We start from the raw sequence: 51,486 nt of genomic DNA on the forward strand, positions 1-51,486 counted from the left end.
CTAAAGTGCGAAGCTTTCTACATAAAAGATGAAGTAATAACTTCATCTTCTATTGTAATTCAAATTGTAGAAAATTACATCAAATATTATAATGAAAATAGAATCCAACAAAAATTGGACTACCTGTCTCCGGTTGAATACCGGAGACGGTAGCCCTAGGGTGTTTTTATTAAATTCTCACTTTTTGGGGTCAGTCCCCTAGTTTGCGCTAGGTTCTTTTTTTACCTATCCTTAGGAAGAAATTTCAGGGGCAATTTCTGAAGAACTCTTTGAGAAATAGCGCGAATAGGACTATAATTTAAATGTATAAACAAAGTAAATGGAGGTAGTTTTTATGAGATTTGACCAAGAACATGATTCATGTACAACGATTCTTGTCGGAAAGAAGGCCAGCTACGATGGTTCAACGCTAGTAGCGCGTACAGAGGACTCATGTAATGGAGAGTTCACTCCAAAGAAATTCATTGTGGTACGTCCAGAAGACCAACCACGTCACTATAAAGCAGTGATTTCAGGATTTGAAACAGATTTACCAGACAATCCTGTTCGCTATACGGCCATGCCAAATGCTATCAATAACGAAGGCATCTGGGGAGCTGCAGGGATTAATGCTTATAATGTTGCGGTGAGTGCGACAGAAACGATTTCGACAAATCCGCGTGTATTAGGGGCCGACCCACTCGTGGAAACGGGGATTGGGGAAGAAGACATCTTCACATTGGTGTTGCCTTATATTAAAACAGCACGCGAAGGGGTCGAACGTCTTGGACACTTCCTTGAAACAGCAGGAACCTATGAATCAAACGGAATTGCGATTTCTGATGTGAATGAAATCTGGTGGCTTGAATCGATTGGGGGACATCACTGGATGGCTCGCCGTGTACCGGATGATGCGTATGTGGTAAATCCAAACCAACTCGGCAGCGACTTCTTTGATTTTGAAGACAAAGAAAACTTTATGTGCGATCCTGATTTGAAAGACTTTATGATTCGTCATCACTTGAACTTGAATTTTGACGGAGAATCATTCAATCCACGTTACGCATTTGGTTCCCAACGTGACAAAGACCGCTTGTATAACACACCTCGTGCTTGGGATATTCAACGCATGTTTAACCCTGAAGTGGAACAATCTCCAACGAGCTTTGAAATTCCATGGGCACGTGTTCCATACCGTAAGATTACCGTCGAAGATGTGAAAGAATCGATGAGTACGCATTATCAATTTACGCCATATGATCCTTATGGAAACTTAGGCGATGGTAAGAGTAATCGTCGTTTCCGTACGGTAGGAATTAATCGTACGAGTCAAACGGCCATTCTCCAAATTCGTCCAAATCGTCCGCATGATACAACAGGAATTCAATGGGTCTCTTATGGTTCAATGCCATTTACAACCGCTGTTCCATTCTTTACACAAGTGGACACAACGCCAGCGTATTTCGCCAATACGACTGCGAAGGTTTCAACGGATTCCTTCTACTGGTCAAGTCGCTTAATTGCTGGACTTGCGGATGCGCATTACTTAGAACATCAAGCAGATATTGAAAGTTATCAAAAGAATACATTGTGTCGTGGGGAAGCTATGATTGCCCAAGTTGACGCTCGTCTTGAAAAAGGAGAAGTGGTAGACTTTGAGGCGGAAAATCAACAAATCAGTGATTATATTGAAGAAAAAACAGCAGCATTACTGGACAAAGTATTGCTTCGTGCAAGTAATTTGATGGTCAACCGTTATTCAGTGAGTGACTAATCAGCAATTCGTTTTAGGAGGTTAAAAGATGGAAGAAAAAAATGAAAAACAAATGAGTTGGCTGATGATATCCCTCATTGCATTTAACTTTGTGTGGGGACTTGGGAATGTGGTGAACAATTTCGCCCAACAAGGGATTGTGGTGATTACATCGTGGCTCATTATTTTAGTGATTTACTTTATTCCATATTCATTAATGGTTGGACAACTCGGTTCGACGTTCCAAGATAGTGAAGGGGGAGTCAGTGATTGGATTAAACAGACGTCTACAAAGAAACTAGCGTATTTTACCGCATGGACGTTTTGGGTGATTCAGATTCCTTATTTAGCGCAAAAACCACAGACGATGTTGATTGCGCTCGGATGGGTATTCCAAGGGCACTCGGGAATTGTGGATGAACTGCCGATTCCGCTACTAGTAACAGTCTGTTTAGCCCTATTCTTACTCATTCTCTATATTTCAACAAAGGGAATTCGTGCGTTGAAATTCTTAGGAATGATTGCGGGAACAGCTATGTTTGTTATGTCGATTTTGTTCATTCTATTAGCCGTTGGGGTTCCATTGATTAAACCCGACCTGCAACTAGCAACAGCGAATATGGATAAGATTGAAACGTATATTCCAAAGTTTGATTTTTCATACTTTACAACGATTGCGCTTCTTGTCTTCTCGGTTGGAGGGGCAGAGTCTATGTCACCGTATGTGCATAAAATCAAGAATCCAGCCAAAGAATTTCCAAAAGGGATGATTGCGATGGCTGTGATGGTTGGAATCTGTGCGGTCTTTGGATCTCTTGCAATGGGGATGATTTTTGATAGCAACAATATTCCACAAGACTTGATGCGAAATGGGGCCTATCAAGCATTTGCCGTATTAGGAAACCATTGGAATATAGGAAACATTCTTGTAACGATTTATGCATTGACGCAATTTATTGGGCAAACCGCTACATTAGCCTTATCGATTGATGCACCACTTCAAATCTTCCTTGCTAGTGCAGATGAAGAATATGTTCCGCGTTGGCTTCGTGCACGTACAAAGAATGGTACGTTAAGAAACGGATACATTCTTACAGGGGTCTTGACAGGAGCATTGATTGTCATGCCGGCTCTAGGGCTTAAGGAAATCGATACAGTTGTTGTTTGGATGACAAACTTGAATGCCATCGTGTCGCCAATGTGCTTCTTGTGGGTATTCGTCGCCTTCATGTTCTTGTATCGCCATTGGGATCGATATAAAAATGCTGAATATAAATACATTAACAATAAGACACTTGGGTTCTTAATGGGACTATGGGGATTTGCCTTCACGGCCTTTGCATGTATTCTCGGAATGGTGCCACAAATAGATTATGCGCAAAATCCGTCTGAATGGTGGTTTGTCTTAATTTCAAATATCATTATGCCATTTGCACTTCTTGGACTCGGACTTGTCCTTCCATGGATTGCACGTAGAGAACAAAAACAACAAGCATAAAAAAGCAACAGTATTGTCGAAGCCTTCTTCCGATGGGAGAGGGCTTTTTCATAAGAGGATTAAGGGAATCAAACTGACAAAATAACCGAAAAAATGGTATAGTAAATAAGAACAGTTTACTAGAAACGAGAGGTAACCCCCCATGAAATTATTAACCATTGCAGTCCCATGCTACAACTCTCAAGAATATATGCATTATTGTCTTCAAACGCTCCTTGCTGGTGGCGAAGAGGTTGAAATTTTAATTATTAATGATGGTTCTAAAGACAACACTGCTCGCATTGCCGACCAATATGCTGCAGCTTATCCAACGATTATCCGCGCCATCCATCAAGAAAATAAAGGGCATGGTGGAGCCGTGAATACGGGGATGGCGAACGCAACAGGCAAGTACTTCAAAGTCGTCGATAGTGATGACTGGGTGGATGTGCGTGCATACTTAAAAATCCTAGAACAATTACAACGCTTTGAAGAAACAGGCGAAGAAGTCGATGTGTTTATTACGAACTTCGTCTATGAAAAAGAAGGCGCGAAAACGAAGAAAATCATGCGTTACACTTCCGCATTCCCTGAAAATCAAGTGTTTACTTGGGATGATGCTAAGTCATTAAAACGCGGGAAATACATGATGATGCATTCGCTCATTTACAATATGAAGTTGCTTCGTAAATCAGGCTTACAACTGCCAGAGCATACGTTCTACGTGGATAATTTATTTGTCTTCGTACCGCTTCAATATAGCAAGACCTTATTCTATATGAACGTGGACTTCTACCGCTACTTTATCGGACGTGAAGATCAATCCGTGAACGAAAAAGTGATGATTAGCCGTATCGACCAACAAATCCGCGTGAATGAATTATTGATGGCGAATTACCATAGCGATAGGCAATTTCCAACCGTCTTGAAGAACTACTTAATAAACCACTTAGAGATTACAACGGTGATTTCTTGTGCGTTACTCAATAAGGGTGGCCAAGTAGAGCATCAAGAGAAGAAGGAAGCCTTACTTGCTGATTTAAAAGAAGCGAATCCAGAAGTTTTCCAACTCATTAGCAAAAATGTGGTCAGTAAAATTGCGATGTCCAAAAATAAACCGGGACAAGTTCTGTCAAACGGAATTTACACCGTCACACAACGATTCTTTGGATTTAACTAAATAGAGTTTCGAACTGCCAGGCATGAAGTGCACCCTAAAAGTTAGATTTTCTGTCTAACTTACATAAGCCGGTGGATATTTATTGCAAATCAGACTGAAAGTTCCAAATTCTCTATTTATTTTATTGATATTTTCTATAAAAATAGGTAAAATACTTTTATTATCAAAATATACTATACTATATAGGGGGTATTGAAATGAAATTTTCTAATCGTTTACTGCTATTCCTTGCAGGAGTTGTTTTTGTCTTTTTAGGACTTTTGCTATTTACAAACCCAGTAGCTAATCTTGTTGCTTACAGCTGGTGGATTTCATTTGGTTTACTGGTTTCTTCTATAGCAGCTATTTTAGGCTATTTCTCTGCACCAAAAGAGCTTCGCTCACCTGTTTATCTTTTCCAAGGGTTTGTTAGTCTTCTCTTAGCTCTTTACCTCGTGGCTTATGGCTTTGTGACCCTGCCGGTCGTCATTCCGACCATTGTAGGAATTTGGTTAATTGTAGAAGCCATTATTGCTTTCTTTAAAGGCAATCGTCTAGGATTGATTTTCCCTATTATTGGTAGCAATATCACGTGGGTAGCCTTGCTTGTATTTTTACTAGGTCTAGTGATTCTGTTCAATCCAGTGGCTACAGGTGTCTTTGTCGTTTATGTCATTGCCTTTTCATTTTTAGTTACTGGCTTCACCTACATTATTGAGGCCTTTCGTAAATAGTCTAGTTGCTATTTCTATCGCATTCAAAAAAGCTGGGAAATCATATTCTCAGCTTTTTCGTCTCTTTAATTATCACTTTTTCGCATTCCATTCTGCGTAGAATTGCTCCAAGTATTCTTCCAAAAAGTGATGGCATAGTGCTCTAGCATTCGATAAGTTGCAATAATAACCGGTCGAGAACGGGGCATCGACTCAATCATACCGAAAATAAAAGAGCGAATGTTATCTGCAAAAAGAAAGCTTAGATTCTTTGCGATTTCAACAAAAAAAGCACTGTTTGTTCTGACCACAAAAGTTAAACAAATAATTTAAGTGAAGGATTTAGTTCTGTATTGCACAGGACTAAGTCCTTTTAGTTTTACCTTAATTCGTTTGTTGTTGTAGTAATCAATGTAGTCAACAATAGCTTGTTCCAATTGGTTAAGTGCCTTAAATGTTTTCTCATCTATGTCAGTCATCATGATGACCAAATTCACGCGCGCTATCCTTTCTTGCTCTACATCATTGCTCTTGCGACATTCATCAATATCATTACAGCGATATCTAATATCATTCGTATCCGGAAATTTCATTCTCCAGAGCTCAAATCTAGTAAAAATATCAGTTTTGCTTCCTCTCTCTTTTCTATCTTTTTCTTGCAAACCATGATGATGAAAGAGTATGGAAGTGCCGATATTCCTCAAAAAATTGCTTTTATGAATATCACTTTGGGAAGTGTCGTTTTCTGCGTACTCGTCATTATTGGCGCCTATATGATTGTAAAATCAAGAAAAGCAAAGCGAAATTTATAAAGTGTGAAAAGGAGTGAAAACTTTCTTTTTTCTAATTAAAATAGCGGAACAATTAGAATTGGAAGATCCGTTTACAGGAAAATATAAATAGGTGCTCGTCGCAGGCCACACGAGCGCCTTGAGGCGTCGCTCTGAGATCAGAGCTATGCCCGAAATTGAAAAGCCACCCGCTAAGCCACTGGATATTTATTATGGGAGAAATTATCATATATGATAATTTCGCAAAGTGTGCCTCATCGATTTGGTTCGCCTTAAGGGTCCATGGTATAATAAACAAGACAAAATAAGAAATGGGGAAACCACATGAAACCATTTGATTACATCGTTGTGGGTGCTGGCCTTTTCGGTGCAACCTTTGCGCATGAAGCAGCGACACGCGGCTATAAAGTAAAAGTGATTGAGAAAAGAAATCATATTGCAGGGAATATTTATACAAAAGAAGTGGAAGGCATTCAAGTGCACGAATATGGTGCGCATATTTTCCATACGAGCGACAAAAAGATTTGGGATTACGTGCATCAGTTTGCAACGTTTAATCGCTATACGAATACTCCAGTTGCCAACTTCAACGGAGAAATCTACAACTTGCCCTTTAACATGAATACTTTTAATAAATTATGGGGTGTGGTGACGCCACAAGAAGCCGAAGCGAAGATCGCTGAGCAACGTGCGGTTCTTGGCGGTAAAGAGCCTGAAAACTTAGAAGAGCAGGCGATTTCTCTTGTGGGAGAAGATATTTACTACAAGCTCATCAAGGGCTATACGGAGAAGCAATGGGGACGTTCGGCTACAGAATTACCAGCGTTTATCATCCGCCGCTTGCCGGTTCGTTATACTTACGACAATAACTACTTTAACGATACGTACCAAGGGATTCCGATTGGCGGCTATACGAAGATGATTGAAGCCATGCTGGACCATGAGAATATCGAAGTTGAGTTGAATGTCGATTTCTTCGCGAAAAAAGACGAGTACTTAAGTAGTGGTGCCAAAATCGTCTTCACGGGAATGATTGATGAGTTCTTCGATTATGAATTAGGTACATTAGAATACCGTTCGCTCCGTTTTGAAACAGAAGTCGTGGACGTGGAGAACTATCAAGGAAATGCGGTGGTAAACTATACAGACCGCGAAACGCCATACACTCGTATCATCGAGCATAAGCATTTCGAGTTTGGCACTCAGCCGAAAACGGTAATTACGCGTGAGTATCCTGCCGATTGGAAAGTGGGAGATGAGCCTTATTACCCAGTGAATAATAAAGTGAACAACGACTTGTACGCACAGTATAAGAAATTAGCGCAGACGGTTCCGCAAGTGATTTTCGGAGGACGCCTTGGACAGTATCGTTATTACGATATGCATCAAGTTATCGCCGCTGCCCTAGAAACGGTTAAACATGAATTTGAATAAATGCAAAAACACCCTATTTGGTCATGGCCAAATAGGGTCTTATTTATGATGGATTCCTTCGAATCCTAGCGGATTTTATCATAACTACAATAATGGGGTACCGGTTCGAGCCTGTAGTCTCTCACCTTTAAAGCTTCAAAAAGGGCGTAAGGAATAAATCCCTACGCCCTTTAATTCATCTTTAATACGATTCCCCATTATTGTGGCTATGAAATCCGCAAGATTCTTCGGAATCCATACACAATCAAACCAAAAATGTGTTTCGATTTTAATCAAATTAAGCATTCACTGTATCTAGTTCTTCGCCGATAGCTTCAAGACGAGCTACAACTTCTTCAAGAGACAAGTTGTGTTCTTTCACGTAGCGGTTGCGTGGATGAACACGACATTCATGGCTGCAACCACGTAAGTATTTGTCTTCGTTCTCTTCTGAAGCTAAGATGCGACGGTTACATTCTGGGTTTCCACAGTTTACGTAACGTTCGCAAGGTGTACCATCGAACCAGTCTTTCCCGATAACAACTGGGTCTACGTGGTTGATGTCAACAGCGATACGCTCGTCGAATACGTACATTTTTCCATCCCAAAGTTCGCCTTGAACTTCTGGGTCTTTACCGTAAGTTGCGATACCACCGTGTAATTGACCGACATCTTTGTAACCTTCACGAACCATCCAGCCAGAGAATTTCTCACAGCGAACGCCACCTGTACAGTAAACAACGACACGTTTGTCCATGAATTTCTCTTTGTTATCGCGAACCCATTGTGGTAATTCACGGAAGTTGCGAATGTCAGGACGGATAGCACCGCGGAAGTGACCTAGATCGTACTCATAGTCGTTACGAGTGTCTAGGACAACAGTGTTTTCGTCAAGGAGTGCTTCCTTGAATTCTTTTGGTGAAAGGTAAGCACCTGTTGTTTCAAGCGGGTTAATATCGTTATCGAAGTTGTTATCCTCTAAGCCAAGGTGTACGATTTCTTTTTTGTAACGAACGAACATCTTCTTGAAGGCTTGTTCGCTTTCTTCATCGATTTTAAACCATAAGTCTTCCATGCCAGGAAGAGAGTGAACATAGTCCATATATTTTTGAGTTGTTTCGTAATCACCAGATACAGTTCCGTTGATTCCTTCGTCAGCGACAAGGATACGTCCTTTTAATCCGATTGATTTGCAGAATGCTAAATGATCTGCCGCAAATTGTTCCGCATTTTCGATTGGAACATATTTATAGTAAAGTAAAACACGAATGTCTTTTGCCATATTGTAAATCTTTCATCCTTTTCTAATTTGTAATGATTCTATTGTAACCGTATTGAGAACCATTATCAATGAATTCGATTGTGAAAAACTTCGAAAGGTATTGACATGACGGCATTTTAGAGTATAATTCGAAGTATAACGTTAAATTTATCAGATTGGAGGAGAAATCAATGAACAACTTAAACGTAAAACAAGTACATGATTTGAGAAACCTTCCAATTTTGGTGAATGAAGTATAGCGCATTTTTATAGATAAATTTAAGTGAGCCGTTACTTTTTCCATGCGTGGGGAAGGTGACGGCTTTTTTGATGGAGGGAAACGATGAACGATTTATTAAAAATAGTGATAGGCTTCATAAAAAAACATCCGATGCGCTACCTTGTTAGTTTTATTTTGATGATCGGAAGTAGTATTGCGGCGGTATACCCAGCGCGTATTATCGGACAAGTCGTCGATAAAATCGTGGCGAGTGAACTGAATGCCGAGTGGCTTGGGACACAGCTCGTGATTTTAGTCGGGATTATTCTTGTGGCCTATATTACGGAGAGTATTTGGACATATTTTATTTTTATTGGGTATTATGAAATTCAAAAAGAATTACGTGTGAAGTTACTACGTAATAATTTACGGAAGAAAATTCCGTTTTATGCGCATTTTAGAACGGGCGATATTATTACGCGTAGCAGTGAAGACGTTACAACGATTGGCGATATGATGGGGTTTGGGATGTTTGCATTGATGAACTCTACATTGCTGATGAGCGTATCGATTTATATGATGGTCACAACGATTTCGTTGCCACTGACCATCGCAGCGATTTTGCCACTGCCATTCCTTTCGTATCTTGTATATAAATGGGGATTCGATTTAGAAGAAGAGTACAACAAGGCGCAAAATGCAGTTTCACAATTAAATAATGAAGTGCTTGAGATGGTTGACGGGACGTATGTGATTCGTGCTTACGGGCAAGAAGATGCGATGATGGATGAGTTCAGGGCGAAAACGAAAAAGGCCATGAAACAAAATATTATCGTGTCTGAAATTGAATCGCGCTTTATTCCACTGGCGCAATTATTTATGATGATTAGCTTTACCATTGCCCTTCTATATGGTGGATATTTGGTATCGACGGGGGCCATTCTAGTCGGGGATGTCATTGCCTTCCAAGTTTATATGGGGGCGATTATGTGGCCGATGTTTATGATTGGCGATATTATTACGAACTATAAACGCGGAAAAGTGGCAACGGAGCGTATTAATGAAGTGTTGAAACATGATGATGAAATTGAACGTGGCGGTACAAAAGCGCTCGAGACAATCGAATCCATTGAGTTTAAGGACTTCAATTTTACGTATCCAGGCGAAGAGGTGCCATTATTAAAAGAGATTAACCTTACATTAAATAAAGGCGAGACGCTTGGGATTGTAGGAAAAACAGGTTCTGGGAAGACAACGCTCTTGATGCAATTATTACATCAATTTCCATACCGAGGCGAGAAACTGCTCATTAATGGAGAGCCATTGATTGATTACGATTCTCAAATGGTGGCGGGACATTTAGCCTACGTTCCACAAGAACACACGCTTTTCTCACGCACGATTCGTGAGAATATGTTATTCGGGAAAGAAGATGCGACCGATGAGGAAATTTGGGAAGCGTTGACGTTGGCGTCCTTTGATGGAGACGTGAAACGCATGCCACAGCAGCTCGATACGATGGTCGGAGAAAAAGGAGTATCACTTAGTGGTGGCCAAAAACAACGGCTATCGATTGCGCGTGCCTTCTTACGCAACCGTGAATGTTTGATTTTAGATGATGCGTTATCCGCAGTTGATGCGAAAACGGAACGCGAAATTATCTCGCACTTGCAAGAAGAGCGCGGGGGCTGTATGAATATTATTTCTGCACACCGACTCTCTGCGATTCGTCATGCCGATGAGATTATTGTGATGAATGAAGGACGCATTAGCGAGCGCGGCACCCACGAGGAGTTACTCGCACAACGTGGTTGGTACTATGAACAGTACCTCATTCAAGAGATAGAGGAGGAGATCGAATGAAAACGATGAAGCGATTATTAAGCTACCTCCGCTATGAGAAAAAAGGAGTTCTGATTGGACTCGTCTGCTTGTTGATTTCAACTATCGCAACTTTAACAGGACCTCTTGTGGCAAAATATATGATTGATAATGTGATTACACCGATGGGACAATCGCATGTCTTCGATGCTGGAAGTGTACTCCTATGGGTGGGTATTTACGTGGCAGTGAACTTAATTGGAGCGGCTGGTGGATATTTAAACCGTTTATATATGAAGACTCTCTCGAACCGCGTGGCCAAACGCATTCGTGACGAAGTATTCGAACATGTACAAACCTTGCCAGTATCGTATTTCGACCATTTACCTGCCGGAAAAGTGGTTTCTAGAATTACGAGTGATACGGAATCGGTGCGTGCAAACTTTTATGTCAATGGGATTTCGACGCTCCTTAGTACCGTCGTGATGCTCATTGGGGTATACACAACGATTTTCTTATTAAATGCGACGCTTGGATTCGTGTTATTATTCCTAGTTCCGGTGATGATGCTATGGCAGCGAACCGTTGCCGTGATGCAGAAAAAATGCTATACAGAGAGTCGTGAACTGTACAGCCAGTTGAGCGGACAGTTAAATGAAAGCATTCAAGGGGCTGGTATCGTTCAAGCCTTCCAACAAGAAGAAAAAATTGTCGCGGAATATGATGAGACGGCTACGTCTTGGGTAGAGGTTGGTCGCAAGGAATTAATTCTCGATTCTTACTTCTCGTGGAGTTTAGTGAGCTTACTTCGTAACTTTACGCTATTTGGAATTGTGTATTACTTCGGAATGCAATTTATCGGAGGAACACTTGGAATTTCAGCGGGGCTCCTCTATGCGTTTATTGATTATATCAACCGCGTTTATGAGCCGATTCAAACCTTTATGAATGTCGTGTCTGGTTTCCAACAATCGATGGCTGCGGGTGACCGCGTGTTTGAATTGATGGATACGCCAAGCGAGGAAAGTGGCGAAGAGCTCTTCACATTCGACGAAGGACGTATCGAATTTAAGGATGTGAGCTTCGAGTATACGCCAGGAGTACCGGTGTTGAAACACTTGAATTTCACGGTAGAGCCTGGGCAGACGGTGGCCTTTGTCGGTCATACCGGTTCAGGAAAATCTTCTATTATGAACTTGCTCTTTCGATTCTATGACCCAACGAGTGGAGCGATCTTGATTGATGGCAAAAACACGCGTGACTTTAATAGACGTAGTGTTCGAAGCGAGATGGGGATTGTGCTGCAAGATCCATACCTCTTTACAGGAACGATTGCTTCTAATGTAGGGCTTAACAATGAATCGATTGAGACTGAGACGATAAGAGATGCGCTTATTAAAGTAGGCGGAGGTCATCTACTCACGAAGAGTGACAAGGGCTTGGACTACGAGGTAAAAGAAAAAGGGATGGACTTCTCTTCAGGGGAACGCCAACTCATTTCATTTGCTCGTGCGATTGTCTTTGATCCGAAAATCTTGATTTTAGATGAAGCAACTTCGCATATTGATACCGAGACGGAAGAGATTATTCAAAACGCGATTAATGTCGTAAAAGAAGGGCGTACAACCTTTATGATTGCGCACCGACTTTCAACGATTGCTCATGCCGACCAAATCTTTGTGTTGGATAAAGGCGAAATTGTGGAACGCGGAACGCATGATGAATTACTTCAACTGCAAGGGCAATATGCCGAAATGGTGGCTCTTCAAAAAGGCTAATCCTATAGACTCTGTTTCCTTTCGAAACGGAGTCTTTTTTGATGCGTGCGGTAAACAGAATTTTTATTGTTTTTCAAGGGAGTTCATGGTGCATAAAGCCGCCTAGTTTGTTACAATGTGTAGGAAACAGATTGGGGAGAGAGTTATGATTACAAAAGAAGTTATTGAACGCGCTACGGCATATCGCCATCATTTACATATGTATCCAGAAGTATCTGGAACGGAAGTCGAAACGACTCGTTATATCCGCGAAGCCCTAGAAGCAATGGGGCTTACATGCTGGAATTTAAAGTCTAAAACTGGAGTCGTGGCAGAAATCGGAAACGACAATGGACCAACATTAGCCTTACGTGCCGACATCGATGCCTTACCGATTGTGGAACAAACAGGATTAGACTACGCTTCAAAAAATGAAGGAGCGATGCATGCGTGTGGACATGATTTCCATACAGCAAGCCTACTTGGAGCCGTTCAAGTGTTGAAGGAGCAAGAAGCTCACTTACAAGGAAAAGTTCGTTTTATTTTCCAACCGGCCGAAGAAAGTAACCAAGGAGCACGCGCATTGATTGCAGAAGGCGTGCTTGACGGAGTGGACGCGATTATTGGATTCCATAATAAACCAGAAATTCCAGTTGGAACGATTGGTGTGAAGGAAGGACCTCTGATGGCAGCAGTCGGCCAGTTCAAAGCCGAAATTACAGGAGTAGGAACGCATGCGGCAGCACCACACAATGGGAATGACCCAATCGTGACGGCCTGCCAAGTGATTGCTAATGCTCAAGCCATCGTTGCTCGTCATACTTCTCCGCTCGAACCAGTGGTATTAAGCGTATCGCATATCGAAGCAGGGAATACATGGAATGTAATTCCAGAGAAAGTATTTTTTGAAGGAACGATTCGTACGTTTAATAAAGACGTGGAACGTAAAATGACCGAGCAATTCGAGAAGATGATTGTCCAAACCGCAGATGTTTACGGACAAAAAGGAAGTATCGAATGGATTTTAACGCCACCTGTCGTGCATAATGATGCTGCAGTCACAAAAGTGGTTAAAAGTGTGACGGAGAAATTTGCGACAGTGGTGACACCTGAAGTAACTTTAGGAGCAGAAGATTTCGCCAATTATATGGAACACGTTCCAGGATGTTTCGTCTTTATTGGAACTGGTTGCCCACATGAATGGCATCACCCAGCATTCTTAGTGGATGATGCAGCATTACCATTTGCGATTCAGTATTTTGTCGATAACACGAACGCTCTTCTAGAAGTACTTTTACAGAAAGGAAACGCGTAATATGAAAACAATGGTGGTGATTAGCCATCCAACAATTCAAACGTCATCGAGCCAACAGTTTTTCCTTGCGACCTTAAAAGGGGAAGAGGCTGTAACGGTTCGTCATTTAGATGAAGTATGGAGTGAAGCGAAACCGCATTTTACAAAATCGAATGAAGAAAAAGCCTTGGCAGATTCTAGTGCCGAACGTCTGATTCTTCAATTCCCGATGTATTGGTACCAAGCGCCTTCTGTTTTGAAGGAATGGATCGATACGGTGATGAGTAAGAGTGCGCCTTTTGCCAAACAGATTAAGGAACTCGGAATTGTTGTGACACTTGGCGTGAAAGAAGAAGCCTTTCGTGCAGGTGGGAAAGAACAATTTACGATTTCGGAACTCATGCGCCCGTTCCAAGCGTTAGCCAATGCGATGGGATGGACCTATTTACCGATTTTTGAGGTACATCAGTTTGATTATAAGACGGAAGAGGCGAAACAAGCGTTACTTGTGGAATACTTACAATACGTGACAAAAGAACAACACGGGACGTTGAAAGATACCGAAGAGTGGTTTATCCAGCGTGCAGAAGCAATGCCTGGTGCACACTGGGCAGAGATTGCCGAATGGATCAAGGAAAACCAGGACGAAAGACTGGAACTCGAGATGCATTTAAGTAATTGGGAGGAGAGTCAGTATGGAGATTATTGAGAAAATCCAGTTGCTCGATGCATGGATTGGCGAAGCAAAAGACTATAAAGAACGCGCATTGCTTTTGTCTGCAAAAACTCTTCTATTAGAACAAGCAAAACGAATTGAACAAGCACATGGTGAGCTGGATGGACGGATGTGGAGTCCTGAGAACTGGGCCAAATAAGGAGAATGAGATTGAAAACAGATTATTTAAAACTTCGATTAATGTTACTGGTCATCGCCTGTTTCTTAATTGGACTCGGCGCTAAGATGGCGGGCTCCAGTACATTAGGAGCGGACGTTGTCGTTCTTGTGTGGGAAGGATTAAATCGCACATTTGGTGTAGATATGGGAACAAGTAATATTATCGTTTCACTTGTATTTCTTGCGATTACGCTGAGCATCAACTGGCGCTATATTGGCTTTGGGACAGTTGTAGGGATGTTCTTGCAAAGTTTCTTTATTAACCTGTTCGATTTTAGCGCTCTCGCCGAAATGGATATAGCCGTAAAAGTAGTGGCCATGGTTGTAGGGATTGCTTTAATCGCTATGGGATGTGCAGTCTATGCCTTAGCAGAACTTGGAGTTGGGCCGTATATTGCCGCAACGCTTGCTTTGCATGAGAAATTCAAAACGTCGATTCCTCGAAACAAATTCTTTATCGATGCGAGCTGTGTCATCACAGCGGCAATTTTGGGGCAATGGCCAACGATTGGACCTGTAGTGTCATTATTAATTAGCGGAATTATCATGGACCAAACAATGGTGATTTTGAAGAAATTTTTACCAATTAAATAAAATAGACAAAATGAAACCTATCTACACGAGAAATCCTTTAGTAGATAGGTTTTTTAGCGCTTTATCGAAATTATGAAACATGACACCGTTTCCAAAGAGAGCAAAATAGTACAAGTCAAAAGCAAAATAGTTATTGTGAAAGCGGTTTTTTCGTTGTAAACTAAAAGTGTCTTAAAAAGTAATAGAACTAGGGGGAGACAACATGAAAAAGAAAGTATTACTATCAAGCGCAGCATTATTAGCAGCTGTATCTTTAGCAGCTTGCGGAAATAATAGCAACAGCACTAGTAAAACAGATTCAACAACACAAGGAGCTTCTAAAGAAAAAGTTACTCTTAAATTAGCAGCTCTAGAAAGTGGTTACGGCGCAGAAATGTGGCCAGCAATCATCAAAGCTTACGAAGAGGCAAATCCAAACGTTAAAGTGGAATTGACTCAAGATAAGGAAATCGAAGAAAAACTTACGCCTCAAATGAAAGCTGGCGATTACCCAGATATCGTAATGTTAGCTTTAGGACGTAAAAAAGCTTTACCAGAAACATTAATCAAAGAAAAAGCTTTAGCTGATATCTCTGACTTATTCAATATGAAAGTATACGGAGAAGACAAAAAAGTTTCTGAAAAATTATTAAACAACGTATTAGGATCAACAGTAACTGACCCTTACGGAGACGGAAAACACTACTTAGCTCCAATGTTCTACGCTCCAACAGGATTATTCTACAACGAAGCGTTATTCAAATCTAAAGGTTGGGAAGTTCCAAAAGATATGCCTGGTATGAAAGAATTAGCTGAAAAAGCTAAAAAAGATGGCATTTCATTATTCACTTATCCAGTATCTGGATACTTAGATAGCTTCTTCCCAGCATTATTAGCAAACGCTGGTGGCGTTGATTTATTCAACAAAGCAATGAAATACGACACAGGCGCATTCACTTCTGACGGCGCAACTAAAGCTTTCGAAGCATTAGGAACATTCTTACAAAACGTTGAACCTTCAACAGTAGCAAACGCAAACCCACAAAGCTTCACTAAGAACCAACAATTAATCTTAGACAACAAAGCTTTATTCATGCCAAACGGTACTTGGGTAGTTGGGGAAATGGCTAAAGCACCTCGTGCAGAAGGATTCAAATGGTCTATGACTGCTGCTCCAGCAATCGAAAAAGGCGGCAAACGTTATGTTTACTCATTCTTCGAACACATCTGGGTTCCAAAAGAATCTAAGAACCAAGAAGCAGCTAAAGAATTCTTATCATTCTTATACTCTGACAAAGCAGCAGAAATCTTCGCTAAATACAATGCAGCTCAACCAATTCAAGGTGTAACAGCTAAATTACCTGATGAATTGAAATCATTGTACAAAGTTGTTGATGAAGTTGATGGCGTAATCAATGGTAACTTCGTAGCTACTAAACCTGTTGAAGGCGTAAGCATGAAAGACACATTATATGGTCAAATCGACTCTGTAGCATCTGGTCAAAAAACAGTTGCTGAATGGCAAAAATCTGTAGAAGAAGTTAGCCAAAAACTAAAAGCAGCAGTTGAATAATTCAAATAGAATGAATTAAATAGGAGTGGGATGCGAAGCAATTTTCAAGGATGAAAATTCCTTCCGCCCACTCTCATTTTATCTAAAAATGGTTGAAAGAGGGCAGAACGATGAAAAATCGTAGAAAAAGAGAGAGAAATTTATTTATTCTCGTGTGTCTATTACCTGCACTAATTTTATTCTTTACGTTTTTAATTTACCCAACGATTCAAGTATTCCGCATGTCCATGTTCAAATGGGGCGGATTCTCAAACAATCAACAATTTGTTGGACTTGATAACTTTAAAATCTTATGGGCAGACGAAAACTTCTTTAGAACAGTTCAGAACACAATCTTACTAATCGTAGTGGTAACACTCTTTACGGTAGTATTGGCGGTTCTTTTCGCGGCAATCCTTTCAACAGAAAAGATTCGCGGAAACAACTTCTTCAGAATTATTTTCTATATCCCTAACATTTTATCAATCGTAGTTATTGCAGGGATTTTCGCAGCAATTTATGATCCAAAAGCTGGACTTTTAAATGCGGTATTACCAGAAGCGTGGAATAAGTTATGGCTTGGTGATCAAAGTATTGTTATTTACTCACTTGCATTCGCATTAATTTGGCAAGCGATTGGGTACTACATGGTAATGTACATGGCAGGGATGGCGAATATTCCAGCCAGCTTATACGAAGCAGCAGACCTTGACGGGGCTGGTAAAATCGGTAAGTTCTTCAACGTTACATTACCGTTAATTTGGAACAGTATTCGTACAACATTAACATTCTTCATTATCAGTACGATTAACTTAAGTTTCTTACTTGTACAAATCTTGACAGACGGTGGTCCAGACGGATCTACTGAAGTGTTCTTAAGCTACATGTTCAAACAAGCTTATACAAACTCTTCATACGGATACGGTATGGCGATCGGTGTAGTTATCTTTATATTCTCATTCGGATTATCAGGTATCGTAAGTCATATTACGAAACGCGATATTCTTGAATACTAGGAGGGGAGATCATGAAAGGAAAAACTCGTTCATTCGAAAAGCTATATAAAGCTTTTATATACGTAGCGCTAATTACATTAGCGATTAGTATTATTGTACCAGTGGGCTGGGTCTTCTTAGCTTCTATTAAAGAGAATAGAGAGTTCTACGGATCTCCATGGACAATGCCAGAAGGATTCTACATCCAAAACTTTGTGGATGCTTGGAATAAAGCAAAAATGGGTGACTACATGTTGAACTCAGTGATTGTTACAGCACTTGCTTTAACAATCTTAGTTGTAGTAGCCATTCCTTCTTCATATGTTTTAGCACGTTATAAATTCCCAGGAAGTCGTTTCATTAACTCTTTACTAAAAGGTGGATTATTCATCAACGTAAACTATATCGTTGTACCAATCTTCTTAATGTTACTCGACTGGGATAAAGGACTTAAAGGATTCGGTATTAACGGATTCTTCCTGAACAACATTTTCGTCTTAGCGGTTGTGTATGCAGCGACATCATTACCATTTACGATTTATCTATTATCAAACTTCTTCAAGACATTACCAACAACGTTCGAAGAAGCCGCATCTATCGACGGTGCAGGATATTTCACAACAATGATTCGTGTCATGACACCAATGGCAAGACCAAGTATTATCACAGTAATCTTATTCAACTTCCTTTCATTCTGGAATGAATATATTATCGCTCTTACATTAATGCCAGGTAAAAACCAAACTTTACCAGTAGGGTTGAAAAACTTAATGCAAGCGCAACGTGGGGCAGCTGAATACGGACAATTATACGCAGGGATGGTATTAGTAATGTTACCAACATTAATCCTATACATTCTTGTTCAAAATAAACTAACACAAGGGATGACACTAGGCGGCTCTAAAGAGTAATCGTCATCGCAGGAGGAAAGAAAATGGGTAAAACAAAAGGGCGTTTAACCCTACCAAGTGAATCGAATTTTCTTGAACAGACTAAAGAATTGCTCGACCGTTGGGGAGCCGATGCAATTCGTGATAGCGATGGAACGAAACTCGATGAAGCAACCAAACAATTAGATGCAAAAATCTATACAACATACTTTGTAGCACGTAACCATAATGATTTCATCAAGGATCATATGGAAGAGTGCCAACAAATCTTCGTCATGTCAAAATTCTGGTTAGCAACAGAAGATACTCTAACAATTCCATTTATGGAAGGGTACTTCGAAGACCAAGTTCAACCAGACTATGTACATGATCCAAAAAGATATTGGGAAGTCATCGACCGTACTACTGGAGAAGTAGTTCCGGTTGAGAAATGGACTGTCCATGAAGAAAACAACACGATTACGATTGAAGGCACTCGTCCTTTCCATGAGTATACAGTGTCGTTTCTAGTGTATGCGATTTGGGATCCAACTCAAATGTACAACCACATTACGAATAACTGGGGCGATGTTCCTCACGATATTCCATTTGATGTACGTGGACCTCATTCAAATCAATTCATGCACTCTTATTTAAAACAATGGTTAAAAGACAATCCGGATACTGATGTGGTTCGTTTTACAACGTTCTTCTATCATTTCACATTAATTTTCAACAACTTAGGAAAAGAAAAATTTGTGGACTGGTTCGGATATGGTGCTAGCGTTTCAGTCGCAGCACTTGAAGCTTTTGCCGAGGAAAAAGGCTATCGCTTAAGAGCAGAAGATATTGTGGATGAAGGGTATTATAACTCAACATTCCGTACACCAAGTAAAGCGTACTTAGACTATATCGACTTCATTCAAGCATTCGTTGCAAGAGAAGCTAAAAAATTAGTCGATGAAGTACATGATGCTGGTAAAGAAGCCATGATGTTCTTAGGAGATAACTGGATTGGTACAGAACCATACGGACCATACTTCGAACAAATCGGATTAGATGCAGTCGTGGGTTCTGTCGGCGGCGGAGCAACACTTCGTATGATTTCAGATATTCCACACGTAAAATATACAGAAGGAAGATTCTTACCTTACTTCTTCCCAGATGTATTCCGTGAAGGAAATGATCCTACGATTGAAGCCAATAAAAACTGGTTATCTGCAAGACGTGCCATCATGCGTAACCCTGTAGACCGTATCGGATACGGCGGTTATTTAAGTCTTGCATATAAATTCCCTAAATTTGTCGACTACATTGAACATGTAACAGATGAATTTAGAGAAATCTACGATATCGTTAAACATACAAAACCATATACTGGTTTGAAAGTAGCAATCTTAAATGCATGGGGACGTTTAAGAACTTGGCAAGCACACATGGTTGCCCATGAACTTCCATACAAACAAATCTATTCTTACCTTGGAATTATGGAAGCCTTAAGTGGTGCGAGTGTGGACGTAAGCTTTATCAGCTTTGACGATATCATTAACGATGGAGTTCCAGAAGGTGTGGATGTCATCATCAATGCGGGAGATGCCGGTACTTCATTTAGCGGTGGAGAGGTTTGGAAGAATGAAACATTAATTACACGTATTCGTGAATTCGTGTATAATGGCGGCGGTTTTGTCGGAGTTGGCGAACCAACAGCCGTTCATCATCAAGGCAGATTCTTCCAACTTGGAGATATTTTGGGTGTTGAAAGAGAAATGGGATATAGCCTTTCAACAGATAAATACTTTACTAAAGAATTGAAAGAGCACTTCATCATCGAAGATATTGAAGATGTTCATAAAATCGACTTTGGGGAAAATATTAAAAACGTGTATGGCTTAACGAGTGCGACAGAAGTACTTGAATTTAGCAATCCGAAAGTGAGCGCAGGTGGCGTTGAAGAAGGAATCGTTCTTCCAGCCAATGCCGAAGGAAAAGAATTTGGGGAAATTCACCTTGCAGCGAACCCTTACGGAAAAGGTCGTGGGGTTTATATCTCAGGACTTCCATACACACCAGAAAATACAAGATTATTAATGCGTGCGTTATTCTACGCAGCGAATAAAGAAAGTGAATTAACGAAATGGTATGCAAGCAATCCACTAGTGGAAGTACATGCTTATCCTGAAAAAGGAGTGTATGCGATCGTGAACAATACTAACGAAGCGCAAACAACTCTTGTATACGATGGTGAAGGTGTATCAAGAACTGTGGAACTTGTGCCAAGCGAAATTAGATGGGAGAAGATATCATGAATCCTAAAGTGAAAATTTTAATCCGCGTCGTATTGATGTTGGTATTCTTATATGTAGTTATTTTAGGGCATCAGATGATTGGAAAAGAAGGCGTTGCAACAATGCTTGTTGGCTTAGCTGGACTACTTCTCTTGCTATGGGATTACAATCGTCCGTACTCTAAATCGATGAAGCGTTAATAAAACTTAACTAGGAACAGGGGCTTGTTTATCAACAAGCCCCTGTTCCTGTTTGCGTGGGCACAATATTTAAAATATAAATAATGCAAACCAAAGGTTTGTGATTACTGCGAAGATTTGTGAGTTCGTTTTATAGTAGCTGTAATGAGGGATCGGCTCGAGCCAAGGTCTCTCGCCTTCAAAGTTCAAAACAGGAGTAAGGAATAAATTCCTAACTCCTGTTAATTCACCTTTGATCCTTTTCCCATTACTGCTACTATAAGAACCCGACAAATCTTCTTCGTAATCACAGTGCTTTTAAATATTGTGTTATGCAAAGAAAAGGGAGAGGAGAAATTGGTGAAATTTCTTATAGGAATTTGGTTTATTAAAAGATGAAAATATCGTATAATAGAAAAGAAATTGAAAGGAATGGGGGATAATATGAAAGGATTGTTTATCACGATGGAAGGTCCTGATGGCGCTGGGAAAACAACTGTCATCAACCAACTGATTCCTTTGTTACAAAAACACGCGCTCGTGGATATTGTTTCAACAAGAGAACCTGGTGGAAGCCGCATCGCTGAAGATATTCGTAAAGTCATTCTGGATGTGAACAATACAGAAATGGATGAGAGAACAGAAGCGATTTTATATGCAGCGGGTCGTCGCCAGCATTTAAAAGATCGTATCTTACCAAACTTAGAAAAAGGGAATATTGTTTTTTGTGATCGTTTTGTCGATAGCTCGTTGGTGTATCAAGGAGTGGCTCGTGGGATTGGGGTAGAAGAAGTTGCACAGTTAAACCATTTTGCAACGGATGGCCTAGAACCAAGCACGACGCTTTACTTAGATGTGCCGGCTGAAGTTGGATTGGAACGTATTCATAAGGCAAGAGGGAACCGTCAGTTTGACCGTTTAGACCAAGAAGGCTTAAGTTTCCATACGATGGTTCGCAATGGATATTTAGAATTAGTAGAAAAATATCCAGAGAGAATTGTATCGATTGATGCGACAAAATCCATTGAAGAAGTCGTGGAAGAATGCTTCCGCGTTTTAGTGGAACGTTACCCAAAATATTTTACAAAATAGGAGAATGAAATCATGAAATTATTAATTGCGATTGTACAAGATAAAGATGCACATTTATTAGGAGATGAGTTTGCACAAGCAAATATCCGCGCAACTCGTTTATCAACAACAGGTGGATTTTTACGCGCAGGAAACACTACTTTCATCATCGGGATTGAAGAAGAACGTGTAGAAGAAGCGTTAGATATCATTAAAGAAAATTGCCAATCACGCGAACAAATGACTGTGCCACCAGTGCATATCGACAGCATGCTTGATAGCGCGCTAACAACTCCAGTTCCAGTTCGTGTAGGTGGAGCTACAGTATTCGTATTACCTGTAGACTCATTCTTCCGTTTCTAAGATGGAAAAGATGCAAGAAGCATTTATTCGTGCCGTCGATAACGGCCAGCTGAGCCATGCCTATTTGTTTGAAGGAGCAAAGGGAATTGGAAAAGCGGAGATGGCCAAGGAAATCGCAAAGATGCTGAACTGCACGAAGCGAACAAAAGGCGAGCCTGCATGCGGCGAGTGTGAACACTGCACAAGAATTGACCATGGGAACTTCCCTGATTTTATCGTGGTAGAACCTGAAGGCACAACGGTAAAGGTGGACCAAATTCGTACACTGAAATCGCAGTTAACGAAAACAGCGATGGAGTCGAGTGCGATTGTGTGTGTGATTCATGCAGTCGATACGTTGACACAAGGCGCTGCGAATAGCTTATTGAAGTTTCTAGAAGAACCGACAGGAAATATCCATTTCATTCTTCTAACAGAGCAACTTAGCAAGGTTCTGATTACGATTCAATCGCGTTGTCAGATTATTCGATTCCAATCAGATGCAGTAGAAAATATTGTTTCCATGCTGAAAGAACGAGGGGTTCCAAACGCAACGGCGCAATTATTATCTCAACTGACGAGTAATATTGATCAAGCAATAGAGATGCTCGAGAGTGAAAGCTTTGGACAGCTTCGTCAAGAAAGCTGGAATTGGTTTGTCCGTGTATTTACGAATCGCGCGATGGCCTTTGTAACGATTCAGTCCCAAGTGATGCCACTCTTAGCTACAAAAGTGGATAGTGAGCTGTTTTTAACACTATTACAAATTTATATCCGTGATGCTTTGCTGGTTTCTCGAGGAGTCGAAGGAGCCGTTATTCAAAGCGATAAACTTGCTACGATGAAGAGTTTTGCAAATCATCTTACCGTGAGTGAATGGATTAAAGAACATGAAAAAATGACCAACGCCATTGCCAAAGTAAGTGCCAACGTTGGAGTTCAAGCAGTATTAGAACAATGGGTGTTAAAAATCCCAAAATAAGATAGGAGGTGCGTGAATGCCAAACAGACAATTGTATGATCGAATCGAACGGTTAACAAAACAAACTTTGTTGCAACTACATGAGCTCGAACAGATTTCTGAAGAGTTGCAAAAAGTCATCGAAGAGAATCATAATTTAACGATGGAAAATCGTCACTTGAAAGATCGTTTAGACGAGTTAGAGCGAAACACGCACACGAAGAAAGTGGCTAAAAAGAAAAAAAGAAGCCAATCGATTATCAACTTAGAAAATATCTACGACCAAGGATTCCATATTTGTAATTTATATTATGGAAAACGTAGAGAAAACGATGAAAGTTGTATGTTTTGTACAGAAATCTTGTATAGCGAAGATTAACGCGTAAAAAAAGCAAGATTGTCATATAAAAAGCCAATAAAGTACTAAAAAGAGCCTGTCCATGGACGGGCTCTTTTGTTATAATAAAAGATGAAATCGTTTTATCTTTTTTGGGGGAAACAGTATGAATCAAAAACAATCTAAACCAAACGTCATCCTAATCGTAGTGGACCAAATGCGTGCAGATGCATTGTCGATTAACCGCAGTGATGACTTAGTGGTGACACCAACGCTGGATATGATGGCCAGCATGGGATATAACTTTGAAAATGCCTACTCACCAGTCCCGAGCTGTGTACCAGCAAGAGCCGCGCTTTTAACAGGGATGGACCAAGAGAAGTCAGGAAGAGTGGGATACGAAGATGAAGTGCCTTGGAACTACACGAATACACTGCCTCAAACCTTCAAGGATTTAGGCTATCAAACAGAATGTATCGGGAAAATGCATGTGTATCCAAGCCGTAAGCGCATGGGATTTGACCATGTTCTCTTGCACGATGGCTACTTGCATGTCGACCGCAAATACAATAAAGCATACGGAGAAACGTTTGAACATTCGAGCGATTACTTGGATTGGATTAAACAAGAACTCGGAAGTGATGCAGATATTATCGATGATGGGGCAAACTGTAATTCATGGGATGTCCGTCCATTTGAACTGCCTGAAAAATACCACCCAACCAACTGGATTGTGAGCGAAAGTATTCGTTTCTTGAAGAGACGTGATCCAAGTGTTCCGTTCTTCTTGAAGATGTCGTTTGAAAAACCGCATGCACCGCTCAATCCACCGAAGTATTTCTATGACTTATACATGGATAAATTAGGGGACGTATCGGATTTGCATATTGGAAACTGGGAAGAACTCGAAGAGAAGATTCCAAGTCTTTATGCCAAACGTGGCAAGATTCCAGCGGACGCGCAAAAGAGAATGTTGGCAGCGTACTACGGTTTAATCACGCATATCGATAATCAATTAAGTCGCTTCTTAACGGCCGTTGAGGAGTTTGATTTGCTCGAAAATACGATTTTCTGGTTCGTGAGTGACCACGGGGATCAACTCGGGGAACATTATTTATTCCGCAAAGGCTATCCTTACCAAGGTAGCATTAAGATTCCAGCGTTTATCTTCGACCCAGGTAACTTGATTGCGGGTACGAAGAAGAGCGTCACACAACTCGTGAAGATTCAAGACGTTTTCCCTTCGCTTGTAGAGCTTGCGACCGGTGAAAAAGTTGAAACAGACGGTAAGAGCGTTCGTCAATTATTATTCGGCGAATTTGCAGGTTGGCGAAACGAATTCCACGGCGAACATAGCCTAGGTGAGGATTCGAGCCAATATATTTTAACAGATGAATGGAAATTTATTTGGTTCCCTGTCAAAGACGAGTATCAACTCTTCCATATGACAGAGGATCCAGAGGAAAAATGCAATTTAATTGCTGAGACGAAGTATACTTCTCTTGTGAACGAGTTCAAAGCGAAACTTGCTCGCATTTTACAAGACAGAGAAGAGGGCTTTGTGAGAGACGGGCAACTTTGCCAAGTACCATTAGAACGCATCGTTGCCACTCTAAAGAGAGGTCGATAGTATGAATTTTGTGCCTTTAAAATCTGGCATCTTTCAAATGGGAGATGCACATGGCCAAGGCTTTATCGAAGACCATGAGGCACCACCAGTGATGAAAAAGGTGCTCGCGTTTGAAATCGCGGATACGACCGTGACGAATCGTGAGTTTAAAGCATTTGTAGATGCGACAGGTTATACAACAACAGCAGAAACGATAGGAGATTCGTATGTGTTTCACCTATTGGTTGAGCCAGAAAAAAGAGCAGAGTATGCCTATGTATCAGGGTCGCCATGGTGGCTTCTAGTGCCAGGTGCTTGCTGGAATCACCCAACAGGACCCCAGTCTTCGATTGAAGAGGTGATGGACCATCCAGTGGTGCATGTTTCCTTGCAAGATGCATTAGCTTACTGCGATTGGGCAAAGGTGAAATTGCCGACAGAAACGCAATGGGAATACGCAGCGCGTGGCGGGACAACCACGCAGTTTCCATGGGGAGATGACCTCGAAGAAGACGGAGAGTTTCATGCCAATACGTGGCAAGGAGATTTCCCTAATACAAATACAAAAGCGGACGGTTTTTTAGGAACGGCACCCGTGAAGAGCTTCGAGCCAAACGGATTTGGTCTCTATCAAATGATTGGGAATGTCTGGGAATGGTGTTGTAATCATCGCGGAATTCCGTTTGAAGAAATCGAAGAAGACGCTTCTCGCCCGATTAATTTTGAATACGAATATGCGATTCGTGGAGGCTCCTTCTTATGCCATTGCTCATACTGCAACAGGTATCGCGTTGCCGCTCGTAATGGCGCATTGTGGGACTCAACCTCGAGCCATTTAGGATTTAGATGTGTCCGTAATGTTGGAGGCCGCTAATGCATATTATTATTTATAGTATCATCGTCCTTGGCGCGACGATGATTGGTGCGATTACTGGTTTAGGTGGGGGCATTATTATCAAGCCAGCCTTTGATTTTGTGGGCATCGATACCACGAGCATGATTAGTGTGTACTCGACTGTGGCCGTGTTTACGATGTGTCTTGTTTCGATTTATAAAAGAAGTAAGCAGGGCTTTCATGTCCAAAAACAAATCGCTTTAGGTCTGGCGTTCGGGTCGATTATCGGTGGTAAAATCGGAGATGTGATTTTCCTTCAGGCCGTAGATAGTTGGGGCAGTCAGGCAGTCAGTGCGACACAATCCGTTATTCTGTTTTTATTACTCGCTGGCATTATTCTATTCACGCTCAATAAGGAAAGTATTCGAACGCTAGAAGTAACGAATCTGGTGGCGATTGTGACGATTGGATTAACAGTCGGTATGATTTCTGTCTATCTCGGCATTGGCGGAGGACCGCTGAATATTGCACTTTTGGTTTACTTCTTCTCGATGAAAGCCAAAGACGCAGCAGCGTATTCGATTTTAATGATTTTCTTTGCACAGATTATTAAGATGGGTACTGTCATTCGTGACTTTGAAAAATACAACAATGTCAGTCTCGTGATTTTAGCGATTGCGATTTTTGCGGTACTCGGTGGTTGGATTGGAACAAAAATCCAATCGAAACTCACGCACGAAGCCGTTGAAAAACTCTATCTAGGATTGATGGCTATTTTAGTATTTATGACTGCCTTCAATGTATTTAAATTTATCGGAGTATAAACAAACACCCAAGCAGCTTGCTTGGGTGTTTCTGTTTGTGTTTTATCGTAGAGGAAACCATCATAAAATTCAAAGCTCGTTGATTATGGAAAATCTTACGGATTCTATAATAGCGGTAATGGGGAATGATATCAAAACGAATTAACGGGAGTTAGGAATGTATTCCTTACTCCTGTTTTTGAGGCTTTGAAGGTGAGAGACTTCGGCTCGAACCGGTATCCCGTTACAGCTATTATGAAGAAATCCGTAAGGATTTGAAATAATCAACAGATAAATTATTATGCATGGATTTCTTTGTAGACTTCTTGCTTCTTCAAACCAAGATGTTTTGCGACGGCTTTTATCGCATCTTTTTGCGTAAGGTTTTGATGCTCCATAAACCATTCGACTTGTTCCGCAATCGAAAGTGAAGCGTCTGGCGTATTTTCTTCTAACGCACCGGCTAGATCAGTTGTCACTTCGTCTGGATTTTTAGTTCCAATCAAGATGCAGCATTCGCCTTTTAATTCTTCCTCGTTTACAAGGGCAACGAGTTCTGCTGCTGTTCCGCGAATAAACTCTTCGTAAGTTTTCGTCAATTCACGGCACAACACAACAGATTGTTGTTCGCCATATACAGTTTGAATCGCCGAGAAAGTATCTTTCAATCGGAATGGTGATTCGTATAAAATCACAGTCTCGCTATGTGTGCGTAATTGCTCGAGGGCTTCTATTTTTTCTTTTTTCTTTCGTGGTAAGAAACCGTAGAAATAGAACGGTTGAGGGACAAGGCCGCTTGCGATAAGAGCCGTAATTCCCGCATTCGCTCCTGGAAGAGGAACCACTGGGATACCGACTTCAACGCAGGCTTGCACGAGTTCAAAACCTGGGTCACTAATGGAAGGTGTACCAGCGTCGCTCACTTGTGCGATGGTTTTTCCTTCTTGCAACCACTCGATGACTTGAGGGATTCTCTCCTGAGTATTATGTTCATGGAAACTCTTTTGCGGAGTCTCGATTTCAAAATGGTTGAGTAACTTTTGCGTATGACGCGTATCTTCGGCTAGGATTAAATCCACTTCGCGTAGAGTATTAACCGCGCGGAAAGTCATATCTTCTAAGTTACCAATCGGTGTAGGAACAAGGAATAGTTTTCCTGTACCTTCAGTCCGATAACTCTGTTGTCTCATGAGGTTGTTCTCCTTCTAAATAAATAATGACAGGACGGTCGACACTTGCGCCAATCGTCTGTAAAAATGTTTCTTTTTTCGGGCGAGAGAATTTCTTGAACGCCGCTTCCGCCTTCATCGCTTCTTGCTTGGTGGCAAATTCTTTAGCGTAAAGGAGAGTGACGGGAGTTCTCACCCTTGTATATTTAGCACCTTTTCCGGCATTATGCGTGGCGATTCGTTTTTCCAAATCGACCGTATAACCGGTGTAAAAGGTTTGATCCTTGCAGAGAAGGACGTACATAAAAAACTGGCTCATGATTCGTCCCCCCAGAGGATGCTTCTAATCTTCTTCGTATATTCTTGATGCTCGTCTAAAACCGTAATCGGTGGCAATACCTTAAGGCCTCCTGGAAGTCCGTCCTTCATTAATTCGATGAGGACGATGTTGCTTTCTTTGCCTTCTTTTGGATAGACAAATTGAACTCGTTTCGCTTCGAGTCGATGCTTTCTTGCCTCGGTTAAAATATCCGTGAGGCGGTCGGGTCTATGTACGAGATAGGCTTTTCCTTTCATCTTCAAAAGGCCAGAAATCGTCTCGAGTAAATCTTCGAGTGGCAAATGCACTTCATGACGGGCAATTGTGTAGGCTTCTTTCAAATTAGTTTGATTGGTTTCCTTTACCTTGAAGTAAGGTGGATTGCACGTGATAAAGTCGACCGAATCTTTCGGGATGATGCCTTTTAACTGACGGATATCCTGATTAATAAACGTGATGCGGTCTTCTAAGTTATTGAGTTGGGTCGTGCGCATCGCCATGTCCCAGAGCTGTTCTTGGATTTCAACTGCGGTAATGTGATTTTTGGTTTTATGGCTGAGTAAAAATGCCACCGCACCGTTACCAGAGCAAAGGTCCACGATTGTAGCTTTTCTACGCTCGGCGATATTGGCAAAGTCGGCTAAAAGGACGGCATCCAGCGAAAAGGAGAAGACCTCACGACTTTGAATGATATCGATATTTTCTTTTTCGAGTCGATCGAGTCGCTCATGCGATTTCAATGGGACTTCCTTTTTTGTCATTACTTTCCAACTCCTACTATTACTGTACTCAAAGTGTAACAACAAATGGAAAGTCACGCAAGATATAGAGTGGAAAAGGGGAGAAACTGCAAAATACAACTTTAGGTTTAGAGAAGTTTGGGATAAAAATCAACCTTAGGACCTATGTTTTCGTTTTGGAAGTTCGGTACACTAAGAATGTAATCAAGAACGAACCGATTTAAGGGGGAAACGAAAATGAATCAAAAAGATAGAATTTTAGAATTAGTAGATAAAGGAATTATTTCAGCAGAGGAAGCAGTGGTCCTACTCGAAAAAATGGGTGAGAAGGCTAGCGCGAAAGAACAACCAACTTCAAGCCAAGTCGATTCTGTATTAGAAGGTGTAGCGAGTGTATTTACAAAATTCTCAGCTCAAAGCGACCAAACAGATGAATCGATTCAAGCGGTCTTAAAACGTACAAAAGAAATTGATCGACGCATCGATGAAATCAGAACGGCTGAGCAATTGGATTCGTTAACCGTTGATGAAGAAATGGAACTTGTTCGCTTGCAAGAAGAAGCGGAGCAATTAAATAACCAATATAAGAGTTTGTTACAAGAAAAGAAACAAGCCGATGCAAAAGTAAAAGCTGAAAAGAAACAAGAATGGGAAGAAAGCTTTAAGAAAGCGAAGAAGAAAGTGCAAGACACTGACTGGGAAGATAAAACTCGTAGAACAGCGGGAAATATCTCTTCATGGGCTGCAAAATTCGCAGACTCAATTGTGACAGCGGTGGGATCAGTTATTCAAAATACAGAAGTGAACATGCCTTACTTAGAAGCCAAAAACGGCAAAAAAGTACCGTATCATTTCCATCAAGTGATTGATGATGCGAGTATTCTCGATTTCAAAGTGGCCAACGGAATTGTTCGTGTGAAGACTGTTCCTGGTAACACAATGACGATTGAAGGGAATTGCCGCGTGGCTTCACAAGACGAAGAGTTCTTCGATGCGGAAGGATTTGTTCGTGACCGTGTGAAGGTTGGCGTGGACGACGATAAGATTGTCATCAAGAGTGTCAGCAAGCGCGTATACTGCGACTGGACCATTTCCCTTCCGCAAAAAGTGTATGATTATGTAGCCATCAAAGGATTGAATACAACACTTCATTTGAAGGAATTAGAAGGAAAAGATTATTACTTCGAAGTGGATAATGGAGATATTCGCTTGAAGGATGTCAAAGGGGTTCTTCTTGAAGCAGAAACTGTAAACGGCAACCTTAAATACGAACACCTCGAATTCAAAGATATCGTGTCTGAAACGGTAAACGGAAATATCCATCTCGATGGTAAGTTCCTTGGTACAAAACTAGAAGCGGTGACAGGGAATATTAAAGTAGCAGTGGCACATCCTGAAACGAAAAAAGTCGATGTGGAAACAGTAAACGGCAATATTAAAATCGAAGTTGCTGAAGAAGTCGGACTGGAAGCCGAAATTGAAACGTCACTTGGTTCGATTCACTTTGATGAAACAGTCTTTGAAGTGATTCGACAAACGAAGGATTTAGCAGAAAGAAGTGCATTGATTCGTAAGCATAAAGACTCAATGCCGCGAGTAGTCGCAGAAACCACAACTGGAAATATTCAAGTAAATCAGCTACAATCAGATACAAGTAGCAAGAAAGAAGGATAAACAAAATGAAAAAATTAAGACGCTCAAGAAAGAACAGAGTTGTTTGTGGGGTTATGGGCGGTATTGCAGAATACTTCGATGTAGATCCAACAATTGTACGTGTGCTGTTTATCATTTGTAGTTTCTCAGGTTTCCCTATCATCCTTTACATCTTACTTGCTATCATTATTCCAGAAGAAAGCACTGGGTATTATCGTGACAATAGACGCAGAAATACTTACTATTACACTTCTGGAAGCTCTCGCCCGCGTAAAACAGCGCGCCGCGTAGAGGAAGATGATGACGACGATTGGAGTGATTTTTAGTGTCAATTACTAAAAAAATTGCCATTAACACATTAGGGTTCTTGGTAATTGCGTGGTTTGTTCCACAATTTTACGTTACAAACTGGGTAGCAGCGCTTGTTGCAAGTATCGTTCTCGCGGTACTAAACCTATTTGTTAAACCGATTTTATTCCTTTTAACATTGCCAGTCACAATTGTAACGTTTGGATGCTTTAGCTTTGTGTTAAATGCGATGATGTTAAGCTTAACATCATGGTTTGTAGGACCTGGATTCTCATTTGCGAGTCCACTCATTACCTTAGTGGTGAGCGTTCTGTTAACGATTTTCCAACGCTTTGTTGAAAATCTAGTAGACTAAAGCAGTTGAAAGATACCCGATTTTATTTAACGATGGATCGATAGTGTATTTGAATTTAGGAAAGGAATTAACTTAAAGATGAAAATAGCTATATTGGGGCTTGGAGTTATAGGGACAACATATGCCTATGCTTTTCAAAAAGCTGGTCATCAAGTCGAACATATCTTAAGAGAAGCAAAACGTAAAGAAGCGCCAGATAGTTTAACTGTCGATTTGTTGGATGGACGCTATAACTCTAAAGGAGAAGTTAAGCAGGATACTTATACTGTTCAAATCGCTAATCCAGGCACAGAATATGATTTTATCTTTCTAAGTGTACGTAACGGTCTGATAAAAGAAGCCGTGAAAACCTTGAAAGAAAATGATATCAGAGGTACATTAGTTTTTTTCTGTAATTTCTGGAACACTAGAGAAGAAGTTGAAGAGTGGGCGGATGGATATAACTATATCATCGCATTTCCAACAGCAGGAGGATATATGGAGACGGGCCATCTGGAAGGTGTCTTGTTTGAACATCTGATGCTGGAAAGTGAGAGAAACGCACAGATTCCAAATTATGCGGAATTAATATCTCTTTTCACTTCTGCAGATTTGAAGTGTGAGATTCCCCATGACATGATTGAGTGGATTTGGATTCACATGGCGATTAATTCTGGTGTTACATCGACTGCTGCTCGTTCAGGAAATTTAGAAGATCCGCAACAATTAGCTTTGAATTTGATGAACAATTCTTCAGAATTATCTTTAGCAATTAAAACTATTCGAGAAGCTCTTAAAGTTGTCGAAGCTCGTGGTGTGAATTTGAAGCTGTATAAGTCAGAAATATTACCGTACAAAATTCCTATTTGGATTGCTAGTAGAGCGATGAAAGTGATGTTTGCTAAGAATGAGTTAACAAGAAAAATTATGACTCTTCATAATGACAAACAGGATATTCTTTATTGCTGTGAAAGTGTTTATCAGACTGGCCGTGAATTAGGTGTGAATATGCCTTTGATGGAGTCTAATTTGACTGGGATAGGAATTTCAACAATATGATTCTAAATAGTGCACCTTTAGTAAGAGTTGAGACATTAATTTAAATCTTACTAAAGGTGCCTATTTTACGTTATATGATAGTAGTAAATTTAGCAAAAAAGATTCCGTAAATTTTTACGGAATCTTTTAGTTTTAATTAGTATTTCACAACCATTAATTGGCCGCTATTGTATTCTGCAAGGAATACTTCTGAAACATCTTGAATACCTTGGGCAGCAAGTTGTTCAGTAACCCAATCTTCTGTTTTATCGATAACATCAAGTATATTTTGTTGAATGACACCATCTGTAATGATTGGATATTTTGGATTTTCTTCTCCAGATTTTGTCAGGATGAGTTGACCATTTTGCTCTAAAATTGCACTTTTTACATCGCGAATAGAGAAGACTCCTTGTGAACGTAATTTAAAAGCAACTTCTTGAGCCGTTAGACCAGCTAAACGCACATTTTCAACATCAATTTTCCCATGTTTAATTAATTGTAAAGGTTCACCGTCAAGCATCTTCTTCACTGTACGATTATTTGTTTTTACCCAGCGAAGGGTTAGTACTAACGCAAACCAAATTAATAAGATGATGCAGTATTGTAAGATGGTAATGGATGGATTATAAATCACACCCCCGAGAATTCCCCCGAGTACATAGTTTTGTATTTGGTCACTTGCAGATGTAGGGGCGAGGTTTCCTTTCCCAGTGTAGTTGATTACAACAATTAATGATAATAGTCCAAGTGCAAGTTTGATTGCGACATCGATATATGAAAGGTTCAACTTATTCAGCCTCCTTAATCGTAACTTTTGGATTTTGCAATTCCATTTTTTCGAGTAGGTAATGTTCCGGGCTATCTCCTGTTAATACTCGATAGAATTGATCGCCAACTTTGACGATGGCTCCATCCTTTGCGGCTTCAGTATTAATATAGACATCTTCTTTATTAACATGTAAATCTTGAGCGATCGTTTCAACGAAGCGAAGGGCTCCAGAATATTGATTTTCTGAATTTTTAGAAGACTGTAAGTCAGCAATCTTAGAACCAGCAAGAATTAAGATACCAATGACGGCGATTAATGCTAATTCGCGAAATTTTGTATCTTGTTTATTTTTAAAATAACGATATAAGGCAATTGCTAAAACGGCAATGACGAAGAGTATTAGTCCTAATTGAATATAATCAATTTGTTGAACTTTACTTCTTAAAAATTCATATGAATAAAATATCATGTTTTTTCCTCCTATTCAGAAACTTAGGCTATTATATAAAATTCTATAAAATATTCAAGTAGGTTGCTCAATTTTTTTAAAAAAATATTTTTTAGATTATTCGGCAGAATGAACAGAAGTTTAATAAATTCTAAAAGCATACAAGAAAGCGCTCAAATATGGTATAGTAGAAGGGTATAAAGAAATGAGGGATAATATGAAAAGTGTTACGGTTAGAGAATTAATCAAGAATATTCATTTAAAACCAATTTATGGAGAGGAGTATCTTGACCGTCCAATCGTTACAAGTGAAATTTCAAGACCGGGATTAGAATTAGCAGGATTTTTAAATTTCTATCCAGCAGAACGTATCCAGTTATTAGGTCGTACAGAAACTTCTTTTGTGGCATCCATGGATGAAGGGATTCGATTAGAAGTGATGGAACGTCTTTGTAAACAAGAGACACCATGTTTTATTATTTCAAGAAAACTAGAACCGCCAAAAGAATTAGTGGAAGCTGCTGCAAAAGCGCAAATTCCAATCTTACAAGCAACTTCGAAGACAACACAAGTATCAAGTAGTGTCACAAACTTCTTAGAAGGAAGATTGGCGGAGCGTTCTTCGGTACACGGTGTATTACTCGATGTATTCGGAATTGGTCTGTTGATTACAGGTGAAAGTGGCGTCGGTAAATCTGAAACTGCGTTAGAGCTTGTGCAAAAAGGACACCGTCTTGTTGCGGATGACCGAGTAGAATTGTATCAATACGATGAATTAACATTAATCGGGGAAGCACCAGAAATCTTGAACAACTTAATCGAAATCCGCGGTGTTGGTATTGTGGATGTGATGACGCTCTTTGGTGCAGGGGCAATTCTGGATCAAAAACAAGTCGATTTAGTGGTTCATCTTGAAAACTGGACACCTGATAAGAGATATGACCGTTTAGGTGGATATATGGAAAATGTTGAATTGTTGGGTGTTGAGGTTCCGAAAATCCGCATCCCAGTGAAGACTGGTCGTAACGTTTCGATTATCTTAGAAGTGGCATGTATGAATTTCCGTGCGAAGAAAATGGGATTCGATGCAACAGAAAGCTTCACGAATCGTTTAACACAATTAATTGCAGAAAATAAAGAAGTTTAGAGGTTAGTTACATGAATGTTTTAGAAATGGTTTCGGCCATTAATCCGATTGCGTTTGAAATCGGTGGATTACAAGTGCGTTGGTATGGGATTATTATTGCTTTTGCAATTTACTTAGCAACAACATTGGCGGATAAAGAAGCCACTCGTAAAGGGTATCGAAAAGAATTTATCATTGATTTAGTATTCTGGGCAGTGCCACTTGGCTTTGTCGGAGCTCGCTTGTACTACATTCTATTTGAATGGCAGTACTACTTAGCAAATCCTGGTGAAATCATCCAAATTTGGCATGGAGGAATAGCCATCTACGGTGGTGTCATTGCCGGTGCAGCAACTGTCTACTGGTTTGCGAAAAAAGAAAAAGTATCGTTTGCATTACTCTTAGACATCTTGGCACCTGTCGTTTTACTCGCACAAGCGATTGGGCGCTGGGGAAACTTCACAAACCAAGAAGCGCATGGAGAAGCTGTAACGCGTGCATTCCTAGAAGGCTTGCATTTACCAACTTTTATTATTGAGCAAATGCATATTGATGGTGTTTATTACCATCCAACTTTCTTATATGAATCACTTTGGTCTTTTGTCGGCGTATTAATTTTATTCTACTTACGCAGACGTAAAGGCGTAAAAGTCGGAGAAATCATGTCAGGATACTTATTATGGTATTCATTTGGGCGCTTCTTTATTGAAGGAATGCGTACAGATAGCCTCTGGATGTTTGGTATTATCCGAATTTCGCAATTAGTCTCAATTGTGTTATTCTTATTAGGCATCGCTATTATCGTGGTGAGAAGACGTAGAGTTCCAGCCGTGCCAGATTATGTATCGATTGACGATCCACAATCTCCAGTATTGTTTGGAAAAGCGTAAAGGAGAACAACTATGACAAAAGTAGCTATTTTAGGAGCAGGTTCATGGGGGACAGCACTGGCAATGGTGCTCGCAGAAAACCATCATGAAGCTCGCTTATGGGGAAATAACGAAGCTCAAATTCAAGAAATTAATGAGCGTCATACGAATGAACATTACCTTCCAGGGGTGTTTCTGGACCCAGCAATTCGAGGCTATTTAGATTTAACCGAAGCCGTGAAGGGTGTGGATGCGGTCTTATTCGTACTCCCAACAAAAGTCATTCGTTTAGTAGCCAAACAATTAAATGGATTACTAGAAAATAAACCGATGATTATTCATGCAAGTAAAGGGTTAGAACAAGAAACGTTTAAACGTATTTCAGAAATTTTAGCTGAAGAGTTGGACCGTGACAGCTACGAAGATATCGTGGTGTTATCTGGACCAAGTCATGCCGAAGAAGTGGCTCGTCGTGACATCACAACTATCACTGCAGCGTGCGAAAACTTGGAATCTGCTAAATACGTGCAAACTCTTTTCAGTAATTCTTTCTTCCGTGTTTATACAAATACGGACTGTGTCGGAGTGGAAATGGGAGCTGCACTTAAAAACGTTATTGCGGTTGGAGCAGGGGCTCTTCATGGTTTAGGCTATGGGGACAATGCAAAAGCTGCGTTAATGACAAGAGGATTATCAGAAATTAGTCGCCTAGGAATTGCTTTTGGCGCAGATCCACTGACCTTTATTGGACTCAGTGGTGTGGGCGATTTAATCGTAACATGTACGAGTATTCATTCTCGTAACTGGAGATGTGGGGACCAAATCGGGAAAGGCGTTCCGCTTCCAACGATTTTGGAAAATATGGGAATGGTTGTAGAAGGGGTAGAAACGTGTAAAGCCGTCTACGCTTTGGCACAAGAGAAGAATATCGAAATGCCAATTACAACTGCTGTTTACAATGTTTTATATAAAGGACATGATGTTCGCGAAGAGATTCAACGATTAATGGGTCGTGAATTTAAATCAGAAGCATCGATTAAAGAACACCAATAAACCAAAACGGAGGAAGACACATGACAAAAGTTAGAAAAGCCGTAATTCCAGCAGCAGGACTTGGAACTCGTTTCCTACCAGCAACAAAGGCGATGGCAAAAGAAATGTTGCCAATCGTAGATAAACCAACGATTCAATATATCGTTGAGGAAGCTTTAGCATCAGGAATCGAGGATATCTTAATCGTTACTGGTAAGAGTAAACGTCCAATCGAAGACCATTTCGACTCAAACATCGAATTAGAATCAAATCTTGAAGCCAAAGGAAAAACAGAGTTATTAGAACTCGTTCAAGAAACAACAGGAATTAACTTATACTTTGTGCGTCAATCTTATCCAAAAGGTCTTGGAGACGCGGTTCTTCAGGCAAAAGCATTCGTGGGTGGCGAGCCATTCGTGATTATGCTTGGGGACGATATTATGCGTGATGAAGTGCCTTTAACAAAACAATTGATTGAAGGCTATGAAAAAACACATGCTTCAAATATTGCCGTAATGGAAGTTCCACACGAAGAAACGTATAAATACGGAATTATCGATCCTGAAAGCCAAGTAGAAGAGGGATTATATAATGTACGTCGTTTCGTAGAAAAACCAAAACCTGAAGATGCGCCAAGTAACTTAGCGATTATCGGTCGTTACTTATTAACGCCTGAAATCTTTGAGATTTTGGAAAAACAAGAACCAGGTGCGGGTGGCGAAATTCAATTAACAGATGCCATCGACACATTGAACCTTACACAAAGAGTGTTTGCGAAACAATTCAAGGGTGAGCGTTTCGATGTGGGTGACAAGTTTGGATTCATGAAGACAAGTATTGAATTCGGTTTGGAACATCCAGAAATCAAAGATAGCCTAAAACAGTACGTCATTGAATTAGGTAAAAAACTCGAAGGAACTTTGGATGAGCAATAAAGTTGCCGTTTTAAAGGGAGTATCTTAAACTAAAAAATGAAGAGGAGCGTTGGACTATGTCTCAGCGCTCTTAGTTTATACAAAAGGAGAATCTCTGATGGAAGAAAGAACAATTTATGATGTAGTCATTATCGGAAGTGGCCCTGGTGGGATGACCGCAGCGCTTTATACTTCTCGTGCAAATTTAAAAACATTAATCCTCGAAAAAGGTGTTCCTGGTGGAGAATTATTAAACACTTCAGATGTAGAAAACTATCCTGGTTTCCCTACGATTTCTGGCCCAGAATTAGCCGACAATATGTATAAAGGTGCGATGCAATTCGGCGCAGAATATGCATACGGCCAAGTTTCTAAAATTGAATTAGAGGGCGACCTTAAAGTCATTACTGCAGGCAAGAAAACATATTATGCTTATGCAGTGGTCATCGCTACTGGTTCATATCACCGTAAATTAGAAGTTCCAGGGGAAGAAGAGTACGCTGGACGTGGTGTTTCTTACTGTGCAGTTTGTGATGGAGCATTCTTCAAAGACAAGAAAATCTTCGTCATCGGTGGAGGAGACTCAGCCGTTGAAGAAGGAACGTATTTAACACAATTCGGGAAGAACGTAACGATTGTTCACCGTCGTGACCACTTACGTGCGCAAAAAGTATTGCAAGACCGCGCATTTGCCAATGAAAAAATCGACTTCTTATGGAATTCAGTCGTAGAAGAATTCGTTGGAGACGGTTCTAAAATTACAGGTGTTCGCGTAAAAGATGTGAATACTGGCGAAGTAACTACTCATGATGCGGATGGAGTCTTCATCTATGTGGGACTTTTACCAGTTTCTGATCCATTTAAAGACTTAAACATCTCAGATGCTGAAGGTTGGATCGTGACAAACGAGCAAATGGAAACTTCTATTCCTGGAATCTTTGCGGTTGGCGATGTTCGTCAAAAAACATTGCGTCAAATCACAACAGCTGTTGGGGATGGCGGACAAGCAGGACACATGGTTTATAACTATGTCGAAGAAATCAAAGAAAAATTAGCTAAATAATTGAAGAAACTCTAGTGTGACTCGTGTTGCATTAGAGTTTTTTTGTTTTTAAAATGAAAAGAACCAAATTTATATAAAATTTTTCATTATCATTACAAATTCGCAGTATAAAATACTTTTTATAAAAATTGTGATAGAATAAGAAAAATAACGAAGGTGGTGAATGAATGAATCGCAAAGTCTTAAAAGGATTAGGAATCGCAGTTTTTGTACTGGCGTTAATGGCTTGTTCTCGTAGACCAGAGCAAACCGCTGATAACTCGGCTCCCGTTGTTCAAATTTCAAAAAACAAAGCAGAAGCAGGAGAGTCTACTACGGCCCAACCAACAACGACCGCGCAGGAGACAACAAGTGATACAACACGTAATGCGAATAATTTAGCGCGTGAAGCCATTGCAGAAATCGAAAAACGCAAAAATGTCGTTTTAGGCGAGAACTATGAGATTATCATTCAGGCACAAACGAATGACTCCGTTGACGTGCAAGTCCGTCATATTGAGAATTCAAACACCTCAACTTATGGATTCTTCCGCTATCATGCAAATGATAAAAAGTTAGAAGAAATGGATACAACATCTGGGGAATATAAATCAGTAGAGTAATCTAAGAAAGCAGGGATTATATGACAAACACAGTAAATTTAGATTGGAATAACTTAGGATTCGATTACATTAAAACAGACTTACGTTTCATCAGCTATTACAAAGATGGCCAGTGGGACGAAGGGGCTTTGATTGAAGATAATGTATTAAAAGTAGACGAAGCTGCAACTGCACTTCACTACGGGCAACAATGTTTCGAAGGGTTAAAAGCATACCGTTGTAAAGATGGTAGCATCAACTTATTCCGTGTTGACCAAAATGCTGCTCGTATGGCTCGTTCATGCCGTCGCTTACTCATGCCTGAGTTCCCAGAAGAACGCTTTATTGAAGCCGTGAAAAAAGTGGTAAAAGCAAACGAACAATGGTTACCACCATACGGAACTGGCGGAAGCTTATATATCCGTCCGTTTATGATTGGGGTAGGAAACAATGTAGCGGTTCGCCCTGCAACAGAATATATTTTCTCAATCTTCGTAATGCCAGTAGGAGCTTATTTCAAAGGTGGATTAACACCAACAAACTTCATCGTTTCTGAATATGACCGTGCAGCACACGTAGGTACAGGGGCTGCTAAAGTCGGCGGGAACTATGCGGCAAGCTTACTTCCTGGTAAAGAAGCCAAAGAACGTCATTTCAGTGACTGTATTTACCTAGATCCATTGACACATACAAAAATTGAAGAAGTAGGGGCTGCGAACTTCTTTGGGATTACTAAAGATAATCAATTCATCACACCTTACTCTCCATCTATCTTACCAAGTATTACAAAATACTCATTGCTTTGGTTAGCAGAACACCGTTTAGGTATGACTGTTAAAGAAGGCGATGTATATGTAGACCAATTAGATATCTTCGCAGAAGCAGGAGCTTGTGGTACAGCCGCAGTTATTTCTCCAGTAGGTGGAATTCAAAACGGAGACGACTTCCATGTGTTCTATTCTGAAACAGAAGTTGGTCCTGTAACACGTCGTTTATACGATGAATTAGTGGGCATCCAATACGGAGATGTAGAGGCTCCAGAAGGTTGGATTCAAAAAGTTTTATAAGAATAAATTTTTAAAAAAATCAGTGGTAATCTGAATTGACAAAGCGAACTGCATTTGTTAATATATACCAGTATGAAACTCAATGAGTTAATGAAATAAATTGAATGAGAGGTGTCATCCATGCGTATCAACATTTTATTAGAATGTGCTGAAACAGGTGAACGTTTATACTTAACAAGCAAAAACAAACGTAACAATCCAGAGCGTTTAGAATTAAAAAAATATTCTCCAAAATTACGTAAACACGTTGTCTTCAAAGAAACTAAAAAATAATTTTGAGAAATTCGGAAGAGTTAGGCTGGTGCCTAACTCTTTTTATTTTGTATTTTGTGCTTTGGTAAAAAGACCGCAGGTCTTTTATGAATCATTTGGGTCTCTATAGTTGCTACAATAGCTGTACCGGCGTGAGCCTTAGGTCTCACAGCCTATCGAGCCTCAAAGCAGTAGTAAGGAATAAATTCCTAACTACTGCTAATTCGCATCGATTACACTCGCTATTGTTGCTACTATGGACCAAATGATTCTTCAGACCTGCTTGCATAAAAAGGTTGGGTAGTGCCTAACATTTCGGATTTCGCATTTTTTGTTTCTTTGAACAATGTGTTTAGAAATTTTGTCTCGGAGGGGCGGAAGCGAGGTAGTGGGTGCTTCGTACGGGCTAATGACAGAATGAGGTGCTACTTAAAATCACGTGCTTTGAAATTTTGTTTTGCAAAATAATAGGAAGTAGTTTATTTATCCAATCTGGTGTGGAGAGACAGAGCAGGGGACTTTTTCTACCTTATAAAAATGCAAAGAGGCTCGCGAGGGGACATGGGATTCTATAATAGCAGTAATAGGGGATAGCGCTAAAAGCGAATTAGCGGGAGTTAGGAAGTTTTCCTTACTCCCACTTTGAGTTTTAGAGGTGAGAGACTTTGACTCGAACCGGTGTCCTATTACCGCTATTATGAAGAAATCCCATGGCCAAAGAGCGAGCCTCCTTCGATCTTTAAAAGTACAGAAAAGTGGATTTGTTCATGGTATGTGTTCACAGCAGTGGGGATATCATGTATACTAGAACAGGTGATTATTTTGGAAAAACAAAATTTTATTACGACGGGGCACATTAATCGGGTGATTTTAACGATTGCGACTCCGTTAATGATTAATAATTTAATTCGAACTTTATACAATTTGACAGACGGGTTATATGTGGCGCAACTTTCTGCAGAAGACTTTGCGGCAACCGCGTTTATTTGGCCGCTGAATTTCTTATTTATTTCGCTTGGAATGGGGATTAGTGTCGGAGCGACGGCGCTTGTTGCTCAGTATTTTGGAGCAGGAAAATATAGAGATGCGAAGCGTTATGCAGGGAATGCGATGGTATTAACGTATTTCTTTGGGTTTGTGCTGTCCGTACTTGGATATTTCCTTGCACCTCTATTCGTGAAGTGGATGGGAGCAGAGGGGACCTTCTTGGCAAAATCTGTAGCATACTTGAAGATTAACTTTATTGGGTTGTTCTTTGATTTCTGCTACTTCGGATATCAGTCCTTGCTAAATGCGCAAGGGAGAACGCGTACGATTACGATGATCAGTGCGGCTTCTTCGATTGCTAACGTTATTCTAGATCCAATCTTCATTTTTGCGACGATTCCTTTTGTCGGCCTCACTGGGTTGAACTGGGGAATTGAGGGGGCAGGATGGGCGACTGTTATTGCAAAAGTACTATTATTAGCGCTTGCGATTCATGCCGTTCGTAAGGAATCGGATATTCAAATCTACTTAAGACATGTCAAAATTGACAAAGAAGTGATGAAAGAAATTCTTAAAGTCGCTTGGCCATCTGCGTTTGGTTATGGCGGTGCGGCATTAGGATTCACCGTCTTAAATGGACTGATTCAGTCTTATGGAACATCGGTACTGGCTGCGTATTCAATGGTAAACCGTATCTCGGATTTATTAACGCAACCACAGATGGGAATCGGTGCGGCGTTAACAGCCATTATCGGACAAAACATGGGGGCAGGACTCTACGACCGTGCGCATGCCATCTTTAGACGAGCGCTACTATGGGTGCTCATGATTTCAACTGTTGGCTGTATCATCGTCTTCTTCTTCCAGTCTCCGATTCTTGGAGTCTTCATTAAAGATAGAAGCGATGCCGTTCTTTGGGCAAATGCCGTTGAGTATTTGAACTATACCGCCTTTATCATTTTCTTCATGGGAATGTTCTCGGCGTACAACGGATTCTTCCAAGGATGTGGCGTGACGAAATACTCGATGAATATGTCAGTGGGACGTCTTTGGGTATTACGCCTGCCAATTATTTGGGTGCTTGGAGCCTTTACAGCACTCGGGGCAACCGGTGTATGGATTGCCATGTTATTATCAAACGCGTTAACGGTTCTTTATGGACACATCGTCTATAAGACAAAAGACTGGAGCACATTACATTATGCGAAAGGAGAACAGTCATGATTAAAGATTTTATTCATTATTACAAACCGTATAAAAAATTATTCTTACTCGATTTTACCTGTGCGGTAATCGTGGCCATTCTCGAACTTGCCTTTCCAGTAATGGTGAGAAGTGTCATCGATAACATCGTACCGTCTCAAAACTTACAACAAATTATACTCGTGGGGGCAGGGCTACTTGCGCTGTATGCCTTCTCGACAACTTTGAACTTTATCGTGGTGTACATGGGACATATTTTAGGGATTAACATCGAAACGGATATGCGCCGTGAGTTATTCGCAAAGGTTCAAAAACAATCCTTCTCGTTCTTCGATAATATGAAAATCGGTGAATTGATGAGCCGCTTGTCGAGTGACTTATTCGATATTAGTGAGTTGGCGCACCACGGACCTGAAGAGTTCTTTATCGCCGTGATGACCTTAATCGGTTCGTTTGTGTTGATGTATCAAGTGCATCCAACGCTTGCGTTATTGACGATTTTCTTCGTACCGATTATTGCGGTCGCGCTGGCAGTATTTAACCGTCGCATGTCTCGTATCAATCGAAACATCTACAAAGGGCTTGCCAACTATACGGCAGGACTTGAAAATGTACTGAGCGGAATGCGTGTGGTGAAGGCCTTTGCCAACGAAAGCCACGAGCAACAACTCTTCGAAGACCTCATTCAAGAATATCGCTCGAATAAAATTGCGTTCTATCGCACGATGGGGACAAGCAGCAGTTTCAACTATTTATTAATGCGCAGTATTAATCTCTTCAGCTTAATCGTTGGGGCGTACTTCACGGTCATTGGTGATTTAACGGCTGGAGAATTAGTCGGCTACATCTTGCTGTCCAATGTATTCGTAGGACCGATTAATAAGATGAACTCGATGATTGAATTGTATCCAAAAGGGTTCGCGGGATTCCGTCGTTTCAAAGAATTAATGAATGTCGAAATCGATATTGAAGACGCACCCGATGCGATTCCGGCTCCAGCGTTTGAAGGACGTGTGGAATATAAAAATGTCGGATTCGGATACGAAGAAGATAAGAAGGTGTTGGAACATATCAACTTGACGGTGGAACCAGGGCAAACCGTTGCCTTTGTTGGACCAAGTGGAGTTGGGAAAACAACGCTCGTGAACTTATTGCCTCGTTTCTATGATTTAAAAGAAGGGGAAATTCTGATTGATGGAACCAACATCAACCGTTTCACCTTACAATCGCTTCGTCGTCAAATCGGTATCGTGCAACAAGATGTATTCCTCTTTAATGGAACGATTCGCGAGAATGTATTGTACGGTAGACTCGATGCGACAGATGAGGAAGTAGATCGTGCCATCGAGCAAGCGAAACTGAAAGAAGTCATTGAAGATTTAGAAGATGGCGTGGATACGCATATCGGAGAACGCGGTGTGAAATTGTCAGGCGGACAAAAACAACGCCTCTCAATTGCTCGTATTTTCTTGAAGAATCCTTCTATTTTAATCTTGGACGAAGCAACGAGCGCGCTCGATACGCAAACCGAGAAGTTTATTCAACAATCGTTTGACGAGTTGGCAGAAGGTAGAACGACCTTTATTATTGCTCACCGTCTTGCTACGATTAAAAATGCAGACCGTATTATTGTAGTCACTGAAGAGGGACTGACAGAAGACGGCACTCATGAAGAATTGCTCGCAAAAAATGGTGCGTATGCAGCTTTATACAAAGCACAATTTAATTAGGTTAAAAGGAGACGGTGATAGTGAATAAAAAATGGATTGCTGGAATTATGATTGTGATTGCGATTTTTCTAGCGGTATATAGCTATATAGCATTACCTGATTTGGTTACGGTACAAATTGATTTTTCAGGAAATCCGTCCAGACAAGAACCTAAACTCTTAGCTCTTCTATTTCCTCTTGTGCTAACAATTGGAGGGAGTATTGCCTATATGGTGAGTGAAGTAAAAGAAAAGCAATATCTGCTATTGGCAATTGTAGGTATTCTTGTTGCAATTATCACCATCATAGCCAATCTTTAAAGGAAGAACGAAATTTTCAATTTCTAAAGAAAAACGGTTTTTGGACTCACATTGTGGGTCCTTTTTTATCCTCGTCGCTCAGCCTTTTTGACATTAGAGCAAACTATGATACAATGACCCAGAGAAAACTTAAGGAGAACGTTGATGAGTATTTTAAATGTAGAAAAATTAACACACGGATTCGGTGAAAGAGCCATCTTCAATGATGTGAGCTTCCGTCTATTAAAAGGGGAGCACATCGGACTCGTTGGAGCAAACGGTGAAGGGAAATCCACCTTCATGAATATCGTGACAGGTCAATTACAACCCGACGAAGGGAAAATCGAATGGTCGAAAAATGTAAAGGTAGGATACTTGGACCAACATACGGTGCTTGAACCAGGAATGACGGTTCGCAGTGTCCTTCAAAAAGCCTTCGACGATTTATTTGTTGCAGAAGCTCGTATTAATGAGTTGTATATGGCAATGGGTGACGCAAACGAAGACGAAATGAACGCGATGCTAGAAGAAGTGGGCGAGTTACAAGAGCGATTAGATAGCCACGACTTCTATATTCTCGATGCGAAAATCGATGAAGTAGCTCGTGCGTTAGGTGTTGCAGCCTTTGGGATGGATAGCGATGTGAGTGAACTCAGTGGTGGTCAACGTACGAAAGTATTACTGGCAAAACTATTATTAGAAAAACCAGATATTTTATTACTCGACGAGCCGACAAACTACCTGGACGTAGAGCATATCGAATGGTTAAAACATTACTTACAAGAATACGAAAATGCATTTATTCTGATTTCGCATGATATTCCATTCTTAAACAGCGTCGTGAACTTGATTTACCATATGGACAATCAAGAGCTGAACCGTTATGTGGGGGACTATGATCAGTTCCAAGAAGTGTATGCGATGAAGAAAGCGCAACTAGAGGCGGCGTATAACCGCCAGCAAAAAGAGATTGCGGACTTGAAGGATTTCGTGAACCGTAATAAGGCGCGCGTGGCAACGCGTAATATGGCGATGTCACGTCAGAAGAAGCTGGATAAGATGGAAGTTATCGAATTAGCCAGTGAGAAGCCAAAACCAAAATTCGAGTTCAAGACTTCTAGAGCTCCTGGTCGTTACATTTTCCAAGCCGAAGATTTAGTGATTGGATACGACCGTCCATTAACAGGACATGTGAATCTTGAAATGGAACGTGGCCAAAAGATTGCGATTGTCGGTGCGAATGGTATCGGTAAAACGACACTACTCAAGAGCTTATTAGGGATTATTAAGCCGTTGAATGGAAAAGTAACGCGTGGCGACTATATCGACCTTGGGTATTTCGAACAAGAAACACCAAAAGGCAATCGTAAGACAGCCCTAGAAGAAATCTGGGATACATTCCCATCCATGACACAACCAGAAGTACGTGCAGCACTCGCTCGTTGTGGATTAACCAGTAAACATATCGAGAGTCAAGTGCAAGTGCTAAGTGGGGGAGAGCAAGCAAAGGTGCGCTTCTGTAAATTGATGAACGAAGAATCAAACGTACTCGTGCTCGACGAACCAACAAACCACTTGGATGTAGATGCCAAAGAGGAGCTAAAACGTGCATTACAAGAATATAAAGGAAGTATATTAATGGTGTGTCACGAACCTGAATTTTACGAAGGATTAGTGACAGATATTTGGGATTTCTCAAAATTCGCATAAAAATTAAATTCTTCACTTTTAGGGAAGAAAGTTGATACAACCGCTTACAAAAGGGCGCTCGAATTATTCTTGAGCGCTCTTTTTGTGCGCTTAAAAGCGACAGGAAATTCAGATTACGTTCGAAAAACGCTGTTCCTATGAGGTTTCTGTAACATTTTTTGGTTTCGAATATTTTTCGTGAAAAACATAGAAAATATGAAATTCCTGAAAAAAATAATACTTTATATATAATAGTTAAATTGATATAGCGTTGTATTTATAATTAATATACAGTAGAATATGCGCTGTAGAAAAGATTTTAGCAAATTTTATATAGTGTGTGAATTGTGTAGAAAGTATGAAATCTGTTTCGTCTTTTCGAGTTAGTAACCGTTTGTGTGAAAAAACAAACAAAATAAAAAAGAAAAGGAAGTGTCCAAATGAAAGATATCTTTAGCAAGCGCCAACGTTTCTCATTACGTAAATTGACGATTGGCGTGTGCTCAGTCTTATTAGGAACAACGATTTTTGCTACAAACGCAGTAGCAGCAGAAGAAGTATCTGCTACAGCAGCTGAAGCAACAACGACAGCGGCTGCGCCGACAACAACCGCTGAGGCAACTACTGAGGCTGAAACAACTGCAGCACCTTCGGCTACAGAAGAAACAACTGCAGCTCTAGCGGCTACAGAAGAAACAACAACAGCAGCAACGGCAGCAGAGGAAACTTCAAGAACACGTTCTCGTCGTGCGGCTTCACAAGGAAGCGACAACTCTCCAGTAGATGTTGAAACAACTCTTAAAGATGGCGAAACAGCAACTCCAGATATGTCAAATCCTAATGGGGCAACTGTAAAATCTCAAGATGTTCCGGATGCAAGCTTTAAAAAAGCAGATTCAAATTATACTTTCCACATTTTAGATTTAACAAAATATAATGCACGATACAATACAAATTACTATACACGTGCTTATAAACCTTTTAGTGATTCAAACAATGTTACTGTTGAATTAGTGGATAAAAATACTGGTTCAGTAATCGAAACAGTACAAATTACTGAAACTAGTGGTAAACAATCTTTCCAAAAGACAAAACAAGCATCAAATGGTGAATTAACATTGTATGTTGTTTATGGAACTAACCCAGGTAAAATAGGACGAGATGCTAGCAAGTTTATCCAATTCCATTACGATATTGATCCAGTTATTCAAACATATCCGGACTTAGAAGGTCGAACACCTGAAAACGAAGCTAAGATGAAAATTTATCAAGATGTGTATAATGCTCGCACAAGTACTGATATTTTCAATGCGACAGAGCCTGCATATAACGGACGTACCATTACGGATACAAATGCGCTTATTCCACAAGTAGTTAACAATACAACTTTATATAAAATTGTGGACAAATCAAACCCAACCTATCAGGCTGGACGTACAGAAACATCTACACAATCGTATAAAGAAAGTGGAAAAGAAGAAGAATTAGCAAGTTATAAGATGAAAGCAATGGAAGGACAAAATTTCAATGCTTCTGGTGTTCGTCAATTTGATGGATATCGCTTATACCAAACTGCTGATTCGACAACTACTTCAGGATATGTAAGTTCTCCTTATAAAGTCGGAACAAAATTCATGGACGCAGACCGTTATGGCATAAAACGTATTAAAGAAGTAGTGGATGAAGATGGAACAGTTGTTATTCGTGTGTACTTACTTGACCCTAAACAACAATCTAAACGTTCAGATGGTACTTTGAGTACTGATGGATATATGTTGATTGCTGAAACACAGCCAATTAAACCAGGAAATGCAAACACTGAAGAATTAGCTAAAGTTAAGAGTACTTTAAATACAATTGCATTTACAGGTACCGACGGTGTTAACCATCCTAATGGGATTGAAGTTGGTTTTGATTTCCAAAAAGCAGCAGGATATACACCATATAAAACTGTCTTCGTACCATTCTTAGGAGATAGAATCGGACACGGTTCTCCAAATAGTCAATTAGAACGTGGTGTTGGAGGAATTGGTACAAACGTTGACTTATTAAATACACTAACTCCTTTCAAACAACCTGTTTACTACTATGAAAAAGTAGAACCAGTTAAAGTGAAACCTGAATTCAAGAAAACGTTAGAAGGTCGTAACTTAGTAGACGGCGAATTCAGCTTTACAATTAAAGAACAAAAATCTTCTGCAGATGGATATGAAGAAACAGTTCAAAATGCTGACGGTAAAGTTTCATTCAGCGAATTGACATTCAATAAAGTGGGTACTTACAAGTACAAGATTACAGAAAAAGCAGGTTCTGATGCGAACGTTGATTACGATGCAATGGAAATCACTATGACAGTTGAAGTTACTCAAGACGCTGCTGGCGTATTGAAAACTAAAGTAACTTACTCAGCAGAAGGTGGCGAAACTTCTAAAGCTGACGACCAAGAGTTCAACAACTTTGTAGTACCTCCAGTATCAACGAAATTCGACTTCACTAAGAAATTAGAAGGTCGTCCATTGAAAGACCAAGAGTTTAGCTTTGTATTGAAAGATGCAGAAGGTAACGAAATCGAAACTGTGAAAAACGATGCAGACGGTAACGTTACATTTACAGCATTAAACTATGACAAGACTAAAGTGGGCGTTCACAAATATACTGTTGAAGAAGTAATCCCAGCGACAAAAGAAGATCGTATGGACTACGATACAATGAAAGCGAATATTACTGTTACAGTGTCTAAATCTGGCCACGTTTTAACAACAGTAACAACTTATGCTTCAGAAGGCGGAAACGCTACTGGCGCGGATGACAAAGAGTTCAACAACAAAGTAACTCCACCGCCAACAACTCCAGAGTTCAAACCAGAGAAATTCGTTGTGAATAAAGAAAAATTCGATATCACTGGCGACAAACTAATGGACGATGATAATGAGTTAACAGATGAAGTAGCAGAAACAAATGCAAACCCATATGCTGACAAATCAACAAACAACGAAGCAGAAAACATCAATGGTAAGACACTTAAAAAAGGTGACAAATTCTATTACCAAGTATGGTTAGATACAACTAAATTCACTGCAGACCAAAATATCCAATATGTTGGAATCACTGACGATTACGAAGAAGACAAATTAGATGTGACTACAGATGGAATTAAAGTTTACGATAGCGTAACTGGTGCAGATGTAACTTCTAAATTCGATATTAAAGTAGAAGACGGTAAAATCAGTGCAACTTCTAAAGCAGAATTTGTAAATGAAAACAGCGTCATCGACACAACTAAATTCGAATTCGGCCGTTACTATAAATTTGATATCGCTGCAACTATCAAAACAACTGTTAAAGATGGTATCGATATCGAAAATACAGCGAGCCAAATCGTTCACGTATACGATCCATACAACAAGACTGTTGAAAAACCAGAAAAACCAACGCAAAAACGTGTTGTGAATATTCCAGTTTCTGTGGACTTCAACTTCACGAAGAAACTTGAAGGTCGTACGTTGAAAGACCAAGAATTCACCTTTGTATTGAAAGATGCAGAAGGTACTGAAATCGAAACTGTGAAGAACGATGCTGACGGAAACGTGAAATTCAAATCACTTGAATTCACTAAAGATCAAGTGGGAACTCACAAATATACAATCGAAGAGGCTGCTGGATCTGACGCAACTGTTACTTACGATACAATGAAAGCTGAAGTAACAATTACAGTGAACTACGATGGAACTGCTAAAGTTCTTAAACGAACAGTTTCAGAAATCGAAGATAAAGAGTTCAACAACACTGTAACTCCTCCAGAAACTCCAGAGTTCAAACCAGAGAAATTCATCGTAAACAAAGAAAAATTCGATATAACTGGCGATAAACTAGTGGATGACGATAAAGAGTTAACAGATAAAGTTGCAGATACAAATGCGAACCCATATGTTGATGATGCAAGCAACAACGAAGCAGAAAACTTAAATACGAAGACTGTTAAACGTGGCGAAAAATTAGTGTACCAAGTATGGTTAGATACAACTAAATTTGACGCTAACAACAAAGACTACGTCCAATCAGTTGGTATTACTGACGATTACGATGAAGCTAAATTAACAGTGGATGCTGCGAACGTGAAAGCTTATGACAGCGTAACAGGTGAAGATGTAACTGATAAATTCGACATCACAGTTGAAGATGGCGTTGTAAAAGCAACATCTAAAGCTTCATTACAAAAATCTTTAGGCGATGCTGAAGATACTCAAGTATTAGATACAACTAAATTTGCATTCGGTCGCTACTATAAATTTGATATCGTAGCAACTGTTAAAGAAGATGTAACACCTGGTGCCGATATTGAAAATACTGCGGTTCAAGTAGTAAACCAATATGACCCAACTTCTAAGACTGTTAAGACTCCAGAAAAACCAACTCAAAAACGTGTTGTAAACATTCCAGTTGAAGTAGAATTTAACTTCGCTAAGAAATTACAAGGTCGTGAGTTGAAAGAAGAAGAGTTCAGCTTTGTATTGAAAGATGCAGAAGGTACTGAAATCGAAACGGTGAAGAACGATAAAGACGGAAACGTTAAGTTCAAAGCTTTAGAATTCAACAAAAACCAAGCTGGAACATACAAATACACTATCGAAGAGGTTGCTGGATCTGACGCAACAGTGACTTACGATAAGATGAAAGCTGAAGTTACTGTTGAAGTGAAATATGACGGAACTGCTAAAGCATTAATCACAAAACTAACAGATGCTCCTGATAAAGAGTTCAACAACGTAGTAACTCCTCCAGATGCTCCAGACTTCAAACCAGAGAAATATATTGTAACTGAAGAAAAATATGACATCACTGGTGACAAGTTAGTGGATGACGATAAAGAATTTACAGACAAAGTTGCTGAAACAAACGCAAATCCATATGCTGATAAGACTGATAACAACGAAGCAGAAAACTTAAATACGAAGACTGTTAAACGTGG

Annotated in this window: 47 protein-coding genes and 1 pseudogene; 41 read left to right on the forward strand and 7 right to left on the reverse strand. The window is 40.2% G+C overall.

Features of this window, described 5'->3' with window-relative positions; translation table 11 throughout:
* From ADH02_RS00695 to ADH02_RS00715, 5 genes are all read left to right on the forward strand, one after another.
* The coding region (locus ADH02_RS00695) for an IS3 family transposase (RefSeq protein ID WP_048781683.1) at positions 1 to 153 on the forward strand (153 nt) is incomplete at its 5' end.
* Positions 154 to 334: 181 nt separating this feature from the next.
* On the forward strand, positions 335 to 1,753 hold the full coding sequence (locus ADH02_RS00700; protein ID WP_048781747.1) for a C69 family dipeptidase: 1,419 nt from the start codon (positions 335 to 337) through the stop codon (positions 1,751 to 1,753).
* A gap of 28 nt (positions 1,754 to 1,781) precedes the next feature.
* A complete protein-coding gene (locus ADH02_RS00705; RefSeq protein ID WP_048781749.1) occupies positions 1,782 to 3,230 on the forward strand; it encodes an APC family permease in 1,449 nt (482 codons plus the stop codon).
* 142 nt (positions 3,231 to 3,372) lie between these two features.
* Complete coding sequence (locus ADH02_RS00710) at positions 3,373 to 4,389, forward strand: glycosyltransferase family 2 protein (protein WP_048781751.1); 1,017 nt, start codon at positions 3,373 to 3,375, stop codon at positions 4,387 to 4,389.
* A gap of 197 nt (positions 4,390 to 4,586) precedes the next feature.
* Complete coding sequence (locus ADH02_RS00715; protein WP_048781752.1) at positions 4,587 to 5,102, forward strand: DUF308 domain-containing protein; 516 nt, start codon at positions 4,587 to 4,589, stop codon at positions 5,100 to 5,102.
* A gap of 308 nt (positions 5,103 to 5,410) precedes the next feature.
* Here ADH02_RS00715 and ADH02_RS00720 read toward each other — a convergent pair.
* A pseudogene (locus ADH02_RS00720) lies at positions 5,411 to 5,545 on the reverse strand (IS3 family transposase); the annotation flags it as partial.
* Positions 5,546 to 6,196: 651 nt separating this feature from the next.
* On the opposite strand from ADH02_RS00720, the gene glf reads away from it, so the two are divergent.
* The gene (gene glf / locus ADH02_RS00725) at positions 6,197 to 7,306 is read left to right on the forward strand and encodes a UDP-galactopyranose mutase (RefSeq protein ID WP_048781754.1); all 1,110 of its coding nucleotides are present in this window, start codon (positions 6,197 to 6,199) and stop codon (positions 7,304 to 7,306) included.
* Positions 7,307 to 7,583: 277 nt separating this feature from the next.
* On the opposite strand, the gene ADH02_RS00730 is transcribed toward glf, so the two are convergent.
* A complete protein-coding gene (locus ADH02_RS00730) occupies positions 7,584 to 8,567 on the reverse strand; it encodes a rhodanese-related sulfurtransferase (protein ID WP_048781756.1) in 984 nt (327 codons plus the stop codon).
* A 322-nt stretch (positions 8,568 to 8,889) separates the two neighbouring features.
* Between ADH02_RS00730 and tetA(60) the strand changes: the two genes are divergently transcribed.
* The 18 genes from tetA(60) to ADH02_RS00820 all read left to right on the forward strand — a co-directional run bounded on the left by tetA(60) (position 8,890) and on the right by ADH02_RS00820 (position 26,965).
* Positions 8,890 to 10,629: a tetracycline efflux ABC transporter Tet(60) subunit A gene (gene tetA(60) / locus ADH02_RS00735; protein WP_048781758.1), complete on the forward strand. Its 1,740-nt coding sequence runs from the start codon at positions 8,890 to 8,892 to the stop codon at positions 10,627 to 10,629.
* Entirely contained in the window at positions 10,626 to 12,365 is a 1,740-nt protein-coding gene (gene tetB(60) / locus ADH02_RS00740) for a tetracycline efflux ABC transporter Tet(60) subunit B (RefSeq protein ID WP_048781760.1), read from the forward strand. The genes tetA(60) and tetB(60) overlap by 4 nt, the downstream gene beginning before the upstream one ends.
* 148 nt (positions 12,366 to 12,513) lie before the next feature.
* A complete protein-coding gene (locus ADH02_RS00745; RefSeq protein WP_414717654.1) occupies positions 12,514 to 13,659 on the forward strand; it encodes an amidohydrolase in 1,146 nt (381 codons plus the stop codon).
* A 1-nt stretch (position 13,660) separates the two neighbouring features.
* The gene (locus ADH02_RS00750) at positions 13,661 to 14,347 is read left to right on the forward strand and encodes an NAD(P)H-dependent oxidoreductase (protein WP_048781765.1); all 687 of its coding nucleotides are present in this window, start codon (positions 13,661 to 13,663) and stop codon (positions 14,345 to 14,347) included.
* The gene (locus tag ADH02_RS00755) at positions 14,334 to 14,513 is read left to right on the forward strand and encodes a hypothetical protein (protein ID WP_048781768.1); all 180 of its coding nucleotides are present in this window, start codon (positions 14,334 to 14,336) and stop codon (positions 14,511 to 14,513) included. The genes ADH02_RS00750 and ADH02_RS00755 overlap by 14 nt, the downstream gene beginning before the upstream one ends.
* Positions 14,514 to 14,524: 11 nt before the next feature.
* On the forward strand, positions 14,525 to 15,127 hold the full coding sequence (locus ADH02_RS00760; RefSeq protein ID WP_048781770.1) for a YczE/YyaS/YitT family protein: 603 nt from the start codon (positions 14,525 to 14,527) through the stop codon (positions 15,125 to 15,127).
* Positions 15,128 to 15,329: 202 nt separating this feature from the next.
* The gene (locus tag ADH02_RS00765; RefSeq protein ID WP_048781771.1) at positions 15,330 to 16,679 is read left to right on the forward strand and encodes a carbohydrate ABC transporter substrate-binding protein; all 1,350 of its coding nucleotides are present in this window, start codon (positions 15,330 to 15,332) and stop codon (positions 16,677 to 16,679) included.
* A gap of 110 nt (positions 16,680 to 16,789) precedes the next feature.
* On the forward strand, positions 16,790 to 17,674 hold the full coding sequence (locus tag ADH02_RS00770; protein ID WP_048781773.1) for a carbohydrate ABC transporter permease: 885 nt from the start codon (positions 16,790 to 16,792) through the stop codon (positions 17,672 to 17,674).
* Positions 17,675 to 17,685: 11 nt separating this feature from the next.
* Positions 17,686 to 18,564: a carbohydrate ABC transporter permease gene (locus tag ADH02_RS00775; RefSeq protein ID WP_048781775.1), complete on the forward strand. Its 879-nt coding sequence runs from the start codon at positions 17,686 to 17,688 to the stop codon at positions 18,562 to 18,564.
* 23 nt (positions 18,565 to 18,587) lie between these two features.
* Positions 18,588 to 20,828, forward strand: a complete 2,241-nt coding sequence (gene gnpA, locus ADH02_RS00780; RefSeq protein ID WP_048781776.1) for a 1,3-beta-galactosyl-N-acetylhexosamine phosphorylase — start codon at positions 18,588 to 18,590, stop codon at positions 20,826 to 20,828.
* Positions 20,825 to 21,007, forward strand: coding sequence for a DUF6903 family protein (locus ADH02_RS00785; protein ID WP_239681712.1), 183 nt, complete (start codon positions 20,825 to 20,827; stop codon positions 21,005 to 21,007). The genes gnpA and ADH02_RS00785 overlap by 4 nt, the downstream gene beginning before the upstream one ends.
* 423 nt (positions 21,008 to 21,430) lie before the next feature.
* The gene (gene tmk / locus ADH02_RS00790; protein WP_048781779.1) at positions 21,431 to 22,078 is read left to right on the forward strand and encodes a dTMP kinase; all 648 of its coding nucleotides are present in this window, start codon (positions 21,431 to 21,433) and stop codon (positions 22,076 to 22,078) included.
* Positions 22,079 to 22,090: 12 nt separating this feature from the next.
* Positions 22,091 to 22,420, forward strand: a complete 330-nt coding sequence (locus tag ADH02_RS00795; RefSeq protein ID WP_048781781.1) for a cyclic-di-AMP receptor — start codon at positions 22,091 to 22,093, stop codon at positions 22,418 to 22,420.
* Positions 22,421 to 22,430: 10 nt separating this feature from the next.
* The gene (holB, locus tag ADH02_RS00800) at positions 22,431 to 23,381 is read left to right on the forward strand and encodes a DNA polymerase III subunit delta' (protein ID WP_239681713.1); all 951 of its coding nucleotides are present in this window, start codon (positions 22,431 to 22,433) and stop codon (positions 23,379 to 23,381) included.
* A 16-nt stretch (positions 23,382 to 23,397) separates the two neighbouring features.
* Entirely contained in the window at positions 23,398 to 23,739 is a 342-nt protein-coding gene (locus ADH02_RS00805; protein ID WP_048781785.1) for an initiation control protein YabA, read from the forward strand.
* Between the two features lie 124 nt (positions 23,740 to 23,863).
* Positions 23,864 to 25,327, forward strand: a complete 1,464-nt coding sequence (locus ADH02_RS00810; RefSeq protein WP_048781787.1) for an arylsulfatase — start codon at positions 23,864 to 23,866, stop codon at positions 25,325 to 25,327.
* A 1-nt stretch (position 25,328) separates the two neighbouring features.
* Positions 25,329 to 26,180, forward strand: a complete 852-nt coding sequence (locus ADH02_RS00815; RefSeq protein WP_048781789.1) for a formylglycine-generating enzyme family protein — start codon at positions 25,329 to 25,331, stop codon at positions 26,178 to 26,180.
* Positions 26,180 to 26,965 (forward strand): sulfite exporter TauE/SafE family protein, encoded by a 786-nt coding sequence (locus ADH02_RS00820; protein WP_048781790.1) that lies wholly within the window; start codon positions 26,180 to 26,182, stop codon positions 26,963 to 26,965. The genes ADH02_RS00815 and ADH02_RS00820 overlap by 1 nt, the downstream gene beginning before the upstream one ends.
* A 278-nt stretch (positions 26,966 to 27,243) precedes the next feature.
* On the opposite strand, the gene rsmI is transcribed toward ADH02_RS00820, so the two are convergent.
* The 3 genes from rsmI to ADH02_RS00835 are packed head-to-tail and all read right to left on the reverse strand — an operon-like array spanning position 27,244 to position 29,193.
* The gene (gene rsmI / locus ADH02_RS00825; protein ID WP_048781792.1) at positions 27,244 to 28,134 is read right to left on the reverse strand and encodes a 16S rRNA (cytidine(1402)-2'-O)-methyltransferase; all 891 of its coding nucleotides are present in this window, start codon (positions 28,132 to 28,134) and stop codon (positions 27,244 to 27,246) included.
* A complete protein-coding gene (locus tag ADH02_RS00830; protein ID WP_048781793.1) occupies positions 28,109 to 28,432 on the reverse strand; it encodes a GIY-YIG nuclease family protein in 324 nt (107 codons plus the stop codon). The genes rsmI and ADH02_RS00830 overlap by 26 nt, the downstream gene beginning before the upstream one ends.
* Positions 28,429 to 29,193, reverse strand: a complete 765-nt coding sequence (locus tag ADH02_RS00835; protein WP_048781795.1) for a tRNA1(Val) (adenine(37)-N6)-methyltransferase — start codon at positions 29,191 to 29,193, stop codon at positions 28,429 to 28,431. Before ADH02_RS00835 ends, ADH02_RS00830 begins: the two co-directional genes overlap by 4 nt.
* A gap of 216 nt (positions 29,194 to 29,409) precedes the next feature.
* Here ADH02_RS00835 and ADH02_RS00840 point away from each other — a divergent pair, with 216 nt between their 5' ends.
* The 4 genes from ADH02_RS00840 to ADH02_RS00855 all read left to right on the forward strand — a co-directional run bounded on the left by ADH02_RS00840 (position 29,410) and on the right by ADH02_RS00855 (position 32,527).
* On the forward strand, positions 29,410 to 30,846 hold the full coding sequence (locus ADH02_RS00840) for a DUF4097 family beta strand repeat-containing protein (RefSeq protein ID WP_048781797.1): 1,437 nt from the start codon (positions 29,410 to 29,412) through the stop codon (positions 30,844 to 30,846).
* 5 nt (positions 30,847 to 30,851) lie between these two features.
* A complete protein-coding gene (locus ADH02_RS00845; protein ID WP_048712081.1) occupies positions 30,852 to 31,151 on the forward strand; it encodes a PspC domain-containing protein in 300 nt (99 codons plus the stop codon).
* Positions 31,151 to 31,489 carry a phage holin family protein gene (locus ADH02_RS00850; RefSeq protein WP_053091388.1) on the forward strand — a complete coding sequence of 113 codons (339 nt, stop codon included), beginning with the start codon at positions 31,151 to 31,153 and terminating at the stop codon, positions 31,487 to 31,489. Before ADH02_RS00845 ends, ADH02_RS00850 begins: the two co-directional genes overlap by 1 nt.
* Before the next feature lie 78 nt (positions 31,490 to 31,567).
* Positions 31,568 to 32,527, forward strand: coding sequence for a ketopantoate reductase family protein (locus ADH02_RS00855; protein ID WP_048781799.1), 960 nt, complete (start codon positions 31,568 to 31,570; stop codon positions 32,525 to 32,527).
* A gap of 136 nt (positions 32,528 to 32,663) precedes the next feature.
* On the opposite strand, the gene ADH02_RS00860 is transcribed toward ADH02_RS00855, so the two are convergent.
* Together ADH02_RS00860 and ADH02_RS00865 are read right to left on the reverse strand one after the other, a co-directional pair.
* Complete coding sequence (locus ADH02_RS00860; protein WP_048781801.1) at positions 32,664 to 33,296, reverse strand: DUF421 domain-containing protein; 633 nt, start codon at positions 33,294 to 33,296, stop codon at positions 32,664 to 32,666.
* 1 nt (position 33,297) lies between these two features.
* On the reverse strand, positions 33,298 to 33,747 hold the full coding sequence (locus tag ADH02_RS00865; protein WP_048781803.1) for a DUF3290 domain-containing protein: 450 nt from the start codon (positions 33,745 to 33,747) through the stop codon (positions 33,298 to 33,300).
* Between the two features lie 196 nt (positions 33,748 to 33,943).
* On the opposite strand from ADH02_RS00865, the gene hprK reads away from it, so the two are divergent.
* From hprK to ADH02_RS00930, 13 genes are all read left to right on the forward strand, one after another.
* Positions 33,944 to 34,873: an HPr(Ser) kinase/phosphatase gene (hprK, locus tag ADH02_RS00870; protein WP_048781805.1), complete on the forward strand. Its 930-nt coding sequence runs from the start codon at positions 33,944 to 33,946 to the stop codon at positions 34,871 to 34,873.
* Positions 34,874 to 34,884: 11 nt separating this feature from the next.
* Positions 34,885 to 35,742 (forward strand): prolipoprotein diacylglyceryl transferase, encoded by an 858-nt coding sequence (gene lgt, locus ADH02_RS00875; RefSeq protein ID WP_048781807.1) that lies wholly within the window; start codon positions 34,885 to 34,887, stop codon positions 35,740 to 35,742.
* Positions 35,743 to 35,754: 12 nt separating this feature from the next.
* A complete protein-coding gene (locus tag ADH02_RS00880) occupies positions 35,755 to 36,774 on the forward strand; it encodes an NAD(P)H-dependent glycerol-3-phosphate dehydrogenase (protein WP_048781808.1) in 1,020 nt (339 codons plus the stop codon).
* A 20-nt stretch (positions 36,775 to 36,794) separates the two neighbouring features.
* Positions 36,795 to 37,688 carry a UTP--glucose-1-phosphate uridylyltransferase GalU gene (gene galU / locus ADH02_RS00885; RefSeq protein WP_048781810.1) on the forward strand — a complete coding sequence of 298 codons (894 nt, stop codon included), beginning with the start codon at positions 36,795 to 36,797 and terminating at the stop codon, positions 37,686 to 37,688.
* A 97-nt stretch (positions 37,689 to 37,785) separates the two neighbouring features.
* The gene (gene trxB / locus ADH02_RS00890) at positions 37,786 to 38,730 is read left to right on the forward strand and encodes a thioredoxin-disulfide reductase (protein ID WP_048781812.1); all 945 of its coding nucleotides are present in this window, start codon (positions 37,786 to 37,788) and stop codon (positions 38,728 to 38,730) included.
* Between the two features lie 167 nt (positions 38,731 to 38,897).
* On the forward strand, positions 38,898 to 39,332 hold the full coding sequence (locus tag ADH02_RS00895; RefSeq protein ID WP_048781813.1) for a hypothetical protein: 435 nt from the start codon (positions 38,898 to 38,900) through the stop codon (positions 39,330 to 39,332).
* 20 nt (positions 39,333 to 39,352) lie between these two features.
* Complete coding sequence (locus ADH02_RS00900) at positions 39,353 to 40,378, forward strand: branched-chain amino acid aminotransferase (protein ID WP_048781815.1); 1,026 nt, start codon at positions 39,353 to 39,355, stop codon at positions 40,376 to 40,378.
* A gap of 120 nt (positions 40,379 to 40,498) precedes the next feature.
* Entirely contained in the window at positions 40,499 to 40,651 is a 153-nt protein-coding gene (rpmG, locus tag ADH02_RS00905) for a 50S ribosomal protein L33 (protein WP_005607156.1), read from the forward strand.
* A 792-nt stretch (positions 40,652 to 41,443) separates the two neighbouring features.
* Entirely contained in the window at positions 41,444 to 42,841 is a 1,398-nt protein-coding gene (locus ADH02_RS00910; RefSeq protein ID WP_342585577.1) for an MATE family efflux transporter, read from the forward strand.
* Positions 42,838 to 44,550: an ABC transporter ATP-binding protein gene (locus ADH02_RS00915; protein WP_048781818.1), complete on the forward strand. Its 1,713-nt coding sequence runs from the start codon at positions 42,838 to 42,840 to the stop codon at positions 44,548 to 44,550. Before ADH02_RS00910 ends, ADH02_RS00915 begins: the two co-directional genes overlap by 4 nt.
* A 20-nt stretch (positions 44,551 to 44,570) precedes the next feature.
* Complete coding sequence (locus ADH02_RS00920) at positions 44,571 to 44,849, forward strand: DUF1648 domain-containing protein (protein ID WP_048781820.1); 279 nt, start codon at positions 44,571 to 44,573, stop codon at positions 44,847 to 44,849.
* 144 nt (positions 44,850 to 44,993) lie between these two features.
* Positions 44,994 to 46,538 (forward strand): ABC-F family ATP-binding cassette domain-containing protein, encoded by a 1,545-nt coding sequence (locus ADH02_RS00925; RefSeq protein WP_048781822.1) that lies wholly within the window; start codon positions 44,994 to 44,996, stop codon positions 46,536 to 46,538.
* Positions 46,539 to 46,957: 419 nt separating this feature from the next.
* A partial coding sequence (locus ADH02_RS00930; RefSeq protein WP_048781824.1) for a Spy0128 family protein occupies positions 46,958 to 51,486 on the forward strand: 4,529 nt, incomplete at its 3' end.

Source organism: Streptococcus sp. 263_SSPC (assembly GCF_001071995.1).
In the GTDB taxonomy this organism is placed as follows: domain Bacteria; phylum Bacillota; class Bacilli; order Lactobacillales; family Aerococcaceae; genus Granulicatella.

Coding starts and splice junctions, on each gene's coding strand:
- rpmG (WP_005607156.1), top strand. CDS start 40,499: ATGCGTATCAACATTTTATTAGAATGTGCTGAAACAGGTGAACGTTTA.
- ADH02_RS00925 (WP_048781822.1), top strand. CDS start 44,994: ATGAGTATTTTAAATGTAGAAAAATTAACACACGGATTCGGTGAAAGA.
- ADH02_RS00915 (WP_048781818.1), top strand. CDS start 42,838: ATGATTAAAGATTTTATTCATTATTACAAACCGTATAAAAAATTATTC.
- ADH02_RS00805 (WP_048781785.1), top strand. CDS start 23,398: ATGCCAAACAGACAATTGTATGATCGAATCGAACGGTTAACAAAACAA.
- ADH02_RS00820 (WP_048781790.1), top strand. CDS start 26,180: ATGCATATTATTATTTATAGTATCATCGTCCTTGGCGCGACGATGATT.
- ADH02_RS00900 (WP_048781815.1), top strand. CDS start 39,353: ATGACAAACACAGTAAATTTAGATTGGAATAACTTAGGATTCGATTAC.
- ADH02_RS00855 (WP_048781799.1), top strand. CDS start 31,568: ATGAAAATAGCTATATTGGGGCTTGGAGTTATAGGGACAACATATGCC.
- ADH02_RS00730 (WP_048781756.1), bottom strand. CDS start 8,567: ATGGCAAAAGACATTCGTGTTTTACTTTACTATAAATATGTTCCAATC.
- ADH02_RS00815 (WP_048781789.1), top strand. CDS start 25,329: ATGAATTTTGTGCCTTTAAAATCTGGCATCTTTCAAATGGGAGATGCA.
- ADH02_RS00795 (WP_048781781.1), top strand. CDS start 22,091: ATGAAATTATTAATTGCGATTGTACAAGATAAAGATGCACATTTATTA.
- ADH02_RS00705 (WP_048781749.1), top strand. CDS start 1,782: ATGGAAGAAAAAAATGAAAAACAAATGAGTTGGCTGATGATATCCCTC.
- ADH02_RS00715 (WP_048781752.1), top strand. CDS start 4,587: ATGAAATTTTCTAATCGTTTACTGCTATTCCTTGCAGGAGTTGTTTTT.
- ADH02_RS00765 (WP_048781771.1), top strand. CDS start 15,330: ATGAAAAAGAAAGTATTACTATCAAGCGCAGCATTATTAGCAGCTGTA.
- ADH02_RS00835 (WP_048781795.1), bottom strand. CDS start 29,193: ATGACAAAAAAGGAAGTCCCATTGAAATCGCATGAGCGACTCGATCGA.
- ADH02_RS00750 (WP_048781765.1), top strand. CDS start 13,661: ATGAAAACAATGGTGGTGATTAGCCATCCAACAATTCAAACGTCATCG.
- ADH02_RS00710 (WP_048781751.1), top strand. CDS start 3,373: ATGAAATTATTAACCATTGCAGTCCCATGCTACAACTCTCAAGAATAT.
- ADH02_RS00865 (WP_048781803.1), bottom strand. CDS start 33,747: ATGATATTTTATTCATATGAATTTTTAAGAAGTAAAGTTCAACAAATT.
- ADH02_RS00810 (WP_048781787.1), top strand. CDS start 23,864: ATGAATCAAAAACAATCTAAACCAAACGTCATCCTAATCGTAGTGGAC.
- lgt (WP_048781807.1), top strand. CDS start 34,885: ATGAATGTTTTAGAAATGGTTTCGGCCATTAATCCGATTGCGTTTGAA.
- ADH02_RS00700 (WP_048781747.1), top strand. CDS start 335: ATGAGATTTGACCAAGAACATGATTCATGTACAACGATTCTTGTCGGA.
- gnpA (WP_048781776.1), top strand. CDS start 18,588: ATGGGTAAAACAAAAGGGCGTTTAACCCTACCAAGTGAATCGAATTTT.
- ADH02_RS00770 (WP_048781773.1), top strand. CDS start 16,790: ATGAAAAATCGTAGAAAAAGAGAGAGAAATTTATTTATTCTCGTGTGT.
- ADH02_RS00880 (WP_048781808.1), top strand. CDS start 35,755: ATGACAAAAGTAGCTATTTTAGGAGCAGGTTCATGGGGGACAGCACTG.
- ADH02_RS00785 (WP_239681712.1), top strand. CDS start 20,825: ATGAATCCTAAAGTGAAAATTTTAATCCGCGTCGTATTGATGTTGGTA.
- ADH02_RS00840 (WP_048781797.1), top strand. CDS start 29,410: ATGAATCAAAAAGATAGAATTTTAGAATTAGTAGATAAAGGAATTATT.
- holB (WP_239681713.1), top strand. CDS start 22,431: ATGCAAGAAGCATTTATTCGTGCCGTCGATAACGGCCAGCTGAGCCAT.
- ADH02_RS00830 (WP_048781793.1), bottom strand. CDS start 28,432: ATGAGCCAGTTTTTTATGTACGTCCTTCTCTGCAAGGATCAAACCTTT.
- tmk (WP_048781779.1), top strand. CDS start 21,431: ATGAAAGGATTGTTTATCACGATGGAAGGTCCTGATGGCGCTGGGAAA.
- trxB (WP_048781812.1), top strand. CDS start 37,786: ATGGAAGAAAGAACAATTTATGATGTAGTCATTATCGGAAGTGGCCCT.
- rsmI (WP_048781792.1), bottom strand. CDS start 28,134: ATGAGACAACAGAGTTATCGGACTGAAGGTACAGGAAAACTATTCCTT.
- hprK (WP_048781805.1), top strand. CDS start 33,944: ATGAAAAGTGTTACGGTTAGAGAATTAATCAAGAATATTCATTTAAAA.
- galU (WP_048781810.1), top strand. CDS start 36,795: ATGACAAAAGTTAGAAAAGCCGTAATTCCAGCAGCAGGACTTGGAACT.
- ADH02_RS00845 (WP_048712081.1), top strand. CDS start 30,852: ATGAAAAAATTAAGACGCTCAAGAAAGAACAGAGTTGTTTGTGGGGTT.
- ADH02_RS00895 (WP_048781813.1), top strand. CDS start 38,898: ATGAATCGCAAAGTCTTAAAAGGATTAGGAATCGCAGTTTTTGTACTG.
- glf (WP_048781754.1), top strand. CDS start 6,197: ATGAAACCATTTGATTACATCGTTGTGGGTGCTGGCCTTTTCGGTGCA.
- ADH02_RS00755 (WP_048781768.1), top strand. CDS start 14,334: ATGGAGATTATTGAGAAAATCCAGTTGCTCGATGCATGGATTGGCGAA.
- ADH02_RS00775 (WP_048781775.1), top strand. CDS start 17,686: ATGAAAGGAAAAACTCGTTCATTCGAAAAGCTATATAAAGCTTTTATA.